We start from the raw sequence: 56957 nt of genomic DNA on the forward strand, positions 1-56957 counted from the left end.
GCCGCGAGCACCGCGGCGGCGGCGATCCCGGTCAGGACGGGACGTCTCATGCGTGCCTCCTTGATCGGCTGTGCGGGTCGGGCACAACCCGATCAAGGAGGACCGAAAACCGGGATAAGCCGCCGCGGCCTCAGCCGGCCGGGGCGCCGGGCTCGGGCTCGGCGTCGGGCTCGGCGTCGGGGGCGGAGTCCGGTTCGGTGAGGGGCAGCAGCACCTGGAACCGGGTGTCGCCGGGCCGCGACTCGACCCGGATGTCGCCGCCGTGCCGGTCGACGACGATCCGCCAGGAGATGTCCAGGCCCAGGCCGGTGCCCTCGCCGACGGGCTTGGTGGTGAAGAACGGCGTGAAGATCCGCGGCAGGTTCTCCTCGGGGATGCCCGGCCCGGTGTCGGCGATCTCCACCAGCGCGTGGTCACCGTGCCGGGCGGTGCGGACGCTGAGGGTGCCCGCCTCCTCCATGGCGTCCAGCGCGTTGACGATCAGGTTCGTCCACACCTGGTTCAGCTCGGCGGCGTACACCGGCACCGGCGGCAGGTCGGGCGCGAAGTCCTTGACGACCCGCACCCCCGGCGGCACCTTGCGCTTGAGCATGATCAGCGTGCTCTTCAGCAGTTCCCGCAGGTCGACGCGCCGGTAGGGGGCGCGGTCGAGCTGGGAGTACTGCTTGGCCGAGCCCAGCAGCGCCGTCATCCGGCCGGTGGCGTCGGCCAGCTCGGCCTGCAGCTGCGTGACCTCCAGCACCTCGGCCAGCCAGCGCGCGGCGACCGGCAGCTGCTCCCCCGCCACCGGCGCGACCTGCTCGATCTCCGCGACGCCCAGGCCCGCCGCGACCAGGCCGGGCGCCAGCTCCCAGGCGTCGTCGACGCCGTGCTCCTCCAGCCAGTCGGCCAGCTCGTCCTCGGCGTCGCTGACCTCCAGCGGGTCGCGTCCGGGCTCGGCCGCCGCGCCGGTGCCCTGACCGCGCAGCCGTTCCTGCAGCGACACCAGGTCGCCCAGGCGTTCGCAGTCGACGCCCGCCCGGGCCAGCTCCGCCAGGCGCTGCTGGGCGCCCGCGAGCCGGTCGCCGAGCTCGGCGCTGGCGCGCGCCGCGGCCACGCCCAGGTTGTTGAGCTCGTGGGTCAGCCCGGCGGTGATGGTGCCGAGGGCGGCGAGGCGTTCGCGCTGGTCGACGAGGCGGCGGAGGTTCTTGGCACCGAAGAACAGGCCCTCCAGCAGGTGCGTGGCCATCGGGAACCACTCCCGCACCGACCTGCCGAACTTGCGGGCGGGCAGCGCGAACACCGTCGAGGGGCGGCCGGCCCGCAGCGTGTGCTGGTACCGCTGGTCGATGCGGTCGCCCAGATACGCCTGGACGGCGCCGCCGTACACGCCGGGACGGTCGCTCCTGGTCGTCTCGACCTGGTCGCCGCGCACCGCGTTGGTCATCACCAGCTCGCCGTCGAGCAGCACGTACAGGAACTCGGCGGGGTCGCCCTCGGAGCAGATCACCTCGCCGCGCGCGTACCCGCGGGCGGAGCCGTACTCGGCCAGCCAGGTCAGCTGCTCGTCGTCCAGCCCCTCGAACAGGAACAGCTCGCGCAGCCGTTCGGGCGGGACCTTGGTCGCGGTGTCGCTCATGCCTGCTCCAGGTAGCGGTGGACCAGCGCGACGGCCATGGCGCCGTCGCCGACCGCCGAGGCGACCCGCTTCATCGAGTCGGCGCGCACGTCCCCGGCGGCGAACACGCCCGGCAGGCTGGTCTCCAGGTGGTACGGCTGGCGGTCGGCGGCCCAGCCGGCGGGGCGGCGGCCGCCCGCCACCAGGTCGGGCCCGGTGAGGACGAAGCCGCGCGGGTCCCGTTCGACGACGCCCTCCAGCCAGCCGGTGTGCGGCTCGGCGCCGATGAACACGAACAGCCGCTGGGCGTCCACCCGGCGCTTGCCCTCGGGCCCGTCCAGCGTGATGGCCTCCAGGTGCCCCGAACCGTGCCCCTCGGCGATCACGGTGTTCGGATGCACCTCGATGTTGGGGATCGCGGCGATCTGCTCGATCAGGTAGTGCGACATCGACCGTTCCAGCCCGTCGGCGCGCACCACCAGGTGGACGCGCCGGGCGTAGCGGGACAGGTTCACCGCGGCCTGCCCGGCGGAGTTGGCGCCGCCGACGACGTACACCTCCTCGCCCTGGCAGCCGGGGATCTCGGCCATCGCCGCGCCGTAGTACACGCCCACGCCGACCAGGTCGTCCAGGCCGGGTGCGTCGAGACGGCGGTAGGACACGCCCGTCGCCAGGATCACCGCGTGCGCGGAGATCTCGGTGCCGTCGGTCTGCCGCACCACCCGGGCCTGGCCGCGCGCCTCCAGCCCGGCCGCCTCCGCGGTGGTGATCAGCTCGGCGCCGAACCGCTCGGCCTGGCGGCGCGCCCGGTCGGCCAGCTGCGCGCCGGACACGCCGTCGGGAAAGCCCAGGTAGTTCTCGATGCGGGAGCTCTGCCCGGCCTGCCCGCCGGACGCGTGCCGCTCGATGAGGACGGTGCGCAGCCCCTCCGACGCCCCGTACACCGCCGCGCCCAGCCCGGCCGGGCCGCCGCCCACCACGATCAGGTCGTAGAACCCCGCGGCCGGGGCGGTGGACAGGCCCACGGCGGCGGCCAGCTCGGCGTCGCTGGGCGCCGACAGGGTGGTGCCGTCGGCCGTCACCACCAGCGGCAGCTCGGGGTCGCCCGCGGCGCGGGCCAGCTCGGCGCCCTCCGGCGCGGTGTCCAGCAGCCACGTGTAGGGGACCTGGTTGCGGGCCAGGAAGTCGCGGACCTGGTACGAGCGCGCCGACCAGCGGTGCCCCACCACGCGCAGCTGGGCGTGCTCCCGGCGCGGCGTGCGCAGCCAGGCGTCCAGCTGGGCGTCGATCACCGGGTAGAACTTCTCCTCCGGCGGGTTCCACGGCTTGAGCAGGTAGTGGTCGAGGTCCACCACGTTGATCGCGCGGATCGCGGCGTCGGTGTCGGCGTAGGCGGTCAGCAGCACCCGCCGGGCGTAGGGGTAGAGGTCCATGGCCTCTTCCAGGAACTCCACCCCGGTCATCCCCGGCATCCGGTGGTCGGCCACCAGCACCGCCGTGTCGTCACCGCGCAGCTTCAGCTCGCGCAGCGACGCCAGCGCCTGGGACCCGGACTCGGCCCGCACGATCCGGTACGTCCCGGCGTAGCGGCGCCGCAGGTCGCGCGCCACCGCCCGGGACACTCCCGGGTCGTCGTCGACCGTCATGATCACAGGTTTGGTCACGGCGCCGTCCCCTCGCTCTCCCCGTCTCCGGGAATCGTACGGCCCCTCGGGCGCCGCTGCGCTCGCGCGGACCGCCACCCCCGGTCGCCGCAGGTGAGGACGCATCCGAAATCATCGGACCATGGCTTTTCGGGTGGCACTGGTCGGATACGGCACGGGGGGTGCGGTGTTCCACGCCCCGTTGATCTCCTCGGTCCCGGACCTGCGGCTGGCGGCCGTGGTCACCGGCGACCCCGGACGGCAGCAGGCGGTGCGGTCGCGCTACCCCGACACCCGCGTGCTCGACAGCACCGACCGGCTCTGGGAGTCCACCGGGACCTACGACCTGGTGGTGATCGCCACGCCGAACCGGCAGCACGTCCCCCTCGCCCGGGCCGCGCTGACCTCGGGCATTCCCGTCGTGGTGGACAAGCCCGCGGCCACGTCGGCGGACGAGGCCCGTTCCCTGGCCGCGCTGAGCGCGGTGCGCGGCCTGCCGGTCATCCCGTTCCACAACCGGCGCTGGGACGGCGACTTCCGCACCGTGCGGCGCCTGGTCGGCTCCGGGGCGCTCGGCCACGTGCTGCGGTTCGAGTCGCGGTTCGAACGCTGGCGCCCGCAGCCCAAGCCGGGCTGGAAGGAGAGCGCCGACCCCCGCGACGCCGGCGGCATCCTCTACGACCTGGGCTCGCACCTGATCGACCAGGCGGTCCACCTGTTCGGACGGCCCCGCGAGGTGTACGCGGAGATCGACGTCCGCCGCCGCGACGCCTCGGCCGCGGACGACGTGTTCGTGGCGCTCACCCACGACGACGGCGTCCGCACCCACCTGTGGATGAGCGCGACCGCCGCCCAGCTCGGCCCCCGGTTCCGCGTGCTGGGCGACCGCGCCGCCTACACGGTGTCCGGCATGGACGTCCAGGAGGACGCCCTGCGCAGGGGCCTGACCCCACTGGACGCCGACTGGGGCGTGGCCCCGGTGCGCGCGTACGGCCGCGTCGGCACCCCCGGCGCCGACCGCGCCGAACCCACCGACCCCGGCGCCTACCAGGACTTCTACGCCGACGTCGCCCGCACCCTGCGCGGCGAGGCGCCGCCCCCGGTGACCCTCACCGACGCGATCACCGGGCTGGAGGTCATCGAGGCCGCCGTCGTCGCCGCACGGGAGTCCCGCGTCGTGTCCCTCCGGTGACCGCCGCGCTTCAGTAGCGCAGGTCGGCTTCCAAGTCGCCACCCGGGGCGTCGTCGTGATCAGTGGTCCATACGGCTGCTCGGTGTCGTAAGCCACGGGGCCCGGCGTCGCACGGCGGTCACAGCACCGACACGTGCACGTGGTCGTAGTGGTTCTGGGTGATGCTGCCGCGATCCTCCATCTGCCGCCAGCCGCCGCTGCCGCGGGTGTCCCAGATCCGCTGCTTCCAGATGACGTACTTGACCCCGTACCTGCTCGCGTTGTCGATGACGAACTGGGCCACCTGGTCGCCGTGCGCCTGCGCGGACGCGCTGGGCATCCGTCCCGCCGTGCTCTCCATGAAGTCGCACGCCCGGCCCGACCCGTGGTCCTGCGGGTCGCCCGCGCGGTAGCAGCCGATCGTCGGGAACGCGCCGAACCTGCCGTCGATGGCCTGCATGAGCGTGCGCATCCGCGCGGTCATCGTGTTGCCGACGATCGGCGACTTGGTGCCGCTCGCCCCGTCGGGCCGCCCCGCCGTGGCGCCGCCGCCCGACGAGCCGGAGGGCCGCTCCGGCTTGTACTTGGCGAGCAGCTTCTTCACCCGCTCGCGCTGGGACTCCAGGTCCTCCACCTCTTTGCGCACCTGCGCCACCTTGGCGTCGGCGTTCTTGCGCGACTGCTGGGCCTTGGCCGCCAGGGTCTCCAGGTTCTTGATGCGCATGTCGTTGCTGCGGGCCAGGTGCTCCACCACGGTGGCGTCGCGGATGGCGGCGCCCGGGTCCTCCGCCGTCACCATCGACATGGTGTCCATGCGCCCGGTCATGTACGAGGTGGCGGCCAGGCGGCTGACGTCGCCGCGCCGGGTCTCGAACTCCTTGGACAGCCGCTCGGCGTCCTGCGCGGCCTTCTGCGCGGCCTTCTTGGCCTCCTCCAGGGTGATCAGCTCGCCGCGGTACTCCTTGGCCAGCTTGTCCGCCCGCTTGCGCAGCTTGGCCAGCTCGGCCTTGGAGTCCTTGGGCTCCGCGGGAGCCGCGACGCCGGGGACCGGGGGGAGCGCCGCCGACACCGCCAGCGCGAACGCCACGGCCGCGCACCGCCGCGCCGCCGTCCGTCCGCCACCGGGTCGCCGCTTCCGGTCGAGGGGATCGTGGGCCGCCACAGAACTCTCCTTAGAAACCGTCAGAAGATTGGCGGCACGCTACCACAAACCCCCAATTGCTCCCGCCTCATCCGACAAACACACAGCGTCACCCCAAAATTACAAAGCGGCCATAACAGTAAGATCACCAGCCTCTACGCCGCCCGCATCCGCCCAGCTCACAGCCGCGACCAGCGTGGGGTTCCCGCTCTCCTCCAGAGATTTCCCACATTCCCGCCCCTCCGCCATAGCACATCGCGATAAAGACCTCGCCGCCCAGAACAACACCGTTATAAATCACCTCGACATCGGACACGCACCCCCAAACGGCGACATCGACGAACACCCCCGCGACCACCGAGCCACCGGCGGGCCAGAGGTGCAATACCAGGCAGCGCCCCTGCCACCGCTCACCGGTCCGAGCACGCCCGGAGAGGCCGCCTCATGGGCCCGGCCGCTGATCAGGGCAAAGGCGCCGACGAGGCACCGAATAGGTGGATACGTCGGCGTACAAGGGCGGTGGGTCTTGTGGGCCGTGCGGTGGCCGACGACTGTTCGGTGTCGTCCTGCCCGGGGTTGTCAGGACGGCGGACGAGCCCAGTTCGCGCCGACTTCCTGCCGCGGCATGAGCTGGGGCGTATCCGCGATCGGTGACGTGCCGCAGGCCCCCGTCCTCGGCGGACGGGGGCCTCGGTCAGAGGTCCACCAGTTCGTCCCAGTGGGGGGTGCGGAGGGCGACCCGGAGCAGCAGCCCGGCCTCGGCGGGGGTGCGATCACCCTTGCGGTTGTTGCACCTGCCGCAGGCCAGGACGGTGTTGTCCCAGGTGTCGCCGCCGCCGCGGGACTGCGGCAGCACGTGGTCGATGGTGTCGCCGCGGCGCCCGCAGTAACCGCACAGCCCGCGGTCGCGCAGATAGACGCCGCGCTTGCTCCACGGCGGGCGCCTGCCGTGCCGCCAGCGCATGACCACGTACTTGACCAGGCGCAGGACGCGCGGCACCGGGAAGGGGCCGATGGTGCGGTCCTCCTCGGCCTCCTCCACGACGGCCACGCCGCGCACGAGCATGCGGATGGCGTGCCGCACGTTGACACGCTGTAACGGCTCGTACGACGCGTTCAGGACGAGAACGGTCATCGGTCACCTCCTCGCCGCTCCTCCGCCAGGACTCGAACCTGGATATCCGCATTAACAGTGCGGCGTTCTGCCATTGAACTACAGAGGAATGGGCCGGGAATTCAATGTGCTTCGGGGCTTTCCGGACGTCTTTAAGGGTGCCTATCGGAGTCGCGGGCGGGCAACGGATTTTCCGTCGGGCCCGGCTCGGGCCGGGCCGACAGCAGCTTGGGCAGGGCGCGTCCGGGCCCGTCGTCCCACCAGCCGGCGCCCGTCGTCCCACCAGCAAAGGCCGTCGCGGCCACCTCCAGGGCGGGGCGGCAGCCCGGGCAGTTGCCGGCGCCGGGCGAGAGGCGGACCATGAAGCGTCCGGCGGGGGCCGGACGGGCGCCCCAGAAACGCAGGAGGTCGGCGCCGTCCAGGAGCAGCGTGCCCGGCACGGCATCGGCGCGGCGCTGGGAGAACAGCCGGAAGGCCAGAACGCGGAGGAGATTCGCGGCGGTGAGCAGGTGGCCGTACGGGGCGCCCCGCACGGTCAGTTCGGGCAGGCCGAACCGGTGCAGACCCCAGGTGTCGGCGCGGACGAGCGCCCTCTCGCCGACGACGAACACCCCGATCCACTGGTCACCGAGGACGAAGTGTTCGCGTTCGACCGGCGAGGTGCCGACGACCTGGTGGGAGTCGACGTCGACGACGAGGCCGCCGGCGGCCGCCGCGAGCAGGCGGGCGGCCTGCCGCGCCGCCTGGGCATGGCGCGGGGCGTCGTCGGGTGCGCCCTGGACGCGCACCAGCACGTGGTGCCGTGCGTTCCGTAACCGCCGCAGGCGGCCGGAGGAGCCGCCCAGCCGGGCGAGCCAGTCGGCCTCGGGGCGGTGTTCGCGCAGCGTCAGCGCCGACCGGGCGTGCAGTTCACGGGCGAGGGCGGCCAGGTCGCCGCCGGTGAGGAGGCCGGAGAGGTCGGCGGGCGGGGGTTCGTCGGTGGACACCAGGAAGCGGGAGGCGACCGTTTCCGGGTGCCCCAGCGGGAGCGAGGTCATGCGTCAAGGCTGGCCCCGCCCCCGTGCACGCGGCAGCAGAATCTTGTTCTGGGGATAACTCCCGCCGGTCAGATCGACGGGAGGTCGGCGGCGGCGGCCTGGTACTCCCGCGACTCGCGCTGGCGGCGGAACCCCAGCTCCTCGTTGACGGCCAGCATGTGCACGTTGTCGCCGGAGTTGTCGGTCTCGATCTCGCGGACCTCGGGACGCTCCCGGCGCAGCCACTGCAGCATGGCGGCCTTGACCCAGATGCCGATGCGCCGCCCCCGGTGCTCGGGCACCACCGCGGTGTCGTACTGGGCGGCCCGTTCGGGCGTCTCCGCGGAGACCACCACCTCGGTGAACCCCGCGATCCCGTCGCCCTGGACGGCGGCGACGGTGTAGAGGTCGTCGCCGCGCTTGGCGACCAGTTCGGCCATCTCGCGGACGCGGTCGGCGTCCCACGGCAGCCCCTCGTAGGCGGACATGTCGGCCATGGCGTGCTTGGCGCGGGCCAGCGCGAGCGCGTGCTCGTCGGGGGCGGTGCCGCGCCAGCGCACGAGCCGGTACCCGGCGGGCCCGGAGGCGACGAGCTTCTCCACGCGGCGGGCGGGGACGTCGTCCAGGCGCAGCAGCAGCCCGCGCAGCGTCAGCACGCACTCGAACCCGTGCGACTCCAGGAACGGGATCGCGGGGGTGCCCGCCATCACCTGGGCGATCACGCTGGTGCGGCCGTCGGCGCGCATTCCCTCGGCGGCGACGGTAAGCAGCCGCGTGCCGACGCCCCGGCGGCGCCGGTCGGGGCGGACCTGGATGTCGATCTCGGCGGGACGGTCGGCGCCGGGCCCGCCGGGCAGCCGCAGCTCGGCGACGCCGACCATGTCGCCGCCCTCCACGGCGGCCCACAGCCGCCGCCCGGGGGCGCGCAGCCGGGCGGCCGTCTGCTCGGGGTCCGGCGCGGGCTCGTCGCGCAGGTCGGCGGCGTGCGCGGCGGCCAGGACCGCGTGCCAGCGCCGGATCTCCCCCTGGGCCGGATCATCGAGCGCGATGACGTCCATCCGCCTTTTGTACCGGATCCCGGAGCGCCACAGGCCCCGCCCGTCCCAACCCATCCCCCTGGAATGCGGTTCGGTACGCCGGCCGCTCCCCGGCGACCCGTGCCGCCCGCAGCCGGCACGCGCCGCGGCCCCCTCCGGCGGGCACGCCGCACGAAGGCGCCACCGCTAGACCGGGCGGCGCCGGGCGGGCGTGGTCAGCGGGTGAAGGCGGACAGGATGCGCTCGGCGGCCAGGGCGGGGGTCAGGCGGCCCTCGGCCACCTGACGTTCCAGGTCGGGGGCGATGGCGCGGACGGCGGGGTGGTCGCGCAGTTCGGTCAGCAGCCGGTCGTGGACCATCTCCCACGTCCAGCCGACCTGCTGGCGGCGCCGGCGGGTCTCCAGTTCGCCGCCGGCCGCCAGCCGGTCCTGGTGCTCGACCAGGTGCCGCCAGATCTCGTCCAGGCCGCGGTTCTCGCGGGCGCTGCACGTCAGGACGGGGACGGCGCGGGCACGTTCGTCGCTGCGCAGCAGCCGCAGGGCGCCGGCGAGCTCGCGGGCGGCCTTGCGCGCCTCCATCTCGTGCGGGCCGTCGGCCTTGTTGACGGCGATGACGTCGGCCAGTTCCAGGACGCCCTTCTTGATGCCCTGGAGCTGGTCGCCGGTGCGGGCCAGGGTGAGGAACAGGAACGAGTCGACCATCTCGGCGACGGTCGTCTCGGACTGCCCGACCCCGACCGTCTCGACGAGCACCACGTCGTATCCGGCGGCCTCCATCACCACCATGGCCTCGCGGGTGGCCTTGGCGACGCCGCCGAGCGTGCCCGCCGTGGGCGAGGGACGGATGAACGCCTGCGGGTCGACGGCCAGCCGCTGCATGCGCGTCTTGTCGCCGAGGATGCTGCCGCCCGTGCGGGTGGACGACGGGTCGACGGCCAGCACGGCGACCTTGTGCCCGGCCCCGGTGAGGTTGGTGCCGAGCGCGTCGATGAACGTCGACTTGCCGACGCCGGGCACGCCGGTGATGCCGACCCGGCGGGCGCCGCCCGCGAACGGGGTCAGCTCCACCAGCAGCCGTTGCGCCAGGTCGCGGTGGTCGGGACGGGTCGACTCCACGAGGGTGATCGCGCGGGCGATCCACGCCCGCGACCCCTTGCGCACACCCGTGACGTACTCGTCCAGCCCGGGCAGGCCGCGCCGCCGGCTCCCGTCGCCGCTCACGCCGCGTGGTGTCCCAGCCGTGCCGACAGCTCCTTGAGCAGGTCGACGGCGGCGTCGGCCAGCACGGTGCCGGGCGGGAAGATCGCCGAGGCGCCCGCGGCGCGCAGCGCGTCGAAGTCCTGCGGCGGGATGACCCCGCCCACGACGATCATGATGTCGTCGCGGCCGAGGGCGGCCAGCGCCTCGCGCAGCGCGGGCACCAGCGTCAGGTGCCCGGCGGCCAGCGAGTTGACGCCGACGACGTGCACGTCGGCCTCGACGGCCTGGCGGGCGACCTCCTCGGGGGTCTGGAACAGCGGGCCCACGTCGACGTCGAAGCCCAGGTCGGCGAAGCCGGTGGCGATCACCTTCTGGCCGCGGTCGTGGCCGTCCTGGCCCATCTTGGCGACCAGGATGCGGGGCCGCCGGCCCTCGGCCGCGGCGAACGCGTCGGTCGCCTCGCGGGCCCGTTCGATGGCGCTCACGCGGCCTGCTTCCTCCCGGTACACGCCTGAAATGGTACGGATGTTGGCGGCATGGCGCCCGAACGCCCGTTCCAGCGCGTCGGAGATCTCCCCCACGGTCGCCTTGGCGCGGGCGGCGTCGACGGCCAGGGCGAGCAGGTTGCCCTCCAGGCCGGGACCGCGGTCGCCGCGCACGGCGGCGTCGGCGGCGCGGGTCAGGGCGGCCAGCGCGGCGTCCACCTCCTCGGCCGACCGCTCCTCGCGCAGCCGCCGCAGCTTGTCGATCTGCTGGGCGCGCACCGCGGCGTTGTCGACCTTGAGGACCTCGATGTGCTCGTCGGCGTCGGGGCGGTACTTGTTGACGCCGATGACCGGCTGGCGCCCGGAGTCGATGCGCGCCTGGGTGCGGGCGGCGGCCTCCTCGATGCGCAGCTTGGGCAGCCCGTCGTCGATGGCCCGCGCCATGCCGCCGGCCGCCTCCACCTCCCGGATGTGGCCCCAGGCGCGCAGCGCCAGGTCGTGGGTGAGGCGTTCGACGTAGGCGCTGCCGCCCCACGGGTCGATGGTGCGGGTGGTGCCGGACTCCTGCTGCAGCAGCAGCTGGGTGTTGCGGGCGATGCGGGCGGAGAAGTCGGTGGGCAGCGCCAGCGCCTCGTCCAGGGCGTTGGTGTGCAGCGACTGGGTGTGGCCCTGGGTGGCGGCCATCGCCTCGACGCAGGTGCGCGCCACGTTGTTGAACACGTCCTGGGCGGTCAGCGACCAGCCGGAGGTCTGGCAGTGCGTGCGCAGGCTCAGCGACTTGGGGTTGGACGGCTCGAAGTCCTTGACGAGCCGCGCCCACAGCAGCCGCGCGGCGCGCAGCTTGGCGACCTCCATGAAGAAGTTCATGCCGATCGCCCAGAAGAACGACAGGCGGGGCGCGAACGCGTCGATGTCCAGCCCGGCGTCCAGCCCGGCGCGGATGTACTCGACCCCGTCGGCGAGGGTGTAGGCCAGCTCCAGGTCGGCCGTGGCCCCGGCCTCCTGGATGTGGTACCCGGAGATCGAGATCGAGTTGAACTTCGGCATCCGCTGCGAGGTGTAGGCGAAGATGTCGGAGATGATCCGCATCGACGGCCCGGGCGGGTAGATGTAGGTGTTGCGGACCATGAACTCCTTGAGGATGTCGTTCTGGATGGTCCCGGCGAGCCGCTCGGGCGCCACCCCCTGCTCCTCGGCGGCGACGATGTACAGCGCCATCACCGGCAGCACCGCGCCGTTCATGGTCATCGACACGCTCATCCGGTCGAGGGGGATCCCGTCGAACAGCCGGCGCATGTCGTAGATGGAGTCGATCGCGACGCCCGCCATGCCGACGTCGCCCTGCACACGCGGGTGGTCGGAGTCGTAGCCGCGGTGGGTGGCCAGGTCGAACGCGACCGACAGGCCCTTCTGCCCGGCGGCCAGGTTGCGCCGGTAGAAGGCGTTGGACTCCTCGGCCGTGGAGAACCCCGCGTACTGGCGGACGGTCCACGGCTGGGTGGCGTACATGGCGGGGTACGGGCCGCGCAGGTACGGGGCGATGCCGGGGTAGGTGTCGAGGAAGTCCACCTCGGCCAGGTCGTCGGCGGTGTAGAGCGACCGGACGGCGATGCCCTCGGGGGTGTCCCAGGGCCGGGCGTCGGGGTCCTGCCCCGTGGCCTCGGCCGCCGCCGCCCGCCACCGCTTGGCGGCCTCGTCGGCGGGGACGGGGGCGCCGAGCTCGACCTCGGAGAAGTCGGGGATCATCAGTTCACTCCCAGATCGCCGAGGGTGGCCTCCAGGACGTCCACGGCGTCGCAGCCCGCGAAGATCCTGGCATCCACCCCGTCAAAGGAACCCTTACCCGCGAGCCACACCTTCAAGGCGCCCGCGTCCCTGAGCGTCCGCGCGGCGTCGGCGGCCCGCTCCTCGTACAGCGCGTCGCTGGAGCACAGGCACGCCACGGTCGCGCCGCTGGCGGCGAACTCCTCCGGCGGCCCGCTGACGGTCTCGATCCCGCCGGCCTGGAACAGGTTGGCGGCGAACGTCGCGCGCGCGGTGTGCACGGCGACCGGGCCGAGCGTCGCCAGGAACACCCTGGGGCGGGTCCCGGTGCGGTCGGCGTGCGCGTCGGCGCGGTCGCGCAGGGCCTCGAAGTCCTGGGCGTACCGTACGACCGGCAGCCCGCCCCCCGAGGTGTCCGGGGTGGGCGCGGGGGCGCGCGCGGGCAGCTTCTCGTCCAGGTTGGGGAACTCGCTGACGCCCGTGAGGGGGGCCTTGCGGCGGGCGATGTCCCTGCGGCGGCGCTCCCAGGTGGCGGCGAGCCGTTCGGCCACCATGCCCGACTCCAGGGCGGCGGCCAGCCCACCGGCCTTCTCGATCCGGGTGAACCAGTCCCAGGCGGCCTGCGCCAGGTCCTCGGTGAGACGTTCGACGTACCAGGAGCCCCCGGCGGGGTCGACGACGCGCGCCAGGCTGGACTCCTCCAGCAGGAGCGTCTGGGTGTTGCGGGCGATGCGCCGGGCGAAGTCGTCGGGCAGCCCCAGGCGGGCGTCGAACGGCTGGACGGTGACCGCGTCCGCTCCCCCGACCCCGGCCGCGAACGCCGCGACGGTGGTGCGCAGCATGTTCACCCAGGGGTCGCGGCGGGTCATCATCGGCGAGGACGTCACCGCGTGCAGCCGCGCCACGGTCTCCTCCGCCCCGCACACCTGCGCGACCCTCGTCCACAGGCGACGCGCGGCGCGCAGCTTGGCGATGGACATGAACTGGTCGGCGGTGACGGCCAGGCGGAACTCCAGCTGCCCGAAGGCGGCGCCGACGTCCAGCCCGGCGTCGGTGAGGGCCCGCAGGTAGGCGACGGCGGCGGCCACCGCGCCGCCCAGTTCCTCGGCGTCGCTCCCCCCGGCGTCGTGGTGGACGGTCCCGTCGACCGTGATCGCCCGCAGGTGCGGGAACTCGCGGGCGCACCGCACCGCCAGCGCCGCCGCCGGCTCCAGGGGGGCCGGCACGCCGGTGCGGGCCGTCAGCCCCAGCGGGTCGGCGCCCAGGTTGCCCAGCGCGTCGCCGGCCTGGCCGCGTTCGGCCACGAGCCCGAGGAAGGCCTCGGCGGCCTCGTCCGTCCGCGCGCCCGCGTCCAGGACGACGGGCGCCAGGTGCAGGTGGACGTCCCGGAGCACCTCCGGCAGCGCCGCCACGGGCACGCCGTGGTCGCCCAGCGTCAGCCACACGGAGGTGGCGCCGTTCTCCAGGTCGGCGAGGATCGCCTGCCGGGTCGTCCCGGGGTCCGGGTGGACGTGCCGCTGCCGCACGTCCCAGCCCGCCAGGCCCTCGCCGTCCGGCCGCACGCTCCGCACGGACGGCGCCAGCCCGGGACGCCCCGGGACGGTGTCGTCCCTGGTGTAGAGGGGCGCGATGGGCACGCCCTCGTACGACTCGCGGGTGAGCAGGCCCTCGATCTCGCTCAGGGGCGTCTCGTCGGTGGCGGCGCCGGACTTGCGCAGCACCGTTCGGACCATCTCCCGCCACCGGTCCCGCTGGACCGGGGGGAAGACGGCGGCCAGTTCCAGTTCCTCAGGCGGCACCGTCATGCCCTGGATGGTAAGCGAGCGCCTACGCCCGGAATTGCGCGGGGTGCGCCCTGCGCGGCCGCCGCGACCGCGCCGGAGCCAGGCGCCGCGGGGCCCGCCGCGCGCCGCCGCGGAAAGGCACCCCGGAGCACGGCCCGGGCGTGGCGTTGCTAGTGTTCAGCGTCGTAGTACGTCCCTGGTCGAAGGTCTGAGAGAGAAGAGACGCATGTCGAGTGGGAGCCACGCCGGACGGCCGAAGTCGTGGGCCGCGGTGGCGGTGATCTTCATCGGTTTCATCGTCGGCGGGGTCGCGATCGCCATGGGGCCGAACTGGCCCGTGTTCCTCGTCGGCGCGGGCATCGTGGTGCTCGGCGGCATCATCGCCTTCGCCGTGGACATCATGAGCGACGTGGTCGTCGACGACGGCAGCCGCTGACCGGCCGCCGAGCGGGACCCCGACCGGCACCGACCGGCACGTGAGCCGCCCCCGTCCCTCCCGCCTCGCGGGCAGGGCGGGGGCGGTCGCGTTCTCGGGGCCGCGTTCACCACGGCCGGGCATGCCGCGCCCGTCGCACCGTCACGGTGCCCGCCCTGGTAGCGGGTAAAGCGGCCGCAAAGCGACGCCCCCGGGCGTGCGCGACGGCGTGCCGGGTGGTGCCCAAGCCGCCCGCCGGCGCGTACCGTCGAGATGACGCGGTGCCCTCCGACACCGGCACGAGGTGGTGGGATGATCCTCAGAATCGGCGTCGAGGAGGAGTACTTCGTCGTCGCTCCCGGCTCCCGCAAGGTCGTCGCGCGAGGCGGCGCCGTGGTGCGGCGGGCGGCGGCGGAGCTGGGCGACCGCGCCTCCACGGAGATGATCGCCTGTCTGGCGGAGGCGAAGACCGCGCCGTGCGACGACCTGGACAAGCTCGACGAGCAGATCCGGGACATGCGCGCGGCGATGGCGAGGGCCGCCGAACGCGAGGGCGTGCGGCTGGCGGCCACCGGCACCCCCGTGCTGGGCGAGGTGCTGCCGCCCCCGATCAGCGCCGGCGCCCGCTACGCCGAGGGCCTGGCCACCTACCGGGCGCTGGACGACGAGCAGTGCATCTGCTCCTGCCACGTCCACGTGGAGATGCCCGACCGGGCGCAGGCGGTGCAGGTCAGCAACCACCTGCGGCCGTGGCTGCCGACGCTCATGGCGATGGCGGCCAACTCGCCGTACTGGGCGGGCCGCGACACCGGGTACGCGTGCTGGCGGGTGATGGCCTGGTCGCGCTGGCCGGTGGCGGGCCCGCCGCCGTTCTTCGAGTCGCTGCAGCACTTCGAGGACCTGGTCGGGACGCTGCTGCGCTGCGGCGCGCTGCTGGACGTCGGCACCCTGTTCTGGGACGTGCGGCCGTCCTCGCACCTGCCGACCGTGGAGGTCCGGCTCGGGGACGTGGCGCCGACGGCCGACGAGGCGGTGCTGTTCGCCGCCCTCATCCGGGCGCTGGTGCAGGTGTCGCTCACGGCGGTCGAGGAGGGCTCCGCGCCGCCCAACCCGTCCCCGGAGATCCTGCGCGCGGCGTATTGGCTCGCCGCGCGTGACGGACTGTCGGGCGGCGGCATCGACGTGTTCACCGGACGTCCCGTCCCTCAGCGCCGGCTGGTGGAGGACCTGGTGGCGCACGTGCGGCCCGCGCTGAGCGACAGCGGCGACCTGGAACGCGTCGCCGCCGGCGTGCGGTTCCTGCTGGACCACGGCACCGGCGCGGACCGCCAGCGCGCCGCCTACCGCCGCCGGGAGCTGCTGTCCGACGTCGTGGACGCCATGCTCCTCCGGCCGCCCGGGAACCGGATCGGCCGGGTACACGCGTCGTTTTCGGCTTATCCATCGCCTTGAGATGCCGGTGCACCTAGTGTGCGGATGGAGGGAAGGGCGGTGAAGCGTTGACGGAACGACCACGGCAGGAGCCGCCCGCCACGGCGCCGCGCATCGACGGTCGCGCCCGGCGGGCCCCCGGGCTGACCCTGCGCCCGCTCGCCACGGGCACAGGCCTGCGGGTGGAGGGCGAGGTGAACGTCGCCAACCGCGCCTACTGGGCGAGTGAACTGGGCGGTCTGGTGAGGCGCGGCGGCACCGTCGATCTGGACTTGGCGGGGCTCGTTTTCATCGACGCCGGAGGGGTAGCCGTCCTCGTGAGGTCCGCGGGACGACTGCGGGACGACTGCGGGAGGGCAGCCGGATGATCCTGCATCGCCCACCGTCGGCACTGACGCGTACCCTCGAAGTGATGTTTCCTTACCTTTCCGCTCTCGAGGTGACGGACCGATGAGCGACCGGTCCGATACCGAGCCGGGAAGTCCCTTCGGGCATCCGGCTCTGTTCTACCGCGACGACGGCGAGTACCTGAGCGGTACGGTGCCGTTCGTCCGCGCGGGGCTGGATGCCGGGGAGCCCGTGGCCGTCGCCGTGCCCGGGCCGCGCCTGGACGCCATACGCGCCGGCCTGGGCGCCGCCGCGGCCAGGGTGGAGTGGATCGACATGACCGTGGCGGGCCGCAACCCGGGCCGGATCATCCCGGGCGTGCTGCGCGCGTTCGCCGACCGGCACCGCGCCGCCCGCGTCCGCATCATCGGCGAGCCCGTCTGGGCGGGCCGCTCGCCCGACGAGTACCCGGCCTGCGTCCAGCACGAGGCGCTGATCAACCTGGCGTTCGCGGGCCGGAACGCCACCATCCTGTGCCCGTACGACACCTCGGCCCTGGACGCGCAGGCCCTCGCCGACGCGCACGCCACCCACCCGACGGTGATCGACCGGGACGGGCAGCGCCGCAGCCCCCACTACGCCCCCCACAGCGTCATCGAACGGTACAACCGCCCGCTGCCCGACCCCCCGCCCGGCACGACGCCGGACGAGTTCCCCTACGACGTCGACACCCTGCCGCGCATGCGGGAGTTCGCGTACGCCCGCGGCGCCGCCCTGGGTCTCGACGAGCGCCGCGCGGGCGACCTGGAGCTCGCGGTCAACGAACTGGGCGCCAACTCGGTCGTCCACGCCGGCGGCAAGGGGGTCCTGCGCATCTGGCCGGAGGACGGCCACGTGGTCGGCGAGGTCCGCGACGACGGCCGGATCACCGACCCCCTGGTGGGCCGCCTGCCCGTGGACCTGAGCACCGACGGCGGCCGCGGGCTGCTGATGGTCAACCACCTGACCGACCTGGTCCGCCTCCACACCACCCCCGAAGGCACCACCATCCGCGTCTACATGCGCCTCTGACCCCGCGGCTCGCGGTGACCGGCTACGGGCGGTTCCTCTCGCGGGGCGGGCCGGCGAAGGGGCGTCCCGGGATGCCGGGGCGACGCTGCCATGGAAGCGGACCGGACGGCGGCCGGTAGGCGACGCCCATGGCGTCCAGGCGCGCGTAGTGGGCGGCGTCCATGCGCCGCCGGAAGTCCTCGACGTCGCGCTCGTCCGGAGCGGGCAGGTGCGACCAGGCCACCTCGGCGAACGCGGCGAGGCGGGGGAAGACCTGGTAGTCGACGCGCTGCTGGGAGTCGGCGACCTCGGTCCACATGTTGGCCTGGGTGCCGATGATCCGGGCGGCGTGCTCCGTGCCGGCCAGCTCGGGCGGCACGGGCTCGAAGCGGTACACGTCCCGCAGCGTGCGGACCCAGCCGAACGGCACCGGCTCGTCGTCCCCGTCGGCCTGCCGGTGGTCGAGGTAGACCTCCTGCATCGGGCACATCACCACGTCGTGGCCCGCCCGGGCCGCCGTGATGCCGCCCGCGTACCCCTGCCAGGACGCCACGGCCGCGCCGTCGGCCAGGCCGCCCTCCAGGATCTCGTCCCAGCCGATGAGGCGCCGTCCCCGTTCGGCGAGCCAGCGGTCGAAGTGGCGGATGAACCACGACTGCAGCTCCGCCTCGTCCCGCAGCCCCTCGGCGCGGATGCGGGCCTGCGCGGTCGCGGACGCCCGCCACTGGTCCTTGGGGCACTCGTCGCCGCCGATGTGCACGAACCGGCTCGGGAAGATCTCCAGCACCTCGGTGAGGACGTCCTCGTAGAAGCGCAGGACCTGGTCGGTGGGCGCGAGCACGTTGGGGCTGACGCCCCAGCCGGTCCGCACCTCCAGGCTCGCGGTGTCCACCACGTCGGCGTTGCCCAGTTCGGGGTAGGCGGCGATGGCGGCCTGCGAGTGGCCGGGGACGTCGATCTCCGGGACGACGGTGATGTGCCGCGCGGCGGCGTAGGCGACGATCTCGCGCAGGTCGTCCTGGGTGTAGAAGCCGCCGTGCGGCCGTTCGTCCCACATCGGCGGGTCGCCCCAGCCCAGCCTGGTGCGCCGCCGCCAGGCCCCCACCTCCGTGAGCCTGGGCCGGCGCCTGATCTCCACACGCCAGCCCTGGTCGTCGGTCAGATGCAGGTGCAGCACGTTCAGCTTGTGCGCGGCCATCAGGTCGAGGTAGCGCAGGACGCCGTCCTTGGGCATGAAGTGGCGGGCCACGTCCAGCAGCAACCCCCGCCAGGCGAAGCGCGGCTCGTCCTCGATCGTCAGATACGGCAGGGCGCGTGGCGCCGGGCGGATCGGCGCGCGGCGGTACGCGTCCGGGCCCAGCAGCTGACGCAGGGTCTGCCGCCCCCAGAAGACCCCCGCCTCACCGCCGCCCGTGATCGTCGCTCCGTCCGGCCCGATCGTCAGCCGGTACCCCTCGGACGGCAGCGCCGGATCGACGCCCACCCGCGGCTCACCGCCGAAGGGCCCCGACTCACCGGTCACCCGAAGCCGACGCGGCACGGGCACAAGATGAACGTCCACCACCAGATCATGATGCACCGCCCTCCTCCCATCCACCCCCCAGCCGAAACCGGCACCCAACGGCCGGCGTCGGACTGTGGTCCGGCTCGTCTTCTGGTGTCGGCCGGGGCGGGCCGTGCGGTGGCACGTCCGGCGGGTCGTGGCAGGTCCGGCGGGGTGGATGGGTCAGCGGACGAAGGCGAAGGCGGTGCCCGAGGCGATCGCCGCTGCCAGGACCGCGACGATCACCAGAGTCGGCAGCGTCTGCTTGCGGTGGGGCGGCTCGGCGCGGCGGAGGGGCCGGCGGGCCGCCGGGGACGGGGTGGGCGCCGGGCGTTTCGTCACGATGGGCGGCTCGGCCGCGGGGCGTGGCGGCCGCGGCGTCGCGGACGGCGTCGACCGGGCGGATGGTGACGGTTGTCTCGGCGGCCTGGGTACGGGCGTTGGTGCCGCTGTCGGCGGGGGTGTGGGCCGCTGGGTGGGAGAGGGCGCCGGTGGCGGTGGTGATGGCTTGGGCGGCTCGGGAGGCTTGGGCGGTTCTGGGGGCTCTGGAGGCTGCTCCGGCGGCTTCGGAGGCTTGGGGGGTTTCGGGGGCTTCGGCGGTTTGGGTGGCTTCGGTGGCTTCGGCGGTTTGGGCTTGGGGGGCGGGGGGCAGGGCCAGGTGCCGATTCCCGCCTGGATGCTCAGGCCGCCGAGCTGGAGGCAGACGCCGATGCCGGGCGAGTCGTGCGGCGGGTGCGGATGCCGGACGTGTGCCGCCACGGGCAGTGTGACCACGGCCTCGGCGGTCTGGGCCGGGGACCAGGGCTGATGGGGAGGCGCCGGGACGGCGGCGGCGCGTTCGTCGGTGCGGGCCGGGCGGGCGTCGGCGGTGCACGTCAGGGCCGCCAGGGTCCCGGCCAGCAGCAGCGCGGCGGCGCGCACGGTCAGCTGCCTCCCGGGATGCGGTCCAGTTCGGGCAGCAGTTCGGTGAAGGCGTCGGGGCCCACCGCCAGGCCGCCGGTGAAGGCGTGCTGGATGTCGAACGTCAGGTAGACCCCCAGGCCCAGCATCGCCGCCATCAGCGCCAGCGGCACGATGGTCATGCCGCGCGGGCGGGCGCCGGCGAGGAACGGGAACAGCACGACGGCGATGCCGGTGCCCACCGTGGTGGCCAGCAGGCCCGGCGGCGGGGCGGCCTTGGCGTCCATGGCGCGCTGGCGGCGCGCGGCGGTGATCTCCTCGATCCGGTCGGTGACGGCGTCACGGTCGTCCCTGGCCTGGTCGTCGGCGGCGGACAGCGCCATGACGTCGCGCCGCAGGGCCTCCAGGCGCCGCCAGCCCTCCGGGCTGAGCCGCCCGTCGGCCATCATCCGCCACTCGCGGCCCCGTACCAGGTCGACGTACTCGCGCAGCCCGGCCTGGACCCGCGCGGCGGCCGGGGCGGGCAGCTGGCTGGCGGCCCAGTAGGCCTCCGCCACCGCCTGGCTCTCGACGTAGGTGTTGGCGCGGGCGGAGTCGCTCGTGGTCCACGGCACGACGATGGCGATGGCGAACGCCAGCAGGAACAGCGCCGACAGCATCGCCCCGGCGTGCCCCCCGGTGGGGCCGTCAGGCTGGGCGTCGTCGGTGACCCGGTCCAGCCGCCGGAACAGCAGCGCGGCGATCATCACCACGCCGATCGCGCATATCGCGGCCGCGACATAGAAGAGCATCCCCGTCTCCCACGATCCACCCCCGAGCCGATTCATGACCTTGCGTGCAACTCCTATCACCGTCGGTATGGGGATGATGAGACGCTGGGGCGCGCTCAATGACTGGCGCGCTGGAAAGGCATGTGTGTGCCTTGGGTGACAGCCGCCCCGCGGAAGGCGGTGACCAGCGGGAATGAACCGCTCCCGAACGGGTAGATGGGAGCGTCCGGAATGAGCGGGGGATCAGGAGCGGATCATGAGGGGACGAGAAGACGCCCGCGCGGCCGAGCCCGGTGCCACCGGGGAGGCGACGGCGACCGCGGCGGAGCAGAAGACGACGACACCGGCCGGCCCGCCGGAGCCCAAGCAGATGGCGGGCTCCCCCGGCGAGCCGCGGGGGCAGCGCCCGGAGGAGTTCAACCCGGACGACTTCGAATGAGCCGTGCCTCCGGCCGAACCGGCCCACGAGCCGCGTGGGCACGGAGGCCCGTCACACCCAGTGGATCTTTGTCCGCAAATGGTGATTAGTCACGTCTGAATCCTGACAAGAGTAGGGAACAACTGTAAGGACCAGGTCACTTCACGCCGCTGACCTGCGGAGTTATGGTCATAGTCCCTCTCCTCACCCAGGGGTTTCGGCCTCTCGCCCCCGGCCGTGGCCCCGCAGCGATCCTGACGAGAGGGACCGAGGCCGCCGGGCCCCAGGGGAAAGCCACTCCCCTTGCACCGCCCCGGGCCCGGCCGCCTCTCAAACTCGGTCGCGTTTTCCGTACCGCGAAACGGGAGCGCAAGGCATGAACGAAACGCCCGGCGGCGGCCCGCCGCCGCGCCGGGGCGCCGAGGTGTTCCGGCTGGACGTGATGCTGAGCGCGCTGCCCACGCCGAACGGGGCGGTGCCGCTGGCGCTGCTGGACGACCCCGACCGCACGCCCGCTCCCGGGTCGCACGGCCGGGAGCCGACCGGCGCGCTGGTCGCCGCGTGCCTGCGGGGCGGTCTGGGCCTGGCCACGGACGCGCCCGACCTGCATGTACCAATGGCCCCCGAGTGGAGCGCGTCGCTCGACCGCGAGGGCGCGTTCACCGTCCGGTCCCCGCTCGACCCTCCCGGGCGGCCGTTCTGCCGCGCCGAAGGCGTCGGCACGCCGCCCGGGTGGGCCGAGCGGGCCGCGATGCTGGGCTACATCATGCTGTTCGCCGGAACGGTCGGCGTCGCCGGCGGCCTCGGCGACTTCGAGGACCGCCTGCGCGGCGCCGCCGCCGAGGGCATGCTCGCGGCCGGAGTCGTGCCGTTCCGTCCCGCCTCCTGATCCGGACGGGCGTTCACTGCCCGCCGGAGGCCAGCAACTGCTCGAACGGGACAGGATCCTCGTACGGGTCGGCGTCCTGGGCGTCCCGGCGGGCCGCCGCCGGGGGACGTGCGGCGACCAGCGACGCCAGCTCGTCCCCGGCCCGGGCGACGCGTTCGGGCAGCCCGTCCACGCCGCCGGACCGTCCGGAGCCCCAGTCCTCCGAGGCGGCGTAGACGGCCGTCGGCGCGACCACGGCCCGCATGTAGGCGAACAACGGGCGGACGGCGTGCTCCAGCACCAGCGAGTGGCGCGCCGTGCCGCCGGTGGCGCCGATCAGCACCGGCAGGCCCTCCAGCGAACCGCGCTCCAGCAGGTCGAAGAACGTCTTGAACAGCCCGCTGTAGGAGGCGTTGAAGACGGGCGTGACCGCGACCAGGCCGTCGGCGCCGGTCACCGTCTCGACGGCGTCGCGCAGCGCCCCGGCCGTGAACCCGGTGAGCGTGGCGTCCACCATCTGGTGCGCGTGGTCGCGCAGGTCCACCGTGACGACCTCGGCGCCGGCGCCGCGGTCCCGCAGGGCGTCGGCCGCGGCGGCCGCGAGCCGGTCCGCCAGCAGCCGCGTCGAGGACGGCTGTCCCAGCCCGGCCGAGACCACCGCGATCGTCCGCCCGCCCGCCGAACGCGCCGTCATCGCGCGGCCTCCGCTTCCCCGGCCTTCGCACCGGCGGCGGCGAGAAGGGACTCGTGCGTGGGCGCCTCGGGGACGTGCGCGGGACGCAGCGCGGCGAACTCCTTGCGCAGCACCGGGACGACCTCCTCCCCCAGGATGTCCAGCTGCTCGAGAACGGTCTTGAGCGGCAGGCCCGCGTGGTCCATCAGGAACAGCTGCCGCTGGTAGTCGCCGAAGTACTCGCGGAACCCCAGGGTCCGGTCGATCACCTGCTGCGGGCTGCCGACGGTGAGCGGCGTCTGGGCCATGAAGTCCTCCAGTGACGGCCCGTGCCCGTAGACCGGCGCGTTGTCGAAGTAGGGCCGGAACTCCCGGACGGCGTCCTGGGAGTTCTTGCGCATGAACACCTGGCCGCCCAGGCCGACGATCGCCTGGTCGGCGCTGCCGTGCCCGTAGTGCTCGTAGCGCCGCCGGTACAGGCCGATCAGCCGCTGGAAGTGCTCCTTGGGCCAGAAGATGTTGTTGGCGAAGAAGCCGTCGCCGTAGTAGGCGGCCTGCTCGGCGATCTCCGGGCTGCGGATGGAGCCGTGCCAGACGAACGGCGGCACCCCGTCCAGCGGACGCGGGGTGGAGGTAAAGCCCTGCAGCGGCGTGCGGTGACGCCCCTCCCAGTCGACCACGTCCTCGCGCCACAGCCGGTGCAGCAGGTTGTAGTTCTCGATGGCCAGCGGGATCCCGTCGCGGATGTCCTTGCCGAACCACGGGTACACGGGGCCGGTGTTGCCGCGGCCCAGCATCAGGTCGACGCGGCCGTCGGCCAGGTGCTGGAGCATGGCGAAGTCCTCGGCGATCTTCACCGGGTCGTTGGTGGTGATCAGCGTGGTTGCGGTCGACAGGATCAGCCGCTCGGTGCGCGCGGCGACGTACCCGAGCATCGTGGTGGGGGACGAGGGGACGAACGGCGGGTTGTGGTGCTCGCCGGTGGCGAACACGTCCAGGCCGACCTCCTCGGCCTTCAGGGCGATCGTCACCATCGCCTTGATCCGCTCGTGCTCGGTCGGCGTCCGGCCGTTGGTGGGGTCGGGCGTGACGTCGCCGACGCTGAAGATCCCGAACTGCATGACCCGACCTCTCAGAGTTTGTAGAACTTTCAACTATCCTACCGAACCGCGTGCGCGGCCCGGTCATTCCCCATGATCGCAAGCGGCCGGGACGCCGGATGAACCGGCGGGCGCACGGGTCCGTACCACGGGACGAGCGGCACGGCGACCGACCGGGGATGTCGCCGCCACGCTGGAAGGGGGTGGCCGGGTGGACGCGCCGGACGGCCGACGTCCACCCGGCCCGTCCCCCGGCGGGCCCTACTGTTCGGATCGCACGCAGCCGTACAGGGCGCGCACCAGCCAGGCCTGCGCGGCGCCGAGCGTGGCGACGTCGCCGGTGATCTCGGTGACGAGGCGCCAGTAGCGCTCCAGGCGCGGATCCAGGTCCGGCTCCAGGATCTCGTACAGCTCACGGCGGAACTCCGGGGAATCGCGCCGTCCGTGCCGTACCTGGACGTGGGCGTCGACGAAGCGGTCCAGCGCGGGGCCGGGCTCGGGCGTCCGCCCGGCGAGCAGCGCGGGGGCCACCAGCCGCCACGCCTCCCCGACGCCGACCATCAGCGCGCCCAGGTCGGCGATCTGCGGAGCGTTGCCCCGGGCGAGCGCGCGCATCCTGGTGGTCAGCGACCGGTCCTGCGCGAGCGTGACCATCTCCGCGTACGCGACGACCTGCGCCGGTGTGGGATCGTCCGGCGGCTCGGGCACCGACACCTCGACGAAGGCGTCCCGGAGCGGCTTGGGCAGCGGGCCGACGATGAGGCCGCGCCAGAACGCGACCAGCGCGTCCCGGGCGGCGTGCCCGTCCTCCACCCGTTCCAGCAGTTCCAGGCGCGCGGCGCGGCCGGCCGGCCCCGCCTCCTCCAGCGCGCACAGGCGGGCGCGGCGCCAGGCGAGCGCGGCGAGCTCGACGTCGAGCGCGGCGCGTTCGGCGGCGACCGCCTCGCCGAGGGACCGCTCCTCGTTCAGCACCTGGACGATCGCGGGCAGGCCGAGACCGAAGCCGCGCAGCCGCCGGACGAGCCGGAGCCGGTCCACCGCGTCCCGGTCGAACCTGCGGTGCCCGCCGGTGCTGCGGCGAGCGTCCAGGACCCCCTCGTCGCAGTAGAAGCGGATCGTGCGGACCGGCACCCCCGTCAGGCGCGCCAGGTCCCCGATCCCCAGGCCGGGATCGCGCGTCGTGTCGTCGGTCACAGCCACTTGAACCTCCACCCGGGTGGAGCTTCTACGGTACGGGCGTCCCACTCACACGACGACAAGGGGGATCACCGTGACAGAGCCGTCTCTGGAACTCCTCTGCGAAGGACTGCGCGAGCACACCGCCGGGCTGGCCCGCATGACCGACGGCGCCGCACCCGAGCGGCACGTGCCGACCTGCCCCGAATGGTGCCTGCGCGACCTCGTCGCGCACGTGGGCAACGGCCACCGGTGGGCGGCGACGCTGGTGGCCGAACGCTCCGCCGACCTCCTCCCGATGGTCCCCGAGAAGGCGCCGGACGACCCCGCGCAGTGGCCCGGCTGGCTGCGGGACGGGGCGGAGCGCCTGCTCGACGCGGTCGACACGGTCGGCCCGGACACGACCGTGTGGACGTTCCTCGGGCCGCGCCCCGCGCGCTTCTGGGTGCGCCGGATGCTGTACGACACCGCCGTCCACCACGCCGACGCCGCGATCAGCGTGGACCGGCTGGACGGCTACGCCCTCGCCTCCGACCTCGCGGCGGACGCGATCGACGAGGCGATGGACATGCTGTCCGGGCCGAGGGCGGCGACGCTCAACCCGTCCCTGGCGAAGCTGCGCGGCGACGGCGAGCGGATCGCCCTGCGCCCGTCCGAACCGCACGTGACCGGCTGGCTGATCACCCGGCGGCCGGACGGGGTCGCGTGCCAGCGCACGGCCGACGCCGACGCCGACGTGACACTGCGCGGATCGGTGACGGACCTGCTGCTCGTGCTGTCCCGGCGCGTCCCGCCCGAGGAGCCCCACGTCGCCGTCTCGGGGGACCGGCCGCTGCTGGACCACTGGCTGTCCCTGACCGCCTTCGGCTGACGAGATCCCGGAAGGAGGGACGGGGTGAGCGTCGTCACGGTACTCGCCTCCGGAGGAGAACCGGGGTTCCAGGCGCCCGGCACCGAGATCTTCGACTGGGGCCCGCTGTTCCCCGGCGGTCCGCACTGGCTGCGGTGGCTGACCAAGCCGATCCTGATCATCGGGCTGTCGGCGCTCGTCGTGATCGGGTTCTGCGCTCGGGCGTTCGCCCGCCCCCGTCTGGTGCCGCGCGGCGTGCAGAACGCCGGCGAGGTGCTGTACCTGTTCGTCCGCGAGCAGGTCGCCCGTCCCATGCTGGGCAGGGACGCCGACGCCTGGATGCCGTTCCTGTTCTCGACGTTCCTGTTCGTCGCGGTGATGAACCTGATGGGCGTGGTGCCGGGCCTGCAGCTCCCGGCGACCTCGCACTTCGCGGTCCCGCTGCTGCTGGCGCTGGTGGTGTACGTGCTGTACGTGGCGTTGAGCGTGCGGCACCAGGGCCTGGTGGGCTACCTGCGCGGGATCATGTTCCCGCCCGGGCTGCCGGTGTGGGTGTACGCGTTCTACGCGCCGCTGGAGCTGCTGCACCACCTGGTGCTGCGTCCGGTCACGCACGCCATCCGGCTGTTCGCCAACATGTTCGCCGGGCACCTGCTGATCGCGTTCTTCGCCACCGTGGCGTACTGGTTCCTGGTGGACGCGCTGTCCCCGGCGGGGTTCGGGGTGGGCGTGGTCGGCCTGGTCATGACGATCGTCATGACCGCGTTCGAGGTGTTCGTCCAGCTGCTGCAGGCGTACATCTTCACGTTGCTGGCCGCCTCGTACATCGGCGGAGCGCTGCACCCCGAACACTAATAGGGTGGCCCCATGGTCACCCATGTCGAGCCCCCGGCGGAACCGGACGTGACGCTGACCGACCCGCGCGACCTGCTCACGGGCTATCTCGACCACTACCGCGACGCGGTGCTGCGCAAGCTGGACGGGCTGTCGGACGAGCAGCTGCGCACGTCCCGGCTCCCGTCCGGCTGGACCCCGCTGGAGCTGCTCAAGCACCTGGCGTACGTGGAGACGCGCTGGTTGCGCTGCAGGTTCGCCGACGAGCCCGTCCCCGATCCGTGGGGCGACCGCTCCGCCGCCGATCCGGGTCCCGGCGGCCGCTGGCACGTCGCCGCGGAGGAGACCTTCGAGGACGTGCGGGCGACGTTCCTGGACGCGTGCGCGCACTCCCGGCGCATCGTCGCGGGCGCGCGGCTGGACGACGTCGCGTCCGCCGGCGGGCGACTGGGCGACTCCGGACCGGCCCCGTCGCTGATCTGGATCCTGTTCCACCTGCTGCAGGAGTACGCCCGGCACGCCGGTCACCTGGACGTGGTGCGCGAGCTGGCCGACGGCGTCGTCGGCGAATGACACGGCCCGGCCGGGCCGGGCGCCGCGGATGACCGGGCCGGGGCGGGTCAGGCGTCGGCGAGGACGGCCTGGATCTCCAGCCCGACGGCGATGGAGTCGCCGAGGACGACCTTGTCGCCCTGCAGCGGGATGTTGAACTCGATGCCGAAGTCGCTGCGGCTGATGGACGTCGTGGCGGTGAACCCGGCGCGGGTGCCGCCCCACGGGTCGCTGGACACGCCGTGGTACTCGGTGAGCAGCCGCACCGGCCGCGTGACGCCCCTGATGGTCAGGTCGCCGTCCACGTGGTAGCGCGGACGGCGCGCCCGCCGTCCGACCAGCGCCCGCTCGGCGTGGGTGCTGACGAACGTCATGGACGGGTACGTCGCGACGTCCAGGATGTCGGCCGAGCGCACGTGCGCGTCCCGCTCGGCGTTGCGGGTGTCCACGGACGCCAGCGCGATCTCGGCGGCGGCGGTCGAGGCGAGCGGGTCCTCGCGGACCAGGATCTCGCCGCTGAACTCGGCGAAGCTGCCGCGGACCGTGGTCATGAGATGGCGGACCGCGAAGGTCACCTCCGAGTGCGCCGGGTCGATGGTCCACCTCCCGGCGACCAGGTCCGGCGCTTCCGTCGCTGGAACCACAAATCCCCCAAAAATCAACAAAGCGGTCGGAAGTGGTGAATTTACCGCAACCTCGGCGAGCCCGCCGCCTCCTGGTCCGCGAATCCCCTGCTCAGCGCCCCAGTGCCGGGGAGAAATCGCCGCAACGGTGACCGGCCGCCGAACGGGGGAATGACCCCGGCATGATCGGCGAACACGTGCTGGCCGGCTTCACCCCCGACGCCGGCGGCCGCGAGGCCCTGCAACTGGCCCGCGGGGTCGTGGCACGCAGCGGCGGACGGCTCACCGTCGCCGCCGTCCACCCGCCCGACCGCCCCGCGGCCGCCGGTGAGGCCCACGCGCTCCTGGAACAGGCCGCGGCACTGCTGGACGACCAGCCCGCCGAGTTCGTCGCCCACGAGAGCCGGGGCGTCGCACGCGGGCTGTCGGTGCTGGCCAGCAGAGCCGGCGCCGACCTCATCGTCATCGGATCCCCCGCCGGGGGCGCGCGCGGCCGCATCGCGGTCGGCAGCACCGGCGACCACCTCCTGCACTCGGCCACGGAGGCGGTGATGCTGGCACCCGCCGGGTACGAGCGCCGCGAGGAGCTCGACCGCATCACCGTCGCCTACGTCCGCCGGCCCCAGTGCGACGAGGCGGTCGTCCGGGCCGCCCAGGCCGCCACCGTCCTCGGCATCCCGCTGCGGCTGCTCACCCTCGCCGTCGACGCCGACCAGGCCGAACGGCTCCGCGACGACCTGGCCCTGGCGATCCGGCTGGCCCGCGACTCCTCCGGCCTGGACGCCGAGTCGGTCGAGGCCGAGCTGGGCGAGGGCGACGACATCGCCGACGCCCTGCACGCCGTCGGCTGGAGCGACGCCGAACTGCTGGTCTGCGCCAGCAGCGAGGACGCCACGGCCCACCGCGTCTTCCTCGGCGAGAACGCGCTGAAGGTGCTGCGCGCCGCACCGTGCCCCGTCGCGGTGCTCCCGAGGGGCTATACGTGATCTGACCCTGCCCGGTCACGACCACATAGTCCGAATCACCCGTTTTCCATGCCGTCACTTGCCCCTCGCTCTTTACCTTCGCTACATTCCACCGAGACCAGCGCGTGACCTTGAAACCCAGGGTGGCGTGTCGACCGGGTCGGGCGCGTGCGCCCTGACCCGTCAGCCGACCAGGCCGGCGGCACAGGGAGCGTCATGGACCCCATCGGCAGGAAGCTGCTCGAAATCGCCAAGGACGAGCTCGGATACACCGAGAAGGGCGACGGCTACACCAAGTACGGCGACTGGTACGCCAAGAACATCGAGGACGGCGACTCCTACTTCAAGACCGCCCCCTGGTGCGACATGTTCCTGGCCTGGGCCGCCGACAAGGCCGGCGTCACCGAGCAGGCCGGCCAGTTCGCCGCCACCGTGCAGCACGCCAAGTGGTTCGAGAAGCACGACGCCTGGAGCACCGAGCCCGAACCCGGCGCCCTGGTGTTCTTCGACTGGAGCGGCTCGGGCGACATCGACCAGATCGACCACGTGGGCCTGGTGGAGAAGGTGGACGGCAAGACCCTCCACACCATCGAGGCCAACGCCGACGGCTACAAGCTCACCCGCAAGACCCGCAGCATGGACACCGTCGTCGGCTTCGGCTTCCCCGGCAGGGTCAAGGTCGAGAAGAAGTACGCCCCCAAGCACGCCGCTCCCCCGCCGTCCGTCGAGAAGCTCACCGACACCCCGGCCACGGCCCGCACGGAGACGCGCAAGCATGAGCCGTCCTCCCCCGACCACCACCTCCCCGCCCAGGAGACGGTGCTCGGCGGCGTCCTGGCCTTCGTCCTGTGCGGCACCCTCGCCCTGGCCGCCGGGCGCGCCGCGGCCGCCAAGGCGCCCTCGTCGCCCCCCGTGCGGCTCCGCAAGCGCGGCAAGCACCACCGCCCGGCCACCCCGGTCGCCCTCCCGCCCGACCTCACCCCCGCCGACCTGGACGCCGCCGACGCCGGCACCACCGTGATGCCCGCGCTGTCGGCGGCCGTCGCCCAGGAGGCCGAGGACCGCGAGTTCTGGGGCCGCATCGCCCACCTGCGCGAGGACGAGGAGCTCTCCTTCTGGAACTCCCTGCACGCGGAGGTGTCCCGCGGCGACGAGTACGCAAGCACTCGGAGTTTCCGCTAAAGTAATCACTGCGCCCCCGGGGAGATCCCCGGAAAGGCAGGCGGACGTGGCTCAGTTGGTAGAGCATCACCTTGCCAAGGTGAGGGTCGCGGGTTCGAATCCCGTCGTCCGCTCTGAGAGGCCCTGTATACGGCCGGGCTGAACTCCCCGGTGGAGTGGCCGAGAGGCGAGGCAACGGCCTGCAAAGCCGTGTACACGGGTTCGAATCCCGTCTCCACCTCAACCCCCGTGTCGAGGTAGGCGCGGGCTCGGGCGATTAGCTCAGTGGGAGAGCGCTACCTTGACACGGTAGAGGTCACTGGTTCAATCCCAGTATCGCCCACCACACCATCCCCAGGTCAGACTTCATGTCAAACCTGGGGATCTCTCATTTTCGGCCCTTCCGGCCACGACGCTTGGCGGCTGCCCCCCAGGTCCCCGAACGCCCCCTTCGGCCGGGGCTCGGCCTGGATTCGCCGGCAGCGCCTGGAACGGGCACGTCGCGCCCTGGCCGACCCGGCGCTGCGGGACGTGACCGTCCAGCGCGTCGCCGCGCGGTGCGGTTTCATCCGCGCGGCGGCACCCCGGCGAGTGCCGCCGTCGCGCCAGGTCGGCCATCAGGGATGGTGAGTTCCCCGGGCCTAGGACGGTCAGCGGGGCAGCCGGGCGTCCTGGCGGTCGAGTTCGTCCCGCACGGCGGCGGTGTCCACGTCGCCGTCGCGGGCGGTGAAGGCCGCGGCGATCCCGGCCGCCTGGCCGGTGGCGAACGCGGTGCCCATGACCCGCAGGGACGCGCCCGCGCCGTGGTCGCCGTCGACGGTGCGGCCGCCGGCGAACAGGTTCGGCGTGTTGCGGCTGCGCAGCACGTCGAGCGGGACGCCGTAGTAGCCCGGCTCGCCGATGTGCTTCCATTCCACGGGCAGGCCCGGCCCGGGGTGGGACTCGATCGGCCAGGCGCCGATCGCCACCGCGTCGTCCACCGGCCCGGGCCGCAGCACGTCCGCCTCGGTCAGCTGGGCGCGGCCGACGAGGTGACGGGACTCCCGGGTGCCCAGCTCCGGCCCGGTCGCCACGATGTAGGCGCCCTCACATCCCGGCAGGGTACGCAGGACCCGCAGGTAGTCCTGGGCCTGCCGCCGGGCGCTGCGCTCGGCGCGGCTGGTGTCGGCGGCGCTGCGCGCGTCGTAGCCCTCGTCGGCCAGGTAGGTGATCAGATCCCCGGACACCGGCATCCGCGCGACCAGCCCGGCCTCTCCGGTCAGGTGCCCCCCGCCGCTCCGCTTGGCCGCGCGGACCGCGGCGGCGAGGGCCTGGCGGGTCACCGGCACGTCGGCGGGGATGCCGCCGAAGCGGACCGCGAGCGTGCCGTTGAGCACCCGGCCGTCGTTGCCGTACCGCACCTGCGCGCCGCCGTGGTGGGCCAGGTCGGCCTCGCCGGTGGCGTCCACGAACGCGGCCGCCGTGTACTCGTGCAGTCCGGAGTGGTCGGCCACCCGGACCGCGGTGATCCGCTCGTCCTGGCGGGTGGCCTGCAGGAGGTGGGAGTGCAGCAGCACGTCCACGCCCGCGCGGTGGCACAGCTCGTCCGCGACGCGCTTGACCGCCTCGGGGTCGAAGACGACCGCCACGGCCGTGAACCGCTTCGGCTCCGTCACCGCGCCCATGTCCCGCAGCCCGGCCAGCATCTGCTCGGCGACGCCGAACACCACCTGGCGCAGGTCCTCGGTGTACAGACCGCAGTAGGTGACGACGTTGCGCAGGGAGGCCGCGCCGCCCAGGCACGGGCCGCGCTCGACCAGGAGCGTGCGCGCGCCGGCACGCCGCGCGCCGATCGCGGCCGCGATGCCCGCGGACCCGCCCCCGGCCACGATGACGTCGTAGTGTTCGGTCACAGTACGGTTCCTTTCCTGGCCGTCTTCACCGGACGAGGGCCTGCGCCCTGACCGAGGGGGACCGGACGGCGGCGTCGCCCTCCCGGACCCCGAGCATGAGGAACATGCCGAGCAGCGGGCCCACGGCGAGCGTGGCGAAGGCCCAGAAGAACGAGCCGGTCGCCTGGAACACCGCCCCGAGCACCACCGGCACGATCGTGCTGCCGAGCTGCCAGAACGCGTTCGTCGCGCCGGCCGCGGACCCGGCGAGCCCGACGCCGGCGATCTCCGGGATCAGCGCGATCATCAGCGGGCTGTACACGTACGCCGCGACGCCGAGGAACGGCGCCACCCACAGGAACCCCGCCAGGCTGTCGCGGGTGCCGAACGCCAGCAGCGTCACGACGAACGCGCCGAGCACGATGACGGTCGGGAGCCTGCGCCGGCCGCCGAACAGGTCGGACACCACGCCCATGAACGGCTTGGCCACGATGGCGGCGACGCCGAAGATCGCGACCACGGTGCCGGCCTGCGTGGCGGAGATCCCGCTGCCCTTGATCATCAGCGCGTTGGACCAGGTGATGAAGCCGTAGGTGCCCCACAGGCCGCCGAACCCGGCCAGGCCGATCAGCCACAGGTCGCGGTTGCGGGCCAGCGGGCGCAGGTCCGGCGCCCGCCGGGCCGCGGGCGCGGACCGCGCGGCGCCGGCGCCGGCGTCGGAGTTGCGCAGCAGGACCAGGCACAGGACGGCGACGACCATCGAGCCGGCGCCGAACAGGTGGTACGACGCGCTCCACCCGGACGCGGCGATGAGGCTCGGCACCACCGCGTTCGCGATCACGGTGCCCAGCGAGGTGGCGGTCATGAACACGCCCATGGCGAAGCCGCGGTCCTTGGGCGGGAACCACTGGGAGATCAGCTTGACCCCGGCGGAGTAGTCGCACCCGGCGAACACGCCGACCCCGGCCTGGAACGCGATGCCCATGGCCACCGAGTCGGTCTCACCGAACAGGATCATGAACCCGCCGGCGAGGAAGAGCGAGCAGCCGATCACCACGCGGGGGCCGAGCCAGTCGGTCAGTACCCCGCCCGCGGCGTTGGAGATGACGTAGCCGACGTAGTAGCCGGTGGCGAAGACGCCGAGCCCGGCCAGCGACACGCCGAGGTGCTCGCCGACCGAGACCGAGGCGGGGCCCCAGGTGGAGCGGTCCACGGCGGTCATGGTGAACGCGGCCCATGCCAGCGCCAGCACCACCCAGCGGTACGGATGCCGGACGACCACCGGTTCCGAAGTGAGACTCATGGTTGGGTGTTCCCTTCTGCGACGCCGGGCGCTCTGCCTCCAGGGCAGAGGGCGGCCCTGCGCGAAGGTCGCCAGCACAGCCCCTCGGCGCGTTGACCGCACGTAACGTTCGACGTCACCCGGCTGCGGGTCAGTACACACTGATTGACAGCGGCGCGTCCAATGCCCGTAAATCAGAAGAGCCATGCCTGTCAGGCATGCCCCCCGTCAGCGAGGAGCCCGATGGAACTGCGTCATCTCCGTTACTTCACCACGGTCGCGGCGGAGGGCTCCCTGTCGCGCGCGGCGGAGCGGCTGCACCTGACCCAGCCGTCGCTGAGCCGGCAGATCCGCCAGCTCGAACGCGACGTCGGCGCGCCCCTGTTCGAGCGCACCCCCGGCGGAACGTCGCTGACCCCCGCCGGCGCGGCCCTGCACCACCACGCGCTGCTGCTGCTCCGCCTCGCCGACGCCGCGCCCGACATGGCGCGCTCGGCGATGGGCCGCACCCGCGAGATCGTGCACATCGGCGTCCCGCCGGGCGTGCCGGACGGATGGCTGCTGGACGTCCTGGCCACGCTGGAGACCGAGCTCCCGCACGCCGCGGTCACCCTGACCGAGGCCAGCAGCACCGAGCAGCTGCGGATGATCCGCGAGGGCCGCCTCGACCTCGGACTGGTCCACGAACACCCGCCCGGCAGGCTGCACGCCGAGCACCTGTTCGCCTTCCCCTTCGGGCTCGCCGTCCGTCCCGGCCACCCGCTCGCGGACGGCACGGCCTGCCGGATGCAGGACCTGGACAACCTGCGCATCCTCGCCCACGGCAGGCAGCAGGTCCCCGTCGTCGACGACCGGCTGGTGGTAGCGGGGCACGACGCCGGCGTCGTGCCGCTGTGGCAGTTCGCCCAGTTCTCCCAGCACGCACGCGCCTTCGCCGAGGCGGTGAAGGCGGACGCGGTGCTGCTCATGGCGCACTCGGCCCGGCGCCTGCTGCCCGACTGGCCGTGGTTGCCGCTGGCCGAGCCGGAATTCCCCCTGGTCACCTGGCTGACCTGGCCGCTGGAGACCCGCGCGGTCGTCCGCGACGTGGCCCGGGGCGTCCGCGCCCAGGACCGGCCCGCGGGCGCGACCCCCGCGGCCCGGTCCTCCGGCTCCTGAGGCACCGCCGTGTACCGGCGCCGTGGTCGGGCCGGAGGGTTGTCACGGTGTCGCTTCCGTCCGTTGAGCCGGTGACCGGCGCGACGGGGCTTCGGTCAGCCGATGAGGTGCTCGACGGCCAGTTGCTGGAGGCGGACGAAGCCCAGGTCGCGTTCGGCGGCCCGGTCCGGGTCGAAGCCGTCGTCGGCAGCCAGCAGCGACTGCGCCGTCTCCCCCTCGGCCAGGGTCGGGGTCGCCAGTGCGGTCACCCCGGCGTACTCCATCGCCTCCCGCACCCGGGGGTCGGCGCGGAACGCGCGCGCCTTGTCGGACAGCATCAGATAGGTCGCCATGCAGGCGCGGGCCGACTCCCAGACCCCGTCCATGTGCTCGGTGCGGGACGGCTTGTAGTCGAAGTGCCGGGCACCGGTGTAGCGCGGCCCGTCGGGGTAGCCGGGGAAGCCGTTCTCCAGCAGGTCGACGGTGAAGAACGCCGACATCAGGTCGCCGTGGCCGAACACCAGGTCCTGGTCGTACTTGAGCCCGCGCTGGCCGTTGAGATCGATGTGGAACAGCTTGCCGTGCCACAGCGCCTGGCCCAGGGCGTGGGTGTAGTTGAGCCCGGCCATCTGCTCGTGCCCGGTCTCGGGATTGAGCCCGACGATGTCGCCGTGCTCCAGTTCGGAGATCATGGCGAGGGCGTGCCCGACGGTCGGCAGGAAGATGTCGCCGCGCGGCTCGTTGGGCTTGGGCTCCAGGGCGATCCGCAGCCCGTGGCCCTGGGACTTGATGTAACCCGCGACGGTGTCCAGCCCCTCCTTGTAGCGCTCCATCGCCGCGAAGACGTCCTTGGACCCGTCGTACTCGCCGCCCTCGCGTCCGCCCCACATCACGAAGGTGGAGGCGCCGGCCGCGGCGGCCAGGTCGACGGCCCGCAGCACCTTGCGCAGCGCGAAGCGCCGCACCGACCGGTCGTTGGCGGTCAGGGCGCCGTCCTTGAACACCGGGTGGGTGAAGGTGTTGGTGGTGACCATCTCGATCACCAGCCCGGCCCGGTCGGCGGCCTCCCTCAGCCGGGCGACGCGCTTGTCCCGCTCGCTCTCGGACGCGTCGAAGGGGAAGACGTCGTTGTCGTGGAAGCTCACCCCCCACACGCCCAGCTCGGCCAGCCGCTCGGCGTACTCCCACGGGTCCAGCGCCGGACGGCTGGCCACGCCGAACGGGTCGACGCCCGTCCAGCCGACCGTCCACAGACCGAACGAGAAGCGGTCGGCGGGGGTGGGTCGACGGCTCATCGCGGGTACCTCCTCGTTTTTGTTTCACGGATGAACGTAATCGGGGTGCCCGCTAGGGTCAACAGCGTGATGTCCAGGTCCTCCCCCGCCGCGCGGGACGCGGCCGACGCGCGCCCCCCGTCCGCGGAGCGGTCGTCGCTGCGGCAGTCGTCCCTGCGCGAGGCCAACCTCGGCCTGGTCACCCGCACCGTGCTCGCCGCCCGGGAACCGCCGACCCGGGCGGGCGTGGCGGCCGCGACGCGCATGACCCGAGCGACCGCCGCGCGTCTCGTCGACGAGCTGGTCGCCGGAGGCGTCCTGGACGAGCGGGACCCGCCGCCGGTCACCGGGCGGGGACGGCCGGCCCGCCCCCTGGCGGGCGGCCGCCGGATCGCCGCGCTCGGCCTGCAGGTCAACGTGACGTTCCTGGCCGGGCGCGTGCTGACCCTGGGCGGCGAGGTGCTGGCCGAGCACACCGAGCCCGGGGACCTCCGCGACAGCGATCCCGCCGCCGTGCTGGCGCGGCTGGACGCGCTGGCGGCGCGCCTGCTGGACCGCGTGCCGGGCGACGTGCGGGTGATCGGCTCCGGGCTGGCCCTGCCCGGCATCGTCGCGGCCGGGTCGGGCGATCTGCTGGTCGCCCCCAACCTCGGCTGGTCCGGCATCCGCCCGGCCGACCACCTGCGCCGGGCGTCGCGTGCCGGACTGCCGCTCCGCGTCGGCAACGAGGCCGATCTGGCGGCCCGCGCGGCCGCCGAGGTCGCCCCGGGACGCCCCGGCCCCGTGCTCGATTTCATCTACCTGTCGGGCGACGTCGGGCTGGGCGGGGCCGCGGTGCTGGACGGCACCGTGCTGACCGGACGGCACGGCAGGGCCGGCGAGATCGGGCACGTCTGCGTCGACCCCGGCGGCCCCCCGTGCAGGTGCGGGTCGACCGGCTGCCTGGAGCAGTACGCCGGGCAGGCCGCCCTGCTGACGGCGGCCGGCCTGCCGGGCGACCGTCCCCTCACGGAGCTGACGGCCGCCGTCAGGGCCGCCGATCCCGCCGCCCGCCGGGCGATCGACCGGGCCGCCTGGGCGCTCGGCGTGGCGCTGGCGGGCGCCGTCAACATCCTGGACATCCCGACGGTCCTGCTCGGCGGGCACCTCGCCGAGCTCGCGGACCTGCTGGTCCCGCCGCTGCGCGAGCATCTGAACCGGCGGGTGCTGTCGGCCCGCTGGGCCGCGCCGGAGGTGCACGCCCCCGCCGGCACCGCGGCCCCTGCCGCCACCGGCGCCGCCCTGGTCCAGCTCGCCGACGTCGTGGACGATCCCGCGCGCTGGCTCCCGGGGGAAAAATAAGTGCATTTCGGGCGCGTTCATGTACGGCCCCGTCACTGATCATCATCCATGCCGGACATTGACCCGAATATTGGCGTGAGCAACGCTTTTTTCGGGCCGCCCCGGGTAGGACACCTATTGCTCGGCACAAGGCGTTCAGTGGCCAAAAGCGCCGTGCGGCCGAGAAGGTTCACCTGTCGGTGTGATTGGACATCTGTCCACGCTCAGGGCCCGCTCACCGGATATGCCGGAAAAGGGGAGCGGGCCCTGTTCTGTCGCCGGCCCCACGTTTTCTGAACGCGGCCTAGCCGCCTCGGCCGTTCAGGAAGAGTTCCAGGGGGAGGGTGGCGGCGCCCAGCGCGACCGCGTCGGGCCCCAGGGTGCACAGTTCGATCGAGGTGGTCGCGAACGGGTGCTTCAGGGCGTGGCCGCGGGCGGCCTCGCGGATGGCGTCCAGGTAGGTCTCGCCGAGGAGCAGGCCGGCCCAGCCGCCGAGGATGACGCGCTCGGGGTTGAGCAGGTTGATCAGCCCGCCGATGGCGGCGCCGAGGTAGCGGATGGTCTCGTCGACGATCCGGGCGCCGACGGTGCCCGGGGTGCCGGCCTCCAGGATCATGGCGGCCAGGGCGGACTCCTGGTCGGCCGCGGTGATCGTCCCGCCGGCCTCGGCGTAGCGGTCGAGCATGGCCTCGGCGCCGACGTAGGCCTCCAGGCAGCCGACGTTGCCGCAGCGGCAGGTCCGGCCGCCGACGACGACCGGGGTGTGGCCCCACTCGCCGGCCGAGGCGGGCGAGCCCCGGTCGGCCGTGCCCTGCGAGATGATCGCGGCGCCCACCCCGGACCCGATCAGCCCGACCACGATGTTCTGGGTGCCGCGGCCGGCGCCGAACCACAGCTCGGCCTGGCCCATGGTGTTGGCGCCGTTGTCGATGAGCAGCGGCAGGCCGGTGCCCGCGCGCAGCAGCCGTTCCAGCGGCACCCGGTCCCAGCCGAGCGTCTGGGCGTCCACGATCACCTCGGGACGCTGCTGGACGACGCCGGGCACGCCGATGCCCACGCCGAAGATCGCCTCGTCCGGGACGCCGCCGTCGGCGAGGACCGCCTCGATGCCGGCCAGGATCCGGGAGACGACCTCGGGCGCCGGATGCCGCGCCGGGTCCAGTGGGAAGTCGGCCTTGGCCCGCTCGGTCATCGCCAGGTCGAACAGCTCGACCTGCACCCGGGTCTCCCCCACGTCCACGCCGACGACGTAGCCGTACTCGGGGTTCACCTGCAGCAGCACCCGGGGCCGGCCGACCTCGGAGTCGACCGAGCCGATCTCGGCGACGATCCCGTCGCGGATCAGCTCGCGGGTCACGTTGCTGACCGACGCCTGGCTCAGCCCGGTCTCCGCGGCGAGCTCCTGCCGGCTGCGCGGGCCGCTGAAGTACAGCGCCCTGAGCAGTACCGCACGGTTGTCCCGGCGCAGGTCACGCACCGTTCCCCGCCTGCGCTGCGCCATCGTGGCACCTCCCCCGCTGTTCGCCCCATCTTCCTTCACGGCGTGAAAAAAGTCATCCGGAAGTGTTGACGGCCCTCTGGCCCCAGGATTAAATCAAGCCGTGAAAAAAGGAGTGTGGCGTACGTCACGTCACCTCCGTCCTCCACCCCGACCCCCGAGGGACCCCTCCATGGGCATCAGACAGATGGCGTCGGCGGCCGCGCTGACGCTGCTCGCCGTGACCGCCGCCGGCTGCGGAGGCGGCGGCTCGTCCGCCGGCGGCCCGAAGGAGCTCGTCTACTGGGCTTCCAACCAGGGCACCAGCCTCGACCACGACCGGCGGGTGCTGGAGCCCGAGCTGGCGAAGTTCACCCGCCAGACCGGAATCAAGGTCAAGCTGGAGGTCATCGGCTGGCCCGACCTGCTCAACCGCATCCTGGCCGCCACCACGTCCGGCGAGGGCCCGGACGTGCTCAACATCGGCAACACATGGTCGGCGTCCCTGCAGGCCACCGGGGCGCTGCTGCCGTTCGACGACGCGACGCTCGCCAAGGTCGGCGGCAAGGACCGGTTCCTCGGCCCCTGCCTGGCCGCCACCGGCGCCGAGGGCAAGCCGCCGACCGCCGTCCCCCTCTACGGCCAGGCGTACGGCCTGTACTACAACAAGAGGCTGTTCAAGGAGGCGGGCATCACAAAGCCGCCCGCCACCTGGAACGAGCTGGTCGACGTCGGCAAGAAGCTGACCAAGCCGGGCCGGTGGGGTCTCACCCTGCAGGCCGGGCAGGTCACCGAGAACGCCCACCACGCCGCGATCCTCGGCGCGCAGCACGGGGCCCGGTTCTTCGACGGCGCCAAGCCCACGCTGGCGTCCGATCCCGCCGCCAACGCGATCAAGCAGTACCTCGACCTGATGCAGGTCCACAGGATCGTCAACCCGAGCAACGCCGAGTACACCGACACCGCCAAGTCGCTGAAGGACCTGGCGGACGGCAGGGCCGCGATGTTCATGAACCAGGCGTCGGCGGGCTCGTTCCAGGCCGTCGGGATGAAGATGGACGAGCTCGGCGTCGCCCCGATCCCCCTGCCCGACCAGCCCCCGCCCGGCGGCCGCAGGGTCAACAGCTTCGTGGCCGGGATCAACCTCGCGGTGTTCAAGAACACCGAGAACCGCGACGGCGCGCTGAAGTTCGTGCGGTTCATGACCGGCACCGAGGAGCAGGTGCTGCTCAACAAGACCTACGGCTCGCTGCCCACGGTCAGGGACGCCTACGCCGACCCCGCGTTCCAGACCGAGCACGTCAAGGTGTTCCAGAGCGTGCTGAGCGGCACCGCCGAGCCCATGCCGCAGGTGCCGCAGGAGAGCCAGTTCGAGACCCTCGTCGGCACCGCGATGAAGTCGATGTTCGCCGACGTCGCCGCCGGGCGGACGGTCGACGCCGCGGGCATCAGGGCCAAGCTCGCCCAGGCCGACCAGCAGCTGGCCGCCGGAGGCTGAGGCCCATGACGGCACTGGCCGACCACCCCCCGGCCGCCCCCGCGGCGGGGGACCGCCCTCCGCGCCGGCGCGCCCGCGCCCGGGGCCGCCGGATCGCGCTGCCCTACCTGCTCCTGCTGCCCGCCCTGGCGCTGGAGCTGCTCGTGCACATCGTGCCGATGCTGGTGGGGATCCTCATGAGCTTCCGCAAGCTCACCCAGTTCTACATCCGCGACTGGTCGGCGGCTCCGCACGCCGGGTTCGGCAACTACCGGGTGATGCTCGACTTCGACTCCGCGGTCGGCCGCGAGCTGCTGCACTCGTTCTGGGTGACGGCCGGGTTCACGTTCGCCTCGGTCGGGGCGGCGTGGCTGCTCGGGACCTCGGCCGCCGTGCTGATGCAGCCGGTCTTCCGCGGCCGCGGCGCGCTGCGGGCGTTCTTCCTGGTGCCGTACGCGCTGCCGATGTACGCGGCGGTGATCACATGGGCGTTCATGCTGCAGCGCGACACCGGCATGGTGAACGGGCTGCTCGGCCTGGACGGCCCGGACGCGCCGTTCTGGCTGATCGGCGGCAACAGCTTCTGGTCGCTGGTCGTGGTGTCGGTGTGGCGGACCTGGCCGTTCGCGTTCCTGATCGTCATGGCCGGGCTGCAGAACATCCCGCGGGACCTGTACGAGGCCGCCGCGCTCGACGGGGCGGGCTGGTGGCGCCGGTTCCGCACCGTCACCCAGCCGCTGCTGCGCCCGGTCAACCAGGTGCTGCTGCTGGTGCTGTTCCTGTGGACGTTCAACGACTTCAACACGCCGTACGTGCTGTTCGGCGAGTCCGCGCCGCGCGAGGCGTCGCTGATCTCCGTGCACATCTACCAGAGCTCGTTCGTGACCTGGAACTTCGGGCTCGGCTCGGCGATGTCGGTGCTGTTGCTGCTGTTCCTGCTGCTGGTCACGGCCGGGTACCTGGCGGTCACGTCGCGAAGGGGGCGGGTCCATGCGTGAGCCGCGGGGGGTGCGCTGGGCGCGCCGTGCCGTCGTGGGATTCCTCGTGCTGTTCACCGGGCTGCCGCTGTACGCGATGGTCACCTCGGCGCTCAAACCGCTGGGCGACGTGCAGCGCGACTGGCGCTGGATCCCCTCGACGATCACGTTCCGCCCGTTCGCCGACATCTGGACGACGATCCCGCTCGGCCGCTACTTCCTCAACAGCCTCATCGTGTCCGGGGCGGCCACGGCGCTGTCCGTCGTGATCGCGATCCTCGCCGCGTACGCGATCAGCCGGTACCGCTTCCCCGGCCGCCGGCTGTTCTCGATGAGCGTGCTGTCCACCCAGATGTTCCCCGGCATCCTGTTCCTGCTCCCGCTGTTCCTGATCTTCGTCAACATCGGCAACAGCACCGGCGTCGCGCTCTACGGCACGCGGCTCGGGCTGGTGCTGACCTATCTGACCTTCTCGCTGCCGTTCGCCATCTGGATGCTCGCCGGGTACTTCGACTCGATCCCGAAGGAGCTGGACGAGGCGTCGCTGGTCGACGGCAACGGCCCGATCGGCACGCTGCTGCGGATCGTGGTGCCCGCCGCCGCCCCCGGGATCGTCGCCGTCGCCATCTACTCGTTCATGACCGCCTGGGGAGAGGTGCTGTTCGCGTCCGTCATGACCGACTCGGGCACCCGGACCCTCGCGGTCGGGCTGCAGGAGTACTCCACCGAGGTCCAGGTCTACTGGAACCAGGTCATGGCCGCCTCGCTGATCGTGTCGGTGCCGATCGTCGCCGGCTTCCTGCTCCTGCAGCGCTACCTGGTCGCCGGCCTCACCGCCGGCGCCGTCAAGTAACCCGGCCCCCTCCGGTAAACGCCACTCGCCCCCCGCCAAGCAACCGTTCAGCGCCGGCGCCCGCCGGGCAACAGGCCGGCGCGCCACCTCCCTGGGAGAAGACTGCCTTGAACCTTCCCGCCGACTTCCTCTTCGGTGCCGCCACCTCCGCCTACCAGATCGAGGGCGCGGTCTCCGCCGACGGCCGGCTGCCGTCCATCTGGGACGACTTCTGCCGCGTCCCCGGCGCCGTCGCGGGCGGCGACACCGGCGACGACGCCTGCGAGCACTACCACCACTGGCGGGAGGACGTCGCGCTGATGCGGCGGCTCGGCCTGGACGCCTACCGGTTCTCCGTCGCCTGGCCCCGGGTCGTCCCGGAGGGCGCCGGCGCGGTCAACGGCCCGGGCCTGGACTTCTACGACCGTCTCGTCGACGCGCTGCTCGACGCGGGCATCCGGCCGTTCGTCACCCTCTACCACTGGGACCTGCCGTCGGCGCTGCAGGAGCGGGGCGGCTGGCCGGCCCGGGACACCGCCGCGCACTTCGCCGACTACGCCGCCGTCGTCGCCGCCCGGCTCGGCGACCGGGTCACCGACTGGACGACCGTCAACGAACCGCTGTGCGCGGCCTGGATCGGGCACCTGGAAGGGCGCTTCGCCCCGGGCCTGCGCGACCTGCGCCAGGCCGTCCACGCCGCGCACCACCTGCTGCTCGCGCACGGCCTCGGCGCCGCGGCGGTGCGCGCCCACGCGGCGGCGCCGCCCTCGATCGGGCTGGTCAACAACCTCAGCCCGATCGAGCCGGCGTCGGACCGGGCCGAGGACGTCCAGGCCGCGACCCGGGCGGACGGCCACATCAACCGGTGGTGGCTCGACCCGGCCCACGGACACGGCTACCCCGCCGACATGATCGAGGTCTACGGCGTCGAGCCGCCCGTGCGGGCGGGCGACCTGGAGACCATCGCCGCCCCCGTCGAGTACGACGGGGTCAACTACTACTTCCGGCAGATCGTCGCGGACGACCCGGCCGGGCCCGCCCCGTACTTCCGGCAGCTCCCGGTGACGGGCGCGCAGGTCACCGCGATGGGCTGGGAGGTCCACGCCGACGGGCTCGCCGAGCTGCTGCTGCGGCTGAGCCGCGACTACGGCGCCGCCCGGCTCTACGTCACCGAGAACGGCTCGGCCTGGGACGACAAGGTCGGCGCCGACGGCTCGGTCGACGACCGGGACCGGATCGCCTACCTGGAGGACCACCTGGCCGCCGTCGCCCGCGCCGCCCGCGACGGAGCACCGGTCAAGGGCTATTTCGCCTGGTCGCTGCTGGACAACTTCGAATGGGCCGACGGCCTGGACAAGCGATTCGGGCTGGTCCACGTCGACTACGCCACCCAGGCGCGCACCGTCAAGGCCAGCGGCCACCGCTACGCCGAGATCATCCGCACCCACCGCCACCCCCCACGAGGAGTGTGATGAAACCCCACCCCGCCCGCACCGCCCTGCCGGCCCTGGCAGTACTGGCGGCGCTGCTCACCGTCCCCGCCTCCCCCGCGCACGCCGCCGCGTGCGGGTCCGGCAACGCCGCCCTGAACAGGCCGGCCACCGCCTCGTCCGCCGAGAACGCGGGCACCCCGGCCGCGGCGGCCTTCGACGGCGACTCCGGCACCCGCTGGTCCAGCGCCTTCTCCGACCCCCAGTGGGTCCAGGTCGATCTCGGCTCCGCCCGGAACATCTGCCGGGTGGACCTGAGCTGGGAGGCCGCCTACGGCAGGGACTTCCGGATCCAGGCGTCCCGCGACGGCACGTCCTGGACCGACCTGACGACCGTGACCGGCGGCACCGGCGGCACCGCCGCCTACAACGTCACCGGTTCGGGACGGTACGTACGCATGTACGGCACCGCACGCGGCACCGGCTACGGGTACTCGCTGTGGGAGTTCGCCGTCCACGTTGAGGACGGCGACGAGCCGCCGCCGACCGGCGGGGGCGACCTCGGCCCGAACGTGCACGTCTTCGACCCGTCGATGCCGTCCTCGGCCGTCCAGTCCCAGCTCGACCAGATCTTCCGGCAGCAGGAGTCGGCGCAGTTCGGCACCGGACGGCACGCCATCTTCTTCAAGCCCGGCCGCTACAGCGGGCTGAACGCGCAGATCGGCTTCTACACCTCCGTGCACGGGCTCGGCCGCAACCCCGACGACGTGGCCATCAACGGCGACATCACCGTCGACGCCGGCTGGTTCGGCGGCAACGCCACCCAGAACTTCTGGCGCTCGACCGAGAACCTGTCGGTCACCCCCGTCAACGGCACGAACCGGTGGGCCGTCGCCCAGGCCGCGCCGTTCCGCCGCATGCACGTGCGCGGCGGGCTCAACCTGGCGCCCGCCGGATACGGCTGGGCCAGCGGCGGCTACATCGCCGACAGCAAGATCGACGGCACCGTCGGCCCGTACTCGCAGCAGCAGTGGTACACCCGCGACAGCTCCATCGGCGGGTGGCTCAACGGCGTGTGGAACATGGTGTTCTCCGGCGTCCAGGGCTCCCCGGGCGACACCTTCCCCCAGCCGCCGTACACGGACCTGAACACCACCCCGATCAGCCGCGAGAAGCCGTACATCTACCTGGACGGCGCCGACTACCGCGTGTTCGTCCCCGCCAAGCGCACCAACGCCCGCGGCACGACCTGGGAAGGCGGCTCCACCCCCGGCACCTCCCTCCCGCTCACCCAGTTCTACGTGGCCAAGCCCGGAGACAGCGCCGCGCGCATCAACACCGCCCTCGCCCAGGGCCTGCACCTGCTGCTGACCCCCGGCATCTACCACCTCGACCAGCCCATCAACGTCAACCGCGCGGGCACCGTCGTGCTCGGCCTCGGGCTGGCGACGCTCATCCCCGACAACGGCGTCACCGCGATGAAGGTGGCCGACGTCAACGGGGTGCGGCTCGCCGGGTTCCTGGTGGACGCCGGGCCCGCCAACTCCGCCACGCTCGTCGAGGTCGGCCCGTCCGGCTCCGCCGCCGACCACGCCGCCGACCCGACGACCCTGCAGGACGTGTTCATCCGCATCGGCGGCGCCGGGCCCGGCCGGGCCACCACCAGCATGGTCGTCAACAGCGACGACGTGATCATCGACCACACCTGGATCTGGCGCGCCGACCACGGCGCCGGCGTCGGCTGGGAGACCAACCGGGCCGACTACGGCCTGGTCGTCAACGGCGACGACGTGCTGGCCACCGGCCTGTTCGTCGAGCACTTCAACAAGTACGACGTGCAGTGGTTCGGCGAGCGCGGCCGGACGATCTTCTTCCAGAACGAGAAGGCGTACGACGCGCCCAACCAGGCGGCGATCCAGAACGGCTCCATCCAGGGCTACGCCGCCTACCGGGTCGCCGACTCGGTGAACACCCACGAGGCGTGGGGCGTCGGCTCGTACTGCTACTACAACGTCGACCCGACGATCCGGCAGCACCACGGCTTCCAGACCCCCGTCAAGCCCGGCATCAGGTTCCACCACGCGCTGGTGGTGTCGCTGGGCGGCAACGGCCAGTACAACCACGTCATCAACGACACCGGCGCGCCGACGTCGGGCACCTCCACGACCCCGTCCGTGGTCGTCTCCTACCCGTGACAGCGCCCCTGCCGGGCCCGGCGGGCGCCGCCGCCGGGCCCCGCAGGCCAGGTTCCCCGCTCCCTGGAGGAACGCCCATGAAACACCGTCCCCGCGCCCTGTCCGTGACACTGGGCGCGCTGTCGCTGCTGGCCGCCTGCGCCGTGAGCGTCACCGCCCGTCCGGCGGCGGCCGCCGCCTGCGGCACCGCCAACGCGGCCCTGAACCGTCCGGCGACCGCCTCGTCCGTCGAGAACGGCGCCTTCCCCGCCTCGGCCGCCGTCGACGGCGACGGCGGCACCCGCTGGTCCAGCGCCTTCTCCGACCCGCAGTGGCTGCAGGTCGACCTCGGCGCGACGAAGTCGATCTGCAGGGTCGTGCTCACCTGGGAGGCCGCCCACGCGCGGGCCTTCCAGCTCCAGACCTCCACCGACGGGTCGAACTGGACGCCCATCTACACCACCGGCACGGGAACCGGCGGCACCCAGACCCTCGATGTCACCGGCACCGGCCGCTACCTGCGCATGTACGGCACCGCGCGCGGCACCGGCTACGGCTACTCGCTGTGGGAAATGGCCGTTCACACCGCCGACACCGCCGTCCCCTCGGGAACGCCGATCTCCGCGTTCAAGAAGGTGTCGGCCTCGTCCTGGGAGGGCGGCAACGCGCCCGCCGCGGCCCTGGACGGGCGCACCACCACCCGGTGGGCCAGCCTCACCGGCGACGACCAGTGGCTGAAGGTCGACCTCGGCGGCATCGGCACGATCACCGGCCTGACCCTGAACTGGGAGGCGGCCTACGCCACCGGCTACCGGGTCGAGGTCTCGGACGACGACTCCACCTGGAGGACCCTCCACAGCACCACCACCGGCAAGGGCGGCGTCGAGAACCTCACGGTCTCGGGCAAGGGCCGCTACGTCCGGTTCACCGGGACGGCCCGCGCGACCGGCTACGGCTACTCGCTGTGGGAGTTCCAGGTCCACGGCACCCTCGACACCACCGCCGACACCCCGCCGTTGCTGTCCAGACCCACCAGGGCACCGGGGACCACCGGCCAGTTCGCGCTGTCCGCCCCGCCCGACCGGGCGATGATCACCGACACGCGGCGGCCCGCCCTGTCGTGGTCGGCCGTGCCGGGGACCGTCCGCTACGAGGTGTGGATCAACGTCAGCCGGGCCGACTACGACTTCACCGCGTCCGGCAGCCTGCTCGACCTCTACACCAAGGTCGCCGAGACGACCGCCACCGGCTACACCCCCACCTGGGACATCTCCGACCGCTGGACGTACCGGTGGTTCGTGGTCGCCGTGGACGGGTCCGGGGGCCGGACCACCTCGGCCGTCCGCACCTTCAGCGTCTACCTCCCGGAGATCGAGCGGGTCGACGACGGCGTCCCGATCGTCGGCGGCGCCCGCGACCTCAACCGCAACGGGACGATCGAGCCGTACGAGGACTGGCGGCGGCCGGTGGAGGCCCGGGTGAGCGACCTGCTCGGCCGGATGACGCCGGAGGAGAAGGCGTACCAGATGTTCTACGGCGCCCAGCAGTACCCGCGGTCGGGATGGCACTTCGGGCCCGCGCAGCCCGGCGACCTGCACAACGTGCTGCTCGGCTCGGCCGGAACCCGCCTCGGCATCCCGCCGGTCTCCGCGGGCGACACCATCGCCGGGTACCAGACCACCTACCCGCTGCAGAGCACGCTGGCCGCCGCCAGGAACTATCCGCTCGACCGCGAACTGGGCGACATGCAGCGGCGCGAGCAGCTGGAGGTCGGCACCCGCGGCGTGCTCGGACCGCTCGCCGAGGTCGGCACCAAGGTGATCTACCCGCGGATCCAGGAGGGCAACGGCGAGGACGCCCAGGTCGCCGCGGCCCAGGTCCGGGCACTGGTGACGGGCCTGCAGGGCGGGCCGGAACTGAACCCGAACTCCGTCCTGGCCACGGTCAAGCACTGGCCCGGCGAGGGCGCCGGCGGCGAGGCCCAGATCACCTACGACGAGGTGACCATCAAGTACCACATGATCCCGTTCAGGGCGGCGATCGAGGCGGGCACCGTCAACATCATGCCGGGGTACGCCGGCAGCAAGTACCTCGATCCCGGCGGATCGGGCGCGGGAGACAGCAAGCCCATCCTCGACTACCTCAGGAACAACCTGGGCTACACGGGCCTGATCACCACGGACTGGCTGCCCTCGGGCGTCTGGACGAAGGCCGCCAACGCCGGCTCGGACGTGATGGGCGGCGCCGACCCCGGCGCCGAGGGGTTCACCATGTCCCGGTTCCTGGCCGACGTCCCCATGGCCCGCATCGACGACGCGGTCACCCGGATCCTGCGGCTGAAGTTCCAGCTCGGGATCTTCGAGCGTCCGTACGGGGACCCGGTGAACGGGCCCTTCCGGTTCCACCAGCCGTCCTATGCCGCCCTGGCCGAGCGGGCCGCGCGGGAGTCCAACACCCTGCTCAGGAACAACGGCGTCCTGCCCGTCAGGCTCCGGCCCGGCGACGACATCGTGGTGGCCGGCACCACCGCCACCGACGGCGGCGCCTGCTGCATCTGGACCAGCTTCTTCCACGCCGAACACGGCTCCCAGACCCTGCTGCAGGCGGTCAGAGCCCGCGCCGCGGCCGCCGGCGTCACCGTCCACCAGGACACCGCGGCCGACCCCGAACTGGCCGTCGTGGCCGTCGGGGAGCCCAGCTACACGCACGCCACCGCCTGGGTGAAGGAGAAACCCCAGCTGCCACCCGAACAACTCGCGATCATCCGCCGGTTCCACGACCAGGGCGTCCCCGTCGTGGTGGTGATGACCCTGCCCCGGCCCACCGTCATCACCGAATGGCACGACCTGGCCGACGCCATCGTGCTGACCTACCGCGGCGGCGAGGAGGTCGGCCCGGCGACCGCCGCCCTGCTGTTCGGCGACTACGCCCCCAGCGGACGGCTGCCCTGGCAGATGCCCCGCTCCCTCGACCAAATCCTCACACCGGGCGGCGCGGACGTCCCCGCCGACGCCGTCGAGGACTGGACCATCCCGTACGACCTGGGCGCCACTCCGGCGCAGCGCGCCGAGATCCGCTCCCACATCGACGCCGGACGTCCCGTCCCCACCGGCTACGGGAACCCGCTCTACCCCTACGGCGCCGGCCTCCAGGGCTGGGGCTCAGCGCAGCGGAAGACGGACTGACCACCTCACCCACTGACCGCCTCACGTCGGCCCGGACCCCGGCTGCCGGGTTCCAGGCCGACGTATCGAGGCGCACCGGGTGGTGTGCGACCGTCCGTGATGGTCACCGCGGATCTGCGACACTCTGCGCATGTCAACAGTCTTCGTCGTCTTCTACCGCAACATGAACCTGGGCCATCAGAACAGCCCCGACCGGGCGGCGCTGGAGGACGCACTGCGCGAGGCCGGAGCGTCCTTCGTACGGTCGTTCCAGACGAACGGGACGGTGCTGGTCAAGGTCGGCGACGAGGACCCTCGTGAAGTGGTCGACCGGGCGGCGCCGCGCCTGACGGCGGTCAGCGGCTACAAGGATGCCGCGATCGTGCGTCCCGTCGACCACCTGGAGACGATTCTCGACCGGAACCCGTTCGCCGGTTCCACGGACGAGCGCACCTACCGGGAGACGTTCACCTTCTTCGACGGCGACCACGACTTCGGAGCCCCGGTTCCGTGGACGAACCGCCGCGGCGACGTCGACATCATCGAGTTCTCCCAGGGCGTCGCGTTGAGCGTCATCCGCAAGACCGGATCACGGGTCGGCAACCCCACCGCGGAGCTGGAGGCGAGGCTGGGCGTCCCGGCCACAACGCGCACCGCAGGGACGATCAGGCGCCTGCTCAAGGCGAGCCGGTGACCCCACACGTCCCTTCCCGCCCCCTCGTGGCACAGCGCCGGAACAGGCCGTAGATCCGGGTGCAGGGCCGCTGCCGCTTCGGGCGTCGCGTGCCGTCGATCAGCTGCTCCCGGGTCCGGGGCGGGTTGGGGGTGGGCGCCTGGGGTACTCATGGCGGGCACGGCTGTCGCGTCCGGGGGCGGGCGCGACGACGGGCAGACGATCATCGGGGGGCGCCGTGCGAGTTCGTTGGCGGCAGCGCGTGCGGATGGTGCGCTGGCCCGTGGGGATCGGCCTGGCCGCGTGGCGGTGGCTGCGCGGTTCCCGTGGGGTGGCGCGGCGGCGGCTCCGCACCAGTGTGGTGGCCGAGATCGAGCGGATCCCGGAACGTGGCGGAGACCGGCTGCAGCATCCGCGGCAGGGCGCCGGGCCGGCGTTCCAGCGGCGCTACACCGTCCGGATCACCGGCAGCCCGCTGAGCGCCGAAGAGCTGATCGGCCGTTTGTGCGCCGACATCAACGCCGCGTCTCCGGTGGAGTTCGCCGTCTTCGACAAGACGTCGGGCGACGCGCGGTGCCTGGACGTCGGCGACGAGTACGACGTGCACATGCCGGGCCCGTGGAACTGTCCGGTGCGCGTGGTGGAACGCGAGCCGCGGTCATTTCGCTTCGCGACCCTGGAAGGTCACATCGAGGCAGGAGAGATCGAGTTCCGGGCGGTGAACACCCGGGACGGCGACGTGGTCTTCACCATCGAGTCATGGGCGCGCAGCGGTAGCCGCCTGGCGGACGTGCTGTACGACAGGCTGCGCATCGCGAAGGAGATGCAGCTTCACATGTGGACCCATTTCTGCTCGCGCGTCGCGGAGATGGCCGGCGGCCGGGTGACCGGCGAGGTGGAAGTCCACACCGAGCGGGCCGAGGTCGCCGGAGACAGCAGGCTGCACGCACAGCACCTGACCCAGCTCGCCACGACCGCTTTCACGCGGTTGTTCACCACGGCGGCGCGGCTGCGCGGCGGGCGGCCTCTGCACCCCAAGGGGCTGGTGTGCGACGCCACCCTGCTCCTGCACGGCACCTCCCGGCCCTGGGGCGTCTCGTTCCTGGACGACGCGGCCGAGCTGCGGGGGTTGGCGCGGCTGTCCCGGTCGGTGGGGCTGCCTCCCCCGCTGCCGGACGTGCTGGGGCTGGCGCTGCGGTGGAGGCAACCCGCGGACGTCTCGCCGGGGTCCGGCGGGGGTTCGCCGGACGGCGAGCCGGCCGTCGCCGAGCTGCTCCTGGCCACCACCGGGCACGGCCTGCTCGGCCGCCACCTGCCGCGGCCGGCGATCCGGTGGAGTCCGGCCTTCTACGGTTCCCTGTTGCCGTACGCGGCCGGTGACCGCCGCGTCTTCCTGGGCGCGGTCGCGCGGCGGCCCTGTATCGTCCCGGCCGGCGACGCCGCGCTCGCCGGGGCCGTCGGCGAGAGCCCCTTGCCGCTGGACCTGGTCATCGCGACCGAGTTCGGCTCGTGGGAGAGGTTCGGCGAGCTGCTGCTCACCGGTCCGGCGCGCAGCGACGACAGCGCACCGATGCGTTTCGCCCCGGCCCGGCACCAGATTCCCGGGCTGCCGCCGGCCGGGGCGCTGCAGCAGATACGGGGCCCCGCCTACGCCGCCGTCCGCCAGGTCGCCGGCCCCGCCGACGACGTCACACTCTGAGCGTCACACACCGTCAGGCGGAGAAGCTCGATGTCATGGGCGAGAACACGCGGGTTCAGCGACGACTGCGGCGGCTGCACGCCGAGCTGCGGCATCGGCCGATCAATTTCGATCCGCGGGAGGAACCCGGCGGCGACGCGGACTCCGGCTGGCACATCGACGACTACCGGCAGCCCCTGCCCGCCGAGCCGCCCGGCCCGCCGCTGCCCGACGGAAGCTGGGAGATCGCCCGTCGCCTCGTACGGGACTACGAGTTCGCCGATCCGGCCTTCATCCGGCACGCCTACGGCGGCGGCCGTCCCGCGGCGGGCCAGGACATGCTGCTCGAGGGCCGGTTCTACGGATTGCGGTTCTACCTCGGGGTACGAATCGGGGCGGTCGTCGACGGAGTCGTCGAGCAGGACGGGCGCCGGGCACGAGTGTGGGGGTGGAACTACCGGACGCTCGAGGGGCATCTCGAACGCGGCCAGATGGACCACGAGGTGCGCAAGTGGCTGGACACCGGTGAGGTGGAGTTCCACATCCACGCCTTCTCCCAGATGGCGCCCATCGCGAACCCCATCGTGCGCCTCGGCTTCGTGCTCTTCGGCCGCACCACGCAGGTCAGGTACCACAGGCGGGCCTGCCGGCGCATGGAGGAACTGACCAGGGCCGCGCTGGCCGCGCGACGGCGGGCCCCCGGAGGAGGAACGAGCCGATGACCACGGAACGCCAAGTCTTCCCCTTCCGGTTCAGCTCGGCGTACCGGGTGGCGGCGCTGCCGTTCGGCGTCACGTCGTCGTCCGCGTGCGTCATCGTGACGGAGGTCGCGCTGGAGATCCGGTTCGGGCCGTGGCGTCTCACCACGAACCTGGACAACGTCGCCGAGGCGGAGGAGGTCTCCGGGCCCTACGCCTTCCTGAAGACCGCCGGCCCGGCGCATCTTTCGCTCGCCGATCGCGGCATCACCTTCGCCACCAACCGCGATGGGGGCGTGTGCGTCCGCTTCCGCACCCCGGTACCGGCGATCGACCCCCTGCACCTGATACGCCATCCGACGGCGACGGTGACGGTGGCGCGTCCCGACCAGCTCCTGGCCCGGCTGAAATAGCGTTCGGCGGGCGCGGTCACCGTTCGAGGTCATGTCGGTTTCGGCCGGAGCCGGTCGAGGTTACGTCGCTGGTCAGATGCCGTGTACGGATAGGAAAGCGCTCCCCCGGGTAAAGCGCGCCACATGCGACTCGGTGTTCTGGACGTGGGATCCAACTCTGCCCATCTCAAGGTCGTCGAGGTGGACGTGGGACGGCCGCACCGCACGGTGGCGACGGTGAAGCACCCGACGCGGCTGGCCGAGGCGACCGGCGCGGACGGCACGGTCGAGCCCGCCGCGATCGGCCGGCTGACGGAGGCGATCAGGGGGTCGATCGGCGCCGCCGCGCGGCACGACGTCGACGAGCTGATCGCGTTCGCCACCTCGGCGGTGCGCGACGCCGCCAACCGGGACGAGATCGTCGCGCGGGTCACCGCGTCGACCGGGCTGCGGCTGGGCTTCCTGACCGGCCGGGACGAGGCCCGGCTGACGTTCCTGGCCGCGCGCGCCTGGTACGGCTGGTCGGCCGGGGGGCTGCTGCTGGCCGACATCGGCGGCGGCTCGCTGGAGATCGCCCACGGCGACGGGCAGGAGCCCACGACCGCGCTGTCGCTTCCCTTGGGCGCCGCACGGCTCACGCGCGAGCACCTGCCGGGCGACCCTCCGTCGCCCAAACGGGTGCGGCACCTGCGGCGGCTCGTCCGGCGGCGGCTCACCGAGGCCACCGGGGAGCTGGCCGCGCGACTGGCCGCGCGGCGGGACGATCCGCAGCCGATGCGGCCGCTCGCCACCTCCAGGACGTTCACCCAGCTGGCCCGGCTGACCGGGGCGCCCAAGCACAAGGCCGGCCCCTACGCGCGCCGGGTGCTGGACCGCGAGCGGCTGCGCGCGCAGATCCCGGTCCTGGCCCGCACCGACTACGCGGGCCGGGCGAAGCTGCCCGGCATCTCCAGGGCGCGGGCTCCGCAGATCCTGGCCGGCGCGATCGTCGCCGAGGCCGTCATGACCATCTTCGACATCGAGCAGCTCGAGATCTGCCCGTGGGCGCTGCGGGAGGGCGTCGTCATCCGGCGGCTGCAGGCGATGGCCGATCCGGCGGACGCCGACGACGAGACCGCGCGGCTCACCCAGTCGATCCTCCGCCTGCCGGCGCAGCGGGACCGCTCCCCCGTCGTCCCGCTGCACCGCTGCAGCCCCCGGCCCGTCCTTTCCGTCTCCCACGGCCGGTCCGACCTCGTGTGAAGGCGCGGCCCGGGCGCTCGGAACCCGGCGCCGGGGCCGCCTTTCGCGCGTGGCGGCCGTGCCGGAGATCGTCCCCTCAAGGTGGCCGACGGCCGGACGTCCCTCCGGGCGGTGACCTTCGGCCACTGTCCGGGCGGGTCCGGTGGGCCAAGGCTGGAAGCGAGCAAGGCGCGCGCCGGATCGCGGTGAGAGGGGAACGTCATGAATCGGCCGACGACCCAGGTCGCCCCCGAGGTGGCCGTGGAACACCGGGGAGCGGTGCCGGAAGGCTCCGCCGACTACGCGCGCGCCAAGGTGGCCGCGGTGTTCGGGCACGCGCCCGAGCCGGTGCTGTTCGCCCGCGCGAAACTGACCATGGCGCCGGACCCGGCGGTGGACCGCCCGGCCGTCGCGCAGGCCAACCTGGACGTCAACGGCCGCCCGGTGCGGGTGCAGGTGACGGCGGAGACGATGCGCGAGGCCATCGACCGGCTGCACGACCGGCTGCTGGCCAGGCTGGAGCGGATCGGCCGGCACGCGGAGTACCGCCGCGGCGGCCGGCCGGCGCCGGACCCCCGCGAGTGGCGGCACGGCGCCGAGCGGACGCACCGCCCGGCCTGGTATCCGCGTCCGCTGGAGGATCGCGAGCTGGTGCGGCACAAGTCGTTCACGCTGGCCACCGAGACCCCCGACGAGGCGGCCTTCGACCTGGAGACGCTGGACTACGGCTTCCTGCTGTTCGCCGACGTCGAGACCGGCCAGGACAGCGTCATCTACCGTGCCGAAGGGGGTTACCGGCTGGCCCAGGTGGCGCCGCGGCGGAGCCGGCGCGCCCCGCTCGCGGTCCCGCTGACGATCAGCGCCCACCCGGCGCCCCGGCTGAGCCTTCTGGAGGCGACCGAGCGGCTGGAGACGTCGGGGATGCCGTGGTTGTTCTTCCTCGACACCGCCACCGGGCGGGGCAACGTGCTCTACCACCGCTACGACGGCCACTACGGCCTGATCACCCCCGCGTAACCGCCCACGCAACGGCGAGCAGACGGCGCCGAGTCCGCGTCGCTAACTCTGTGTGAGAGCACGTCCTTGATCGGGTCGCCCGGAACGTGGCCCCGGGGAGCGCGCTGGACAGGGGCGGGCATGTGAGTGCGGCTCGCACACCGGACGTTTCGGCCTCAAATGTCGTGGAACATCCCGGCTGACCTGGGGTTTCGGTGAAGGAACGGCCAGGCCCGACGGCGCGCGAACGGCAGGGTGCGGAGGAACGGGGGCCATGCGGGTACTGCGTCTGTGCTCGGTGTTCGAGGCTCCGGTGACGGCGTTGTCGGGACGCGGGGTGCGTTTCGACCCCGCCGGGGGGATGCAGAACCACACCGCCCAGCTGAGCCGCGTCCTGGACGAACTCGGCGTGCGCCAGACCGTGGTGACGAGCAGGCCGCCGACCGCGCCCGCCACCGCGCCGTTCGGGCGCCACGGGACGGTGGTCAGGTTCGGCGTGCCGGTCCCGCGCTGCCGCCAGTTCTTCTGGCTGCCCGCCTGGTGGCAGGCGGCGACGCTGACCCGGGGCGTCGACCTGGTCCACGCGCACCTCGGCGAGGACCTGGCGATCGTGCCGCTGGCGATGCACGCGGCCGCGCTCGCCGACGCGCCCCTGGTGCTGACGATCCACTGCAGCCTTCGCCGCACGCTCAGGGTGGGAGGGCCGCGCTCGCTGGTGCTGAAGACGGCCGGCGGCCTCCTGGAGCGGTACGGCAGCGCCAGGGCGGACGCGGTCATCGTCCTGACCCACCGTCTCCGCCGTGACATGCCCTCCGCCCACGTGCATGTCATACCGTCCGGCATCGGCCGCGAGTTCACGACCGGGCCGAGGCGGCCGGTCCTTCCCGCGCACATCCCGCGTCCACGCGTCGCCTACGTGGGCAGGCTGCACCCGCAGAAGGACGTCGAGACGCTCCTGCGCGCCTTCGCGTCGCTGGGGACGGCCCACCCGGCGCATCTGGTGATCGTGGGCGACGGCCCCGAACGGGCGCGGCTGCGGCGCTCGGCCCAGCGTCTGGGCATCGCCGGCCGAACCCATTTCACCGGCTTCGTTCCGCACGAGGACGTCCCGAGCGTGCTCGACGACGTGGACCTGCTGGCCTACCCGTCCCGTTACGAGGAACTCGGCACGGTGCTGCTGGAGGCGATGCACTGCCGCGTTCCCGTCGTGGCCAGCCATGTCGGCGGTGTTCCCGAGCTGGTGCGGCACCGCCGCACCGGCCTGCTCGTCCCACCGCACGCACCGGCCGCCCTGGCCGCCGCGCTCCGCGAGCTGCTGGACGATCCCGTGTTGTCGCGGGAACTGGCCGGCGCCGCCCACGAGCTCGTACGCGGCTACACGTGGGAGCACCTCGGCGCCCGCGTCCTGGACGTCTACCGCTCGGTGCTGCTCCCCGCCCCCGCCGGGCACGTGCTCGCCTGACGCCGGGATCAGCCGGGTTCAGACTCTGGGAGCTGCGCGCACGGTGGCCCCATGATGACGTACTGCAACGATTTGATTACGATGCGTGTGTCGAGGTGGTCAGGAAGCCGCACCGCGGCCAAGGGGAGCGCGAGGTGTGCGATGGGCGTGATGGAGGACTTCCTACGGCTCCTCGGGCTGACCGCCCACGACGACCCCCCGCTGTACGGCGACACCTCGCGTCCGACCATGGGGGCGCCCAGGGCGCTGGCCATGGCGCTGGCCGCCGACCCCGTGGAACCGGCGACGGTACCGGCGGTGGGACGGCGCCGGCTGGAGCAGACCTTACGGCGCCTGCCCGACCGCTACCGCGACCGGCTCGGCCCCGCGGCCCTGCGGCAGGTCACGCGGGCCGCGGCCGGCGAACGCTGGGACAAGGCCGTCGACCACCTGGTCACGGCCCTCTGCCTGTGCGACGCGCCGATCACCGCCGCCGAGCGCCAGGAGCTTCGCGCCGTGCTGCGGGCGCTGGACAGGCCGACCGACCGGGTCGACGCCCTCCCCCGCCGGTGACCGGGGACCGCGCGCGGCGTCCGGTCCGGGCGGGACACCGGCCGTGAGCGGCCGCATGGCGTGGTGAATGCCGGGAATGTAGGGACCGAGGCGGGTTCCGCGCCCAGCCGCGGCCGCCCGTCCGGGGGACTGAGACCGATGGAGTTTGACCGGGACAACCAACTGCTCGGCGAGCTGCTCGACAGCAGCCATGCCATCTCGATGCAGCAGATCCCGGTGGTGGTGGCCGACATCGCCGGGCGGGCCGGCTACCGGGACGCGCTCATCTACCTCGTCGACATCCAGCAGAGCGTGCTGCGCCTGCTGAGGGGACGCGACGAGGAGGAGCTGCCGCACGCCAGGTGCGCGCCGGGCGAGATCCGCGTCGAAGGGACCCTGGCAGGACGGGCGTTCCAGAACGTCGCCGGCGTTCAGGGCCCCACGGCCGACGACGGCGGCACCGTGTGGTGGGTGCCGATACTGGACGGCATCGAACGGCTGGGCGTCCTGAAGATCGTCGTGCCCCCCGGGGACCGGGACGTCATGCCCTTTCTGTGGCGCCTCGCGGGCCTGGTGGGGCTGATCGTCGTCAGCAAGCGGCCGCTCAGCGACACCTACGCGAAACTGATGCGCAGCCAGCCCATGACGGTCTCCGCCGAGATGCAGTGGCGGCTGATGCCGCCGCGAACCTTCGCCAACGACCGGGTGGTGATCGGCGCGCTCCTGGAACCGGCCTACCAGCTCGGCGGGGACGCCTTCGACTACGGCCTGGCGGGCGACATCGTCCACCTGGCCATCTTCGACGCGATGGGCCACAACACCACCTCGGGGCTGACCTCCAACCTGGCCGTGGCGACCTGCCGCAACAGCCGCCTGCAGGGCGCCGACCTGCTGGGGACCGGCGACGCGATCGAGAAGATCCTGGAACGGCAGTTCGCCGCCACCAGCTACGTCACCGCGCTGCTCGCCGAGCTCGACTCGCGCACCGGCCTGCTGTCGTGGACCAATCACGGCCACCCGGCGCCGGTGGTGATCCGCAACGGCCGCTGGGTCACCACCCTGGACTGCCCGCCGACCGCCCCGCTGGGCACGGGGCTGGGCAGCGACGCCGCGCTGTGCCAGGAACAGCTGGAACCCGGCGACCGCATCCTGCTCTACACCGACGGCATCGTCGAGGCCCGCAACAGCCGCGGACAGGAGTTCGGCCTGCACCGCTTCGTCGACTTCATCATCCGCCGCAACGCCGACGGGCTGCCCGTCCCGGAGACGCTGCGCCGTCTCATC

At 73.1% G+C, this 56957-nt stretch carries 49 protein-coding genes and 4 tRNA genes (1 of these 53 running past the window's edge); 32 read left to right on the forward strand and 21 right to left on the reverse strand.

All coding sequences use genetic code 11. From position 1 onward, the window contains the following. Positions 1–130 precede the first annotated feature (130 nt). Together ABD811_RS31340 and ABD811_RS31345 are read right to left on the reverse strand one after the other, a co-directional pair. On the reverse strand, positions 131–1618 hold the full coding sequence (locus tag ABD811_RS31340) for a sensor histidine kinase (protein WP_344955000.1): 1488 nt from the start codon (positions 1616–1618) through the stop codon (positions 131–133). After that, positions 1615–3261, reverse strand: coding sequence for an NAD(P)/FAD-dependent oxidoreductase (locus ABD811_RS31345; protein WP_344955002.1), 1647 nt, complete (start codon positions 3259–3261; stop codon positions 1615–1617). The genes ABD811_RS31340 and ABD811_RS31345 overlap by 4 nt, the downstream gene beginning before the upstream one ends. 121 nt (positions 3262–3382) lie before the next feature. On the opposite strand from ABD811_RS31345, the gene ABD811_RS31350 reads away from it, so the two are divergent. Further along, a complete protein-coding gene (locus tag ABD811_RS31350) occupies positions 3383–4432 on the forward strand; it encodes a Gfo/Idh/MocA family oxidoreductase (protein WP_344955004.1) in 1050 nt (349 codons plus the stop codon). 118 nt (positions 4433–4550) lie between these two features. Here ABD811_RS31350 and ABD811_RS31355 read toward each other — a convergent pair whose 3' ends face one another. The 8 genes from ABD811_RS31355 to ABD811_RS31390 form a co-directional block, all read right to left on the reverse strand. Then, on the reverse strand, positions 4551–5573 hold the full coding sequence (locus ABD811_RS31355; protein WP_344955006.1) for a VldE C-terminal domain-containing protein: 1023 nt from the start codon (positions 5571–5573) through the stop codon (positions 4551–4553). A gap of 673 nt (positions 5574–6246) precedes the next feature. Then, complete coding sequence (locus ABD811_RS31360; protein WP_344955008.1) at positions 6247–6687, reverse strand: HNH endonuclease; 441 nt, start codon at positions 6685–6687, stop codon at positions 6247–6249. Positions 6688–6704: 17 nt separating this feature from the next. Continuing rightward, positions 6705–6775 (reverse strand) — tRNA-Asn (locus ABD811_RS31365). 43 nt (positions 6776–6818) lie between these two features. After that, the gene (locus ABD811_RS31370) at positions 6819–7703 is read right to left on the reverse strand and encodes a hypothetical protein (RefSeq protein WP_344955010.1); all 885 of its coding nucleotides are present in this window, start codon (positions 7701–7703) and stop codon (positions 6819–6821) included. A 68-nt stretch (positions 7704–7771) separates the two neighbouring features. After that, positions 7772–8740: a GNAT family N-acetyltransferase gene (locus tag ABD811_RS31375; RefSeq protein ID WP_344955012.1), complete on the reverse strand. Its 969-nt coding sequence runs from the start codon at positions 8738–8740 to the stop codon at positions 7772–7774. Positions 8741–8934: 194 nt separating this feature from the next. After that, positions 8935–9939 carry a methylmalonyl Co-A mutase-associated GTPase MeaB gene (meaB, locus tag ABD811_RS31380; protein WP_425549481.1) on the reverse strand — a complete coding sequence of 335 codons (1005 nt, stop codon included), beginning with the start codon at positions 9937–9939 and terminating at the stop codon, positions 8935–8937. Beyond that, positions 9936–12149: a methylmalonyl-CoA mutase gene (gene scpA / locus ABD811_RS31385; protein WP_344955013.1), complete on the reverse strand. Its 2214-nt coding sequence runs from the start codon at positions 12147–12149 to the stop codon at positions 9936–9938. The genes meaB and scpA overlap by 4 nt, the downstream gene beginning before the upstream one ends. Beyond that, entirely contained in the window at positions 12149–13972 is a 1824-nt protein-coding gene (locus ABD811_RS31390; RefSeq protein WP_344955016.1) for a methylmalonyl-CoA mutase family protein, read from the reverse strand. The genes scpA and ABD811_RS31390 overlap by 1 nt, the downstream gene beginning before the upstream one ends. A gap of 205 nt (positions 13973–14177) precedes the next feature. Between ABD811_RS31390 and ABD811_RS31395 the strand changes: the two genes are divergently transcribed. From ABD811_RS31395 to ABD811_RS31410, 4 genes are all read left to right on the forward strand, one after another. After that, positions 14178–14387, forward strand: a complete 210-nt coding sequence (locus ABD811_RS31395; protein ID WP_344955018.1) for an HGxxPAAW family protein — start codon at positions 14178–14180, stop codon at positions 14385–14387. A gap of 291 nt (positions 14388–14678) precedes the next feature. Continuing rightward, positions 14679–15818 carry a carboxylate-amine ligase gene (locus ABD811_RS31400; protein WP_344955020.1) on the forward strand — a complete coding sequence of 380 codons (1140 nt, stop codon included), beginning with the start codon at positions 14679–14681 and terminating at the stop codon, positions 15816–15818. Between the two features lie 47 nt (positions 15819–15865). Beyond that, positions 15866–16165, forward strand: a complete 300-nt coding sequence (locus tag ABD811_RS31405; RefSeq protein WP_344955022.1) for an STAS domain-containing protein — start codon at positions 15866–15868, stop codon at positions 16163–16165. Between the two features lie 82 nt (positions 16166–16247). Then, on the forward strand, positions 16248–17195 hold the full coding sequence (locus ABD811_RS31410) for an anti-sigma factor RsbA family regulatory protein (protein ID WP_344955024.1): 948 nt from the start codon (positions 16248–16250) through the stop codon (positions 17193–17195). Positions 17196–17217: 22 nt separating this feature from the next. On the opposite strand, the gene ABD811_RS31415 is transcribed toward ABD811_RS31410, so the two are convergent. The 3 genes from ABD811_RS31415 to ABD811_RS31425 all read right to left on the reverse strand — a co-directional run bounded on the left by ABD811_RS31415 (position 17218) and on the right by ABD811_RS31425 (position 20408). Continuing rightward, positions 17218–18720 (reverse strand): beta-N-acetylhexosaminidase, encoded by a 1503-nt coding sequence (locus ABD811_RS31415; RefSeq protein WP_344955136.1) that lies wholly within the window; start codon positions 18718–18720, stop codon positions 17218–17220. Between the two features lie 180 nt (positions 18721–18900). Beyond that, complete coding sequence (locus tag ABD811_RS31420) at positions 18901–19059, reverse strand: hypothetical protein (RefSeq protein WP_344955026.1); 159 nt, start codon at positions 19057–19059, stop codon at positions 18901–18903. Between the two features lie 581 nt (positions 19060–19640). Beyond that, positions 19641–20408, reverse strand: coding sequence for a bestrophin-like domain (locus tag ABD811_RS31425; RefSeq protein ID WP_344955028.1), 768 nt, complete (start codon positions 20406–20408; stop codon positions 19641–19643). Positions 20409–20643: 235 nt separating this feature from the next. Between ABD811_RS31425 and ABD811_RS31430 the strand changes: the two genes are divergently transcribed. Beyond that, positions 20644–20826, forward strand: a complete 183-nt coding sequence (locus tag ABD811_RS31430) for a hypothetical protein (protein ID WP_344955030.1) — start codon at positions 20644–20646, stop codon at positions 20824–20826. A gap of 355 nt (positions 20827–21181) precedes the next feature. Continuing rightward, positions 21182–21694 carry a hypothetical protein gene (locus ABD811_RS31435; protein ID WP_344955032.1) on the forward strand — a complete coding sequence of 171 codons (513 nt, stop codon included), beginning with the start codon at positions 21182–21184 and terminating at the stop codon, positions 21692–21694. A 13-nt stretch (positions 21695–21707) separates the two neighbouring features. Here the strand turns inward: ABD811_RS31435 and ABD811_RS31440 are convergent, their stop codons facing one another. The 3 genes from ABD811_RS31440 to ABD811_RS31450 all read right to left on the reverse strand — a co-directional run bounded on the left by ABD811_RS31440 (position 21708) and on the right by ABD811_RS31450 (position 24646). Beyond that, on the reverse strand, positions 21708–22367 hold the full coding sequence (locus tag ABD811_RS31440) for a CE1759 family FMN reductase (protein ID WP_344955034.1): 660 nt from the start codon (positions 22365–22367) through the stop codon (positions 21708–21710). Then, positions 22364–23467: an LLM class flavin-dependent oxidoreductase gene (locus tag ABD811_RS31445; RefSeq protein ID WP_344955036.1), complete on the reverse strand. Its 1104-nt coding sequence runs from the start codon at positions 23465–23467 to the stop codon at positions 22364–22366. Before ABD811_RS31445 ends, ABD811_RS31440 begins: the two co-directional genes overlap by 4 nt. A 240-nt stretch (positions 23468–23707) precedes the next feature. Beyond that, entirely contained in the window at positions 23708–24646 is a 939-nt protein-coding gene (locus ABD811_RS31450; RefSeq protein ID WP_344955038.1) for a MerR family transcriptional regulator, read from the reverse strand. A 70-nt stretch (positions 24647–24716) separates the two neighbouring features. Between ABD811_RS31450 and ABD811_RS31455 the strand changes: the two genes are divergently transcribed. From ABD811_RS31455 to ABD811_RS31465, 3 genes are read left to right on the forward strand one after another with little or no spacing between them, the layout of a single operon-like run. Beyond that, complete coding sequence (locus tag ABD811_RS31455) at positions 24717–25493, forward strand: maleylpyruvate isomerase family mycothiol-dependent enzyme (RefSeq protein ID WP_344955039.1); 777 nt, start codon at positions 24717–24719, stop codon at positions 25491–25493. Between the two features lie 24 nt (positions 25494–25517). Next, positions 25518–26327 carry a F0F1 ATP synthase subunit A gene (gene atpB / locus ABD811_RS31460; protein WP_344955041.1) on the forward strand — a complete coding sequence of 270 codons (810 nt, stop codon included), beginning with the start codon at positions 25518–25520 and terminating at the stop codon, positions 26325–26327. A 12-nt stretch (positions 26328–26339) separates the two neighbouring features. After that, positions 26340–26879 carry a DinB family protein gene (locus ABD811_RS31465; protein ID WP_344955042.1) on the forward strand — a complete coding sequence of 180 codons (540 nt, stop codon included), beginning with the start codon at positions 26340–26342 and terminating at the stop codon, positions 26877–26879. 47 nt (positions 26880–26926) lie between these two features. Here ABD811_RS31465 and ABD811_RS31470 read toward each other — a convergent pair whose 3' ends face one another. Beyond that, the gene (locus tag ABD811_RS31470; protein WP_344955043.1) at positions 26927–27502 is read right to left on the reverse strand and encodes a YceI family protein; all 576 of its coding nucleotides are present in this window, start codon (positions 27500–27502) and stop codon (positions 26927–26929) included. 161 nt (positions 27503–27663) lie between these two features. Here ABD811_RS31470 and ABD811_RS31475 point away from each other — a divergent pair, with 161 nt between their 5' ends. The 5 genes from ABD811_RS31475 to ABD811_RS31495 all read left to right on the forward strand — a co-directional run bounded on the left by ABD811_RS31475 (position 27664) and on the right by ABD811_RS31495 (position 29953). Continuing rightward, entirely contained in the window at positions 27664–28467 is an 804-nt protein-coding gene (locus tag ABD811_RS31475; RefSeq protein ID WP_344955045.1) for a universal stress protein, read from the forward strand. A 195-nt stretch (positions 28468–28662) separates the two neighbouring features. Continuing rightward, positions 28663–29628 (forward strand): CHAP domain-containing protein, encoded by a 966-nt coding sequence (locus tag ABD811_RS31480; RefSeq protein WP_344955047.1) that lies wholly within the window; start codon positions 28663–28665, stop codon positions 29626–29628. A gap of 40 nt (positions 29629–29668) precedes the next feature. Continuing rightward, positions 29669–29741 (forward strand) — tRNA-Gly (locus ABD811_RS31485). 36 nt (positions 29742–29777) lie between these two features. Continuing rightward, positions 29778–29848 (forward strand) — tRNA-Cys (locus tag ABD811_RS31490). A gap of 30 nt (positions 29849–29878) precedes the next feature. Next, positions 29879–29953: transfer RNA gene (locus ABD811_RS31495), tRNA-Val, on the forward strand. Positions 29954–30257: 304 nt separating this feature from the next. On the opposite strand, the gene ABD811_RS31500 is transcribed toward ABD811_RS31495, so the two are convergent. Beyond that, the gene (locus ABD811_RS31500; RefSeq protein ID WP_344955049.1) at positions 30258–31499 is read right to left on the reverse strand and encodes an FAD-dependent oxidoreductase; all 1242 of its coding nucleotides are present in this window, start codon (positions 31497–31499) and stop codon (positions 30258–30260) included. Between the two features lie 25 nt (positions 31500–31524). Beyond that, positions 31525–32781 carry an MFS transporter gene (locus ABD811_RS31505; protein ID WP_344955051.1) on the reverse strand — a complete coding sequence of 419 codons (1257 nt, stop codon included), beginning with the start codon at positions 32779–32781 and terminating at the stop codon, positions 31525–31527. A 222-nt stretch (positions 32782–33003) separates the two neighbouring features. Here ABD811_RS31505 and ABD811_RS31510 point away from each other — a divergent pair, with 222 nt between their 5' ends. Beyond that, positions 33004–33918: a LysR family transcriptional regulator gene (locus tag ABD811_RS31510; protein ID WP_344955053.1), complete on the forward strand. Its 915-nt coding sequence runs from the start codon at positions 33004–33006 to the stop codon at positions 33916–33918. 95 nt (positions 33919–34013) lie between these two features. Here ABD811_RS31510 and xylA read toward each other — a convergent pair whose 3' ends face one another. Further along, positions 34014–35192: a xylose isomerase gene (gene xylA / locus ABD811_RS31515; protein ID WP_344955055.1), complete on the reverse strand. Its 1179-nt coding sequence runs from the start codon at positions 35190–35192 to the stop codon at positions 34014–34016. Between the two features lie 69 nt (positions 35193–35261). Here xylA and ABD811_RS31520 point away from each other — a divergent pair, with 69 nt between their 5' ends. Next, positions 35262–36512 carry an ROK family protein gene (locus ABD811_RS31520; protein WP_344955137.1) on the forward strand — a complete coding sequence of 417 codons (1251 nt, stop codon included), beginning with the start codon at positions 35262–35264 and terminating at the stop codon, positions 36510–36512. 283 nt (positions 36513–36795) lie between these two features. Here the strand turns inward: ABD811_RS31520 and ABD811_RS31525 are convergent, their stop codons facing one another. Next, positions 36796–37992 carry an ROK family transcriptional regulator gene (locus tag ABD811_RS31525; protein WP_344955057.1) on the reverse strand — a complete coding sequence of 399 codons (1197 nt, stop codon included), beginning with the start codon at positions 37990–37992 and terminating at the stop codon, positions 36796–36798. Positions 37993–38161: 169 nt separating this feature from the next. On the opposite strand from ABD811_RS31525, the gene ABD811_RS31530 reads away from it, so the two are divergent. From ABD811_RS31530 to ABD811_RS31600, 15 genes are all read left to right on the forward strand, one after another. Continuing rightward, complete coding sequence (locus tag ABD811_RS31530; RefSeq protein ID WP_344955059.1) at positions 38162–39466, forward strand: ABC transporter substrate-binding protein; 1305 nt, start codon at positions 38162–38164, stop codon at positions 39464–39466. 5 nt (positions 39467–39471) lie between these two features. Next, positions 39472–40443: a carbohydrate ABC transporter permease gene (locus tag ABD811_RS31535; protein ID WP_344955061.1), complete on the forward strand. Its 972-nt coding sequence runs from the start codon at positions 39472–39474 to the stop codon at positions 40441–40443. Beyond that, positions 40436–41275 carry a carbohydrate ABC transporter permease gene (locus ABD811_RS31540; protein ID WP_344955063.1) on the forward strand — a complete coding sequence of 280 codons (840 nt, stop codon included), beginning with the start codon at positions 40436–40438 and terminating at the stop codon, positions 41273–41275. The genes ABD811_RS31535 and ABD811_RS31540 overlap by 8 nt, the downstream gene beginning before the upstream one ends. 107 nt (positions 41276–41382) lie before the next feature. After that, positions 41383–42726, forward strand: coding sequence for a GH1 family beta-glucosidase (locus ABD811_RS31545; protein ID WP_344955065.1), 1344 nt, complete (start codon positions 41383–41385; stop codon positions 42724–42726). After that, entirely contained in the window at positions 42726–44879 is a 2154-nt protein-coding gene (locus tag ABD811_RS31550; RefSeq protein ID WP_344955067.1) for a discoidin domain-containing protein, read from the forward strand. The genes ABD811_RS31545 and ABD811_RS31550 overlap by 1 nt, the downstream gene beginning before the upstream one ends. 77 nt (positions 44880–44956) lie before the next feature. Further along, the gene (locus ABD811_RS31555) at positions 44957–48043 is read left to right on the forward strand and encodes a discoidin domain-containing protein (protein ID WP_344955069.1); all 3087 of its coding nucleotides are present in this window, start codon (positions 44957–44959) and stop codon (positions 48041–48043) included. A gap of 130 nt (positions 48044–48173) precedes the next feature. Then, positions 48174–48716 carry a DUF1697 domain-containing protein gene (locus ABD811_RS31560; RefSeq protein WP_344955071.1) on the forward strand — a complete coding sequence of 181 codons (543 nt, stop codon included), beginning with the start codon at positions 48174–48176 and terminating at the stop codon, positions 48714–48716. A gap of 217 nt (positions 48717–48933) precedes the next feature. After that, the gene (locus ABD811_RS31565; RefSeq protein ID WP_344955073.1) at positions 48934–50394 is read left to right on the forward strand and encodes a DUF1990 family protein; all 1461 of its coding nucleotides are present in this window, start codon (positions 48934–48936) and stop codon (positions 50392–50394) included. 35 nt (positions 50395–50429) lie between these two features. Beyond that, positions 50430–51095 carry a DUF1990 family protein gene (locus tag ABD811_RS31570; protein ID WP_344955075.1) on the forward strand — a complete coding sequence of 222 codons (666 nt, stop codon included), beginning with the start codon at positions 50430–50432 and terminating at the stop codon, positions 51093–51095. Next, complete coding sequence (locus ABD811_RS31575) at positions 51092–51484, forward strand: hypothetical protein (RefSeq protein WP_344955077.1); 393 nt, start codon at positions 51092–51094, stop codon at positions 51482–51484. Before ABD811_RS31570 ends, ABD811_RS31575 begins: the two co-directional genes overlap by 4 nt. 123 nt (positions 51485–51607) lie before the next feature. Next, the gene (locus ABD811_RS31580; protein ID WP_344955079.1) at positions 51608–52705 is read left to right on the forward strand and encodes a Ppx/GppA phosphatase family protein; all 1098 of its coding nucleotides are present in this window, start codon (positions 51608–51610) and stop codon (positions 52703–52705) included. Positions 52706–52906: 201 nt separating this feature from the next. After that, positions 52907–53701 carry a sigma 54 modulation/S30EA ribosomal C-terminal domain-containing protein gene (locus ABD811_RS31585; protein ID WP_344955081.1) on the forward strand — a complete coding sequence of 265 codons (795 nt, stop codon included), beginning with the start codon at positions 52907–52909 and terminating at the stop codon, positions 53699–53701. Between the two features lie 253 nt (positions 53702–53954). Beyond that, entirely contained in the window at positions 53955–55142 is a 1188-nt protein-coding gene (locus ABD811_RS31590; RefSeq protein WP_344955083.1) for a glycosyltransferase family 4 protein, read from the forward strand. Positions 55143–55283: 141 nt separating this feature from the next. Next, positions 55284–55694 (forward strand): hypothetical protein, encoded by a 411-nt coding sequence (locus ABD811_RS31595; RefSeq protein WP_344955085.1) that lies wholly within the window; start codon positions 55284–55286, stop codon positions 55692–55694. 138 nt (positions 55695–55832) lie between these two features. After that, positions 55833–56957 carry the 5' portion of a PP2C family protein-serine/threonine phosphatase gene (locus tag ABD811_RS31600; RefSeq protein WP_344955087.1) on the forward strand. It continues 129 nt past the right edge of the window, so only the first 1125 of its 1254 coding nucleotides appear in the window; the start codon lies at positions 55833–55835; the stop codon falls past the right edge of the window.

It is taken from the genome of Actinomadura miaoliensis (assembly GCF_039536785.1).
Taxonomy (GTDB): domain Bacteria; phylum Actinomycetota; class Actinomycetes; order Streptosporangiales; family Streptosporangiaceae; genus Spirillospora; species Spirillospora miaoliensis.

Coding starts and splice junctions, on each gene's coding strand:
- ABD811_RS31530 (WP_344955059.1), top strand. CDS start 38,162: ATGGGCATCAGACAGATGGCGTCGGCGGCCGCGCTGACGCTGCTCGCC.
- ABD811_RS31540 (WP_344955063.1), top strand. CDS start 40,436: ATGCGTGAGCCGCGGGGGGTGCGCTGGGCGCGCCGTGCCGTCGTGGGA.
- ABD811_RS31595 (WP_344955085.1), top strand. CDS start 55,284: ATGGGCGTGATGGAGGACTTCCTACGGCTCCTCGGGCTGACCGCCCAC.
- ABD811_RS31525 (WP_344955057.1), bottom strand. CDS start 37,992: ATGGCGCAGCGCAGGCGGGGAACGGTGCGTGACCTGCGCCGGGACAAC.
- ABD811_RS31475 (WP_344955045.1), top strand. CDS start 27,664: ATGATCGGCGAACACGTGCTGGCCGGCTTCACCCCCGACGCCGGCGGC.
- ABD811_RS31395 (WP_344955018.1), top strand. CDS start 14,178: ATGTCGAGTGGGAGCCACGCCGGACGGCCGAAGTCGTGGGCCGCGGTG.
- ABD811_RS31560 (WP_344955071.1), top strand. CDS start 48,174: ATGTCAACAGTCTTCGTCGTCTTCTACCGCAACATGAACCTGGGCCAT.
- ABD811_RS31430 (WP_344955030.1), top strand. CDS start 20,644: ATGAGGGGACGAGAAGACGCCCGCGCGGCCGAGCCCGGTGCCACCGGG.
- ABD811_RS31465 (WP_344955042.1), top strand. CDS start 26,340: ATGGTCACCCATGTCGAGCCCCCGGCGGAACCGGACGTGACGCTGACC.
- ABD811_RS31510 (WP_344955053.1), top strand. CDS start 33,004: ATGGAACTGCGTCATCTCCGTTACTTCACCACGGTCGCGGCGGAGGGC.
- ABD811_RS31440 (WP_344955034.1), bottom strand. CDS start 22,367: ATGACGGCGCGTTCGGCGGGCGGGCGGACGATCGCGGTGGTCTCGGCC.
- ABD811_RS31445 (WP_344955036.1), bottom strand. CDS start 23,467: ATGCAGTTCGGGATCTTCAGCGTCGGCGACGTCACGCCCGACCCCACC.
- ABD811_RS31400 (WP_344955020.1), top strand. CDS start 14,679: ATGATCCTCAGAATCGGCGTCGAGGAGGAGTACTTCGTCGTCGCTCCC.
- ABD811_RS31505 (WP_344955051.1), bottom strand. CDS start 32,781: ATGAGTCTCACTTCGGAACCGGTGGTCGTCCGGCATCCGTACCGCTGG.
- ABD811_RS31480 (WP_344955047.1), top strand. CDS start 28,663: ATGGACCCCATCGGCAGGAAGCTGCTCGAAATCGCCAAGGACGAGCTC.
- ABD811_RS31350 (WP_344955004.1), top strand. CDS start 3,383: ATGGCTTTTCGGGTGGCACTGGTCGGATACGGCACGGGGGGTGCGGTG.
- ABD811_RS31520 (WP_344955137.1), top strand. CDS start 35,262: ATGTCCAGGTCCTCCCCCGCCGCGCGGGACGCGGCCGACGCGCGCCCC.
- ABD811_RS31580 (WP_344955079.1), top strand. CDS start 51,608: ATGCGACTCGGTGTTCTGGACGTGGGATCCAACTCTGCCCATCTCAAG.
- ABD811_RS31390 (WP_344955016.1), bottom strand. CDS start 13,972: ATGACGGTGCCGCCTGAGGAACTGGAACTGGCCGCCGTCTTCCCCCCG.
- ABD811_RS31410 (WP_344955024.1), top strand. CDS start 16,248: ATGAGCGACCGGTCCGATACCGAGCCGGGAAGTCCCTTCGGGCATCCG.
- ABD811_RS31575 (WP_344955077.1), top strand. CDS start 51,092: ATGACCACGGAACGCCAAGTCTTCCCCTTCCGGTTCAGCTCGGCGTAC.
- ABD811_RS31435 (WP_344955032.1), top strand. CDS start 21,182: ATGAACGAAACGCCCGGCGGCGGCCCGCCGCCGCGCCGGGGCGCCGAG.
- ABD811_RS31360 (WP_344955008.1), bottom strand. CDS start 6,687: ATGACCGTTCTCGTCCTGAACGCGTCGTACGAGCCGTTACAGCGTGTC.
- ABD811_RS31340 (WP_344955000.1), bottom strand. CDS start 1,618: ATGAGCGACACCGCGACCAAGGTCCCGCCCGAACGGCTGCGCGAGCTG.
- ABD811_RS31375 (WP_344955012.1), bottom strand. CDS start 8,740: ATGGACGTCATCGCGCTCGATGATCCGGCCCAGGGGGAGATCCGGCGC.
- ABD811_RS31370 (WP_344955010.1), bottom strand. CDS start 7,703: ATGACCTCGCTCCCGCTGGGGCACCCGGAAACGGTCGCCTCCCGCTTC.
- ABD811_RS31585 (WP_344955081.1), top strand. CDS start 52,907: ATGAATCGGCCGACGACCCAGGTCGCCCCCGAGGTGGCCGTGGAACAC.
- ABD811_RS31535 (WP_344955061.1), top strand. CDS start 39,472: ATGACGGCACTGGCCGACCACCCCCCGGCCGCCCCCGCGGCGGGGGAC.
- ABD811_RS31570 (WP_344955075.1), top strand. CDS start 50,430: ATGGGCGAGAACACGCGGGTTCAGCGACGACTGCGGCGGCTGCACGCC.
- ABD811_RS31590 (WP_344955083.1), top strand. CDS start 53,955: ATGCGGGTACTGCGTCTGTGCTCGGTGTTCGAGGCTCCGGTGACGGCG.
- scpA (WP_344955013.1), bottom strand. CDS start 12,149: ATGATCCCCGACTTCTCCGAGGTCGAGCTCGGCGCCCCCGTCCCCGCC.
- ABD811_RS31425 (WP_344955028.1), bottom strand. CDS start 20,408: ATGCTCTTCTATGTCGCGGCCGCGATATGCGCGATCGGCGTGGTGATG.
- ABD811_RS31550 (WP_344955067.1), top strand. CDS start 42,726: ATGAAACCCCACCCCGCCCGCACCGCCCTGCCGGCCCTGGCAGTACTG.
- ABD811_RS31555 (WP_344955069.1), top strand. CDS start 44,957: ATGAAACACCGTCCCCGCGCCCTGTCCGTGACACTGGGCGCGCTGTCG.
- xylA (WP_344955055.1), bottom strand. CDS start 35,192: ATGAGCCGTCGACCCACCCCCGCCGACCGCTTCTCGTTCGGTCTGTGG.